The organism is Nocardia beijingensis NBRC 16342, from assembly GCF_001612785.1.
Lineage (GTDB): Bacteria > Actinomycetota > Actinomycetes > Mycobacteriales > Mycobacteriaceae > Nocardia > Nocardia beijingensis.
The window spans coordinates 57,672-115,342 of the sequence record NZ_BDBC01000032.1 but is presented as its reverse complement, the minus strand read 5'-3'; the positions used below and the strand labels follow the sequence as shown (position 1 = coordinate 115,342).

The following is a 57,671-nucleotide window of genomic DNA, read 5'->3' as shown; positions in this document are numbered from 1 at the left end:
AAGGCGCTGGCCAACTGGGCGATCGGCACCGGGATCGCCGCCGCGCGCGCCGATCTGTCCGGCAAAGGCCGCGGCCCCCTGCTCAGCGCGCAGCACAAGATCGCCGAGGCGCTGGTGCTGTCGAAGCTGCGCCACGCCCTCGGCCTGGATCAACTGCGCGTCGCCTCCTCCGGCGCCGCTCCCATCCCGCCGGAGACCCTGGAATACTTCCTCGGTCTCGGCTTCACCGTCAGCGAGGTGTGGGGCATGTCGGAGACCACCGGCGTGGGCACCTACACCGAACTGGACAAGCCGCGGCCCGGTTCGGTCGGGCGCGCGGTCGACGGGGTGGAGCTGCGACTGGACGCCGACGGCGAGGTGCTGATCCGCGGCGCGATCGTCACCCGCGGCTACCGCAACATGCCCGACAAGACCGCCGAGGCCATCGACTCCGACGGCTGGCTGCACACCGGCGACATCGGCACCCTCGACGCCGACGGCTACCTGCGGATCGTGGACCGCAAGAAGGAACTGATCATCAACGAGGCGGGCAAGAACATCGCCCCCAGCAACATCGAGAACTCGGTGAAGGCGGCTTCCTCGCTGATCGGCCAAGTCGTCGCCCTCGGTGACGCCAAGCCCTACATCGCCGCCCTGATCGTGCTCGACCCCGACGTCGCCGCGCTGCGCGCCAAGGAACTCGACGCCACCGGCGAGGACATCGCCACCCTGGCCACCCGCGCGCAGATCGTGGAGGAGGTACTCGCCGCGGTCCAGGCAGGTAACGCCAAGCTCTCCCGCGTGGAGCAGATCAAACGCTTCACCATTCTCGGCGCGGTCTGGGAGCCCGGCGGCGACGAACTGACGCCGAAGATGTCGCTCAAACGCGCCCCCATCGCGGCCAAGTACCAGGCCGAGATCGAGGCGCTGTATGCCGAGGAACCCTCCGACCGGGTGATCAGCGTCAAGTAGAACCTCGCGAAAAGCGCTGTGACCCAGGAGTTTCGCCTGGGTTCACGGCGCTTTCGCGCTCTCACGGCGTGGTCTGGGTGTCTTCGTCCAGGAGGGCGCGTAGCGCCGAGGCGCCGATCCGCCGCAGCTCCTCGCGGCCGCGCCCGGCCGCGGCCTGGACGGCGATGCCGTCGGAGATCGTGTGCACGAGTGCGGCCAGGGTGGCCGGGTCGTGGCGGGAGGGCAGGTCGGTGGCCTGCTCGAGCCGTCTGCGCAGCGCCGTTTCACCGGCTCTGCGTACCGCGACGGCGTCTCGGCGCGCGGCGTGCGCATCAGGACCGCTGGCTTGAACGGTTTTGACGCACAGGCAACCAGCAGGCGTGTTCTCGCCCGCGGTCAGGTCGATGGCCCCGTGGATCAGCCGCTCGACGACTTCGCGGCCGGTGGGCGCGTCCAGCGCGTCGGCGGCGTAGGCGCCGGGACCGTCGAGGTAGCGGGCGAGGACCTTGCCGAACAGTTCCTCCTTGTTGCCGAAGGCGGCGTAGAGACTGGGCTTGTTGATGCCCATCGCGGCGGTCAGGTCCGCCATCGAGGTGCCCTCGTAGCCGTGGCGCCAGAACACCTCCAGCGCGCGGTCGAGTGCCGCGTCCGGGTCGAACGAGCGGGGGCGTCCGCCGGGCATGTCGTCCCTCCGTCCTCTCTCCCTGTTCTTTACCTATCGGTACATTACCTCTTGTGCGAGTCGGCCGCGCCGCCTAGTTTGATACCGAAAGGTACAGAACCAAGGAGCGATACACATGATCCGAGTCGGGGTTGTCGGCGCCAGCGGTTGGGCGAACAGCTCACATCTGCCGGCGCTCACCGCGCTCGCGGAGTTCGACGTGACCGCGGTCGCGACGACCAACCAGGCCAGCGCGGACCGCGCGGCCGCCGCCCACGGCGCGCGGCACGCCTTCGCCGACGCGGACGAACTCGTCGCGCACCCTGATGTCGACCTGGTCGTCGTCTCGGTGAAGGCGTCCGGGCATGCCGCCGTGATCCGGGCCGCGCTGGCCGCGGGCAAGCACGTCGTGTCCGAGTGGCCGCTGGGCGTCGACGCCGCCGAAGCGAGCGAGCTGACCGCGGCCGCCACCGCGGCGGGCGTCGTCCACGCGGTCGTCCTCCAAGGCCACCACTCCCCCAGCGCCCGCTTCGTCGCCGACCTCGTGGCCGACGGGCGGATCGGCGCGCTCGAATCGGTCGCTTTGGTGGCCGAGGGCGCTCCATGGGGCGGGAGTCGAATATGGCCGGACCTGGTGTTCGGCCTCGATCCCTCGGAAGGGACCAACATCCTGACCATCATGGCCGGCCACTTCCTGGCCACCCTCGAACGGGTCGCCGGCCCACTGACCGAAGTCTCCGCACGGCTGCCACGCACGCACGATCGCGTGCTCGTCACCGGAACGGAGCAGACCGTGCCCAACGCCACGCCCAGCCACGTGCTGCTGCACGGACAGCTGGCAGGCGGCGCCACCGCGTCGGTCGCCGTGCACGGCGGCAACGGTCCGGCCCGATACGGGTTCCGGCTCGAACTCGTCGGCAGCGACGCGACATTGACCGCCACCCCGACCCAGCCCGGAACATTCATCCACTGGGGCCACTGGGACATCCGGATCGGCGAAGAGGCGCTGACCGTGCCCGACACCTATCGCACCGTCCCCGCCGACGTCGGATCCGGCCCACCGGCCAACATCGCCGCCCTCTACCAGGAAGTCGCCCACGCCATCGCCGAAGCCCGGCAACCGCATCCCAGCTTCGCAACCGCCCTGCGCCACCACAGGCTCCTGGCCGCCATCGAACAGTCCGCGGCCGAGGGGAGGGTCCGGACCCTCTCGTAGGCGAAACCAGCGCTCCCCGGCGCGATCGAGCGCGGCCCGCTGCCGCGCCGGGCCGCTGACGTGCGGACATGCCGGAGTATCGGCCGAGTGAGGGTCTTCGGCGGGTTTAGACTGCAGAGGCCCCGGTTCTGTACGGGCGCAGCTGCGATGCGAATCCTGTTCTATGCACCTTTCACGGCTGAACCGCTGGTGAGGACGAGAGAGTCCTCCGGGAGATGATCACGATGGCGGGATCGACCCCCTTCTATTCGAATGTCCAGTCACATTACGACTTGTCCGACGAGTTCTTCGCACTGTTCCTCGATCCCACCCGCACCTACAGCTGCGCGTATTTCGAGCGCGACGACATGACGCTCGAGGAAGCGCAGCTGGCGAAGATCGATCTGGCCCTCGGCAAGTGTGACCTGCGCCCGGGGATGATGTTGCTGGATGTGGGCTGTGGGTGGGGTTCGACGATGGTGCGTGCCATGCACCGCTTCGCGGTGGACGTGACCGGGTTGACGCTGAGCCGCAATCAGTACGAGTACGTCAACAATTTGCTCCGCGACGACCACGGGTCCCGGCATGGCCGGGTGCTGCTGCGGGGCTGGGAAGAGTTCGACGAGCCGGTCGATCGGATCGTCAGTATCGGCGCGTTCGAACATTTCCGTCGCGAGCGTTACGCCGCGTTCTTCCAGCGCTGTCATGCGATGCTGCCGATCGACGGACGCATGCTGCTGCACACGATCGTGCAGTACGACCGCCACCAGATCCGGGCCAAGGGGCTGCCGATCAACCGCGAAGTACTGCGGTTCTACAAGTTCATCGCGCACGAGATCTTTCCCGGCGGCCAGCTGCCCCTGGTGGAGGAAGTGCTCGAGCACGCAAAGACCGCCGGGTTCGCGGTCGAGCGGGTTCATCCGCTGGGCCCGCATTACGTGATCACGCTGCGACACTGGGCGCATGCGTTGCAGGCCCGTCGTGACGAGGCGATCGCGATCACCTCACCGGACACCTATGACAAATACCTGCGGTATCTCAGCGGTTGCGCCGACTTCTTCCGGCAGGGCTATATCGACGTCATGCAGTTCAGCCTGGCAAAAAGCTAGCGGTGCCGGACGAATCGTTATTCGTCCGGCAGCTTGCGTTCAGCGGTGATGGATCACATCATCGGCATGCCGGGAAACATCTGGTTCCACCAGGCACGCGCCATGCTCATAATCTGATCCACAATCATCATCTTCGTCCTCCTGCATCGGATGAATCCCGACCCACTACCGCGCTACCCCGCTGACGCCACCTCTATCAACGCAGTTCTTGTGGCGGGCCCGCGTCGAAGAGGAAGACCGCACCGCCCGGTCTCGAGCGCTCGTCGCGTGGGCCCGCGGTGTTGCTCACCATCGACAACCGGACACAGCCGATTGTCACGGCTCCAGATACAACCGCTCGCACGGCAGTCGCGGATACCCCTCGGTGTCCTCCATCGATACCTCGACCGCGTCGTGCCAGTGCCGGGCACGCCACTCCTGGACGAACAGGCACGCGGCACTCACGCAGGCGACGAAGTCCATACGGAGGCCGTGCCAGAACACCGACAAGTGCACATCCGGCTCGGACGGCCGGGGAGATCCCTCACGCATACGCGATGCCCCGCTTCCGGCGGGCGAGGCGCTCGGCTACGCATCCACGGATCGCGGCCACCACGACGCTTCCGGATGGGCGAAAAGGGCTGTCCGGCAGAGTGACCCAGGCGCGGAAGGCGGTGCCCCGATCGGCCGGACCCGGTAACGCCACGGTTCCACCCGCGCACACCAAAGAGACGTCGAGCCGGAACATCTCCGCGAACAACGTGATGTCGCCGGGCAGGTCGGGCTGCGTCAGATACGTCCACCGCTTCGACCGGGGATGCGACATGATCGGCCCGATCCCGTGATGATGCCGCTGCATCCACACCTTCACGTCCTGCCCCAACGTGGCGGGCATGATCACCGCCCACGCCACACCCATACGCAGGACGATGCGCCCCACCTGAGGTGGATCCACCTGCGCAGGTAGATCGCACACCTCCCGGTAGTAGGCGCACCACCCCAGCGGTGTGTTCCCGAAAGGTCTCCGGACCAGCATCAAACCCCCTGCTCGGATCGATCGACGGTAGCGATGCGCCCGATCCGCGGACTGCGGAATCGCGTGGAGACGGGGGTGAGCATCGCGCCGTGAATCGCGCTGAGCTCCCCCGGACCGGGCGCGTATTCAGCACACACTTCGCAGGCGCGGCGAGTAAGGTCGCTGCGGGTGTTGAAAGGTGGTGGATCGAGCTCTTCCGGTGACGAAACGGCGGGTGTGATGAACAGTGCGAACATGCACCTTTCCGAGTGGCTGGCCCGTTCAGGTTGGAGCCGCAGCGAATTGGCGCGGCGCGTGCGCGCGCTGGCGGTCGACTGGGGCGAACCGCAGATCAGGCCCGACGCGTCCAGCGTGCGCCGCTGGGTGGACGAAGGAGAGCGCCCGCGCCCGCCGGTTCCGGCGATCCTCGCCGATCTGTTCTCGGCGCGCTTCGGGTATCGGGTGACGACCTATGACCTCGGTTTGGGTGAGACACCTACCGTTGACCGGGCCCTGGTCTACCACTCATCGTGGACACGGACACTGGAAGCAGTCGCCGACCTCGGGAGGGCAGACGTGGATCGCAGGAAGTTCCTTGCCGCAGCTCCGTTCACCGCGATCGCGGCGACGGGGCCGTCTCGCGACTGGCTGCTGAACACTCTCGATCAGCTTCCGGATCAACGCGCGCGCGTGCGGCTCGAGGACGTCACCGCGGTGAAGAACATGTTCGGCACGTTCCAGGAGATGGACATCTTCCAGGGCGGCGGCTCGGGGCGGCTGGTGCTGGCGGCCTACATGAACGAACACGTCTATCCGCTGCTGCGGCGCACGCACACCGAGGACGTTCGCGTGGCGCTGTGCGGAGCGGCGGCCGAGCAGACCTACCTGCTCGGCTGGATGGCATTCGACAACGGCGAGCACGGCACGGCGCAGCGGTATCTCATCCAGGCGTTGCGCTTGGCCGAGGAGTCAGGTGATCCGGCGCTCGGTGCGCACGTCCTCGCCGGGCTGGCCGATCAGGCGACCTTGCTCGGGCATCCGCACGAGGGCAGGCGACTCGCCCAAGCGGGCCGTCAGGGTTTGGCGAAAGTGGACGCGCCCGCGTGTCTCGCGGACCTGTGGACCTTGGAGGCTCGCGCACTCGCTGTCATCGGCGACAAGACCGGGACCGCGCGTGCGATCAACGCCGCGGAGAACGCGTTCGCCCGTATCGAGCCCGACCGCGAACCCGAGTGGGCGCTGTTCATCGACCAGGCATATCTCTGCGGTGAGTGGGCCAACGCGTTTCGCGACCTCGGACAGCCCGAACAAGCCGCATTGCACGCTCGTCGATCGATCGCCCATGCTCGCGCACAGAACCGGGCGCGCCGGGGTGCGCTCTCCCACGCCGCGCTGGCGGTCACCCACCTTCAGAAACGCGACCTCGAAGCCGCCCACGCCGCGGGCGTACGGACACTCGAGCTCGCTCGCAAGGTCAAATCGTCGCGCTCCGTGGAAGCCGTGCGCGATGTACACCGGCGGATGGTCGCCTTCGGCCCGCATCCTCTGGTCGCGGACTTCGGTGAACGGACCCGGACGTTGCTCGCGGCATGACCGCACCGCTGGCCGTGGTGACGCCCACTGGCACGGCGGACCGCCTACCCCAACTGCTCCACGGCGAAGCCGGCCAACAGTACGGCGAATCCGCCGATTTCGCCGATGATCAAGGCGGCGAGGACGAAACGCATCGACGGTGGCGGGTTGCGCATCTGGTTGTCGGTCTCGCGTTGCAGTCCGAGGCGGATGTAGTTGGCGATCGTCACCACGAACAGCAGGATGATTGCTCCTGCCGCGATGGCGTTCACCGCGGTCGGCCAGCCGGACAGTTCGACGAACCACGCGATCAATCCGGTCGCGAACGAGTACAGCAATGCGGCTCGGTGGGCGATGTCGACATAGGGGTGGGCCAGACCGTTCGGCGAGGTGGTCATCGCCTGCCACTTCCATATGCCGAGCACCAGCGCCCACAGGAAGATGAGCCCGGCGAAGAACAGCACCCAGGCCGTTTCCGTGCGAATGATCAAGTTCTTACCCTCATCGGTCCCGCGCCCTACTTGGGCGGTTGTTCAGCGCGAGCGTAGCGCCCGTGACAGGCGGGGCGCGCCGAGAACGCGTCACCCCTGGGAATACCGACTGGTCGGATCAAGTCGTGGGTCCGAGTTCACCATATGGAACCAGATGGGCGCGATCCACCGTGCTCTGCCAGCCCCGCTCGGTCGCCGCCAGCGCGTGGCCGCTCGTGGCGGGATCCCTCGGCCACGGCTCGCGCAGGTGAATCTGGATATCGTCCTGCAAGACCTGCACCAGCTCCATCGCGAACTCTTCCGCGGTCTCGCTGCCCGGCTCACTCGGATCGAGGGCAATGGTCGTGCCGACCTCCGGCACCGAAATGCTTACCCACGCCTTCGGGGCCGGACGACCCGACAGCTCGTGGAAGCGGCGCCACCCTTCGGGGTATTCGGTGTCGACATCCGCCGAGAAGCCGAGGGACCTTTCGATGTCGGCGGCGAGCAGGCGCGCGCCTCGCACCGCTTCGGAGAAATCCATGAGGTGATTGTGGACGCCGCGCGCCGATCAGCGCCCGTGAATTGTCCCTCCAGGAGCGGTGCGGCGTGCTGCGGAAAGCACTGTGGCCCCGAGCATTTCGCCCGGGGCCACGTGCGGCGATTCCTACTTCTGCTCGTAGGTGGCGACCAGGGTCGCGCGAGCCAGCGTGTGGGAGAACAGGTTGAAGCCCAGGTAGGCGGGGCTGGCGTTCTCGTCGATGCCCAGGCTTTCGACGTCCACGGCGTGCACGACGATGAAGTAGCGGTGCGGGCCGTGACCGGGCGGCGGCGCCGCGCCGACGAAGCCGTGGAAGCCGCCGTCGTTGCGCAGGGTGATCGAACCGGTCGGCATCGCGCCGCCCTCCTCGCCGCTTCCCGCGCCCGCGGGCAGGGAGGTCGCGCTGACGGGGATGTCGGCGACGACCCAGTGCCAGAAGCCGGAGGCGGTGGGCGCGTCGGGGTCGTACACCGTCACCGCGAAGCTCTTGGTCTCCGCAGGGAAGCCCGACCACGACAGCTGCGGGGAGATGTCCTGGCCTCCCGCCCCGAAGATGCCGCTGACCTGCTCGTTCTTGAACGGCTGCCCGTCGGTGACGTCATCGGAGGTGAGTGTGAACGACGGCACCTGCGGAAGCGCGTCGTAGGGGTTGTAGGTCATGAAACCTCTCTTCCGGATCGGATCAGCTGTGCAACAGGAAGTGTTCCAGCACGCGGGTGCCGAATTCGAGGGCCTCCACCGGCACCCGCTCATCGACGCCGTGGAACAGTGCGGTGAAGTCCAGCTCCGGCGGCAGCTGCAACGGCGCGAAACCGAAGCAGCGAATACCCAGACGCGCGAACGCCTTCGCGTCGGTGCCACCGGAGAGCATGTAGGGCACGGTGCGGCCACGCGGATCATGGGCCAGCACGGCGTTGTTCATCGCGTCGACCAGATCGCCGTCGAAGGTCGTCTCGTAGGAGTCGAGCTTGGTGATCCACTCGCGTTCGACGTCGGGACCGATCAGCTCGTCCACCTCCCGCTCGAACGCCGCCTGCCGTCCGGGCACCACGCGGCAGTCCACCACCGCTTCGGCGGTCTGCGGGATCACGTTGGCCTTGTACCCGGCCTGCAGCATGGTGGGATTGGCCGTGTCACGCAGCGTCGCGCCGATGATGCGGGAGATGGTGCCCAGCTTGGCCAGCTGGCCCTCGATGTCGGGGCTGGTCGGATCGAATTCCAGACCCGTCTCCTCGGCGACGGCGGCCAGGAACGCGGCCACCGAATCCGACAGCACCAGCGGAAAGGTGTGTTTGCCCAGCCGCGCCACCGCGTCGGCGAGGATGGTGACCGCGTTGTCCTCGTGCAGGAACGAGCCGTGGCCGGCACGAGCCTTGGCGCGCAACCGCATCCAACCCAGGCCCTTCTCGGCGGTCTCCACCAGATAGAGCCTGCGTTCGGTGCCGTCGGGCCGCGGCACGGTCAGCGAGAACCCGCCGACCTCCCCCACCGCCTCGGTGACGCCGTCGAACAGGTCGGGGCGGTTGTCCACCAGCCACTGTGAGCCCCACTTGCCGCCGTTCTCCTCGTCGGCGAGGAAGGCGAACACCAGATCGCGCGGCGGCACCGTGCCCTCGAGCTTGAACTGGCGGGCCACCGCCAGCGCCATCCCCACCATGTCCTTCATGTCGATCGCGCCGCGACCCCACACGTAGCCGTCGCGCACCGCTCCGGAGAACGGGTGCACGCTCCAGTCGGAGGCCTCGGCGGGCACCACGTCCAGATGGCCGTGGATCATCAGCGCGCCGCGGCTGGGGTCGGCGCCCTCAAGCCGCGCGAAGACATTGCCGCGCCCGTCCGCGCCGGACTCGACGTACTCGGTGACATACCCCGCTTGATGCAGTTGGTCGGCCACCCACTGCGCACACTCGCGCTCGCCTTTGGTGGTGGCCAGGTCGCCGGTATTGGAGGTGTCGAAGCGGATCAGCGTGCTGACCAGCTCCACCACTTCCGACACCGCGCGGGAGTTTCTGTTCGGGTCGAATCCTTCGCCAGTTGCGGACACGCTCCCTTTCCTACCACCCGCGCGGCGGGGGCAAACGTCCCGACAGGGTGTCGCGGCGAGGCGATGCGACCCGCACGGTGCGCGATCACCCGCGACAGGGTTGTCATCAAGGTGAGCGGAACTCTCACCCCGGGCCGGGCGGCTGGACCTGGTCGGGGAACACCACCCGCACGAAAGCCCAGAACCGGAACACCATGCCCAGCGCGGTGCCGATCAGCTGGGCGGCCACGAAGTCGGCTACGTTCTGGGTGAAGCGGGACACCTCGGGCACCTCGAGATGCAGCACATACCGCGACACCCACAGCGGCGCGGTGTTGATCGCGACGGCCAGGAAACTCACCAGGTAGAACAGCGCGGCTTCGTGATGGCCGCGCCGCCCACCGCGCCCGTCGAAGGACCACTGCTTGTTGAGCACATACGACAGCGTGATCGCCGCCAGTACCGCGACCACCTTCGCGGTGACCGGATGCGGCTCGAGCACGGTGCTCTTCAAGGTCAGGAACACGGCGGTGTCCAGCGTGAACGCCGCGAGACCGACGGAAGCGAAACGGAATAGTTCTCGACGCCGTGCCTCGCCCCCCAGCGCGGACGTCACCCGAGCGAAAACGGGGCGTTCGGAAAACAGCACAGGTAAAGTCTCCGGCACATGTCCCGACCCCACAACAAGATCGGCAGATTCACCGCACCGCCTGTTGCGCGAGTGCACGGTCGGTGGATCGCGGGCAGGTGAGTAGCGTGAAGAAGACCAAGCGGCACGCCCGCGCGCAGCCGGACCGCGACGGCGCGGAACCGATCGCCGTGATCGGCATGAGCTGTCGCTTCGCCGGCGGCGCCGACTCCCCGGAAGCGTTGTGGCGGTTGCTGATCGAGGAGACCGACGCCGTCGCCGACGAGCCGCCGCCCGGCCGCTGGTCCGGCGACCACCGCGCCCGCGATCGCGCCGCGGCGGGCAAGACGGTGTCGGTCGCGGGCGGATACGTGGCCGACGTCGCCGGTTTCGACGCCGAATTCTTCGGAATCACTCCGCGCGAGGCCGCCGACATGGATCCGCAGCAACGCTTGGCGCTGGAATTGGCCTGGGAGGCATTCGAAGACGCGGCGATCCGGCCCGAGCGGGTTCGGAACACCGGCGTGTATTTCGCCAACAAATTCAACGACTACCGCGCCGTCAAACTCGCCAGGGGCGCCGCCGCCATCACCCCGTTCACCAGCACCGGGGATGTCGAGGGCGTGATCGCCAACCGGGTGTCGTACTTCCTGGGTTTCGACGGGCCGAGCATGACCGTCAACGCCTCCTGCGCCGGATCGCTGGTCGCGGTGCACCTGGCCTGCCAGGCGTTGCGGACCGGTGATGCCGCGCTGGCCGTCGCCGGTGGCGTGCACCTGAACCTGATCCCGGAGACCACGATCGGATTGTCCGCGCTGGGCGTGCTGTCCGCCCGCGGCCGCTCACACACCTTCGACGCCTCCGCCGACGGCTACGTGCGCGGCGAAGGCGGGGCGGTCGTGGTGCTCAAGCCGCTGCGGCAAGCGCTGCGCGACGGCGACCGCGTCTACTGCACCCTGCTCGGCAGCGCCACCAACAACAACGGCAGGCAGCGCTCCATGCCCGCCAGCAGCGCCGACGGGCAGCGGCAGCTGCTGCGGCGGGCCTGCGCGCGAGCGGGAGTGGACCCGTCGACGATCGACTACGTCGAGGCGCACGGCACCGGCACCGCCGTCGGTGACCGCGCCGAATTGTCCGCGCTGGCAGACGTTTACGGCACCGGAAGAGATTCCGGCGCGCCGCTGATCGTCGGCTCGATCAAAACCAACATCGGGCACACCGAAGCGGCCGCGGGCATGGCCGGATTGGTGAAAGTCGCGCTGGCTCTGTCGCATCGCCGGATCCCGCGCAGCCTGCACTTCCATCATGCGCCCCCGGAGTTCGATCCCGCCGCGACGGGTGTGCGCGTGGCCGACACCGAGATGGCGTGGCCGCAGCACGACGGTCCCGCGCGTGCCGCGGTGAGCGCGTTCGGTTTCGGCGGCTCCAACGCCCACGTCATCGCCGAAGCGGCGCCGGAATCCGCTCCGGTCGGCGACAGCGACGATTCGGTGCGACTGGTGGTGCTGTCGGCCCGCACCGAAACGGCGTTGCGGGAGCACGCGCGTCGGCTGCATGCGCATCTCGTGGGCCATCCGGACATCAGCTTGGGCGACCTCGCGCACACTCTTGGCACGAGAACCGCCTTCCGGCATCGCCTTTCGACGGTGGTCGACGAGGTGTGCCAGGTCGTCGAATTCCTCGACGCCTATCTCCACGGGGCCACGAAGGACGCCGACGCGGACGAGAACGAGGTGCTGGGTCTGGTGCTGGCCGCGGCCCTGCGTCCCGGCACCGTGGCCCACCGCGACCTGCTGCACGCGGCGGGCGCGCTGTTCGAGCGCGGCGTGGAGCCCGACTGGGCGGCGGTGAACCCGCCGGGCCGACCGGTGTCACTGCCTACCTATCCCTTCCAGCGCGAACGGCACTGGGCGGGACCACAGGCCCAGGACGAGGAACTCACCGCACCCGGGTCGTCTGCATGGGATGTCGTCGAAATCGCCTCCTACGATTCGACTGAAATGCCGCAGGCCGCGCCGGTCGCTTCGTCGGTCACGACCGAAGCGGTCGAATCGACCGTATCCGCGCCGAACTCGGCGGCGATCGCGTCGATCCAGGAGCAACGTGGCTTCGCGTCCGGCGTCGCGGAGCTCGCCGCGCTGGTCACCGCCGAACTCGCCGAAGTCGTCGGTATCGCGCCGGATCGGATAGCCGTGCGGCAGAACTTCGAACAGCTCGGGATCGGCTCGGTGCACGCCGTGGAACTGTCGGCCCGCCTCGGCGCACGACTCGGCATCGACGTGCCCGCCGCCGTCATCTGGGGCTGCCCCACCGTCGAGCTGCTGGCGGCCGAACTCGACGTCCGCCTCACTCCCGCGAGCCCGGCGAACCGGTCCCCGGCGCCGGTGGATGCTCCGCGACCGCCGGTGGAGGAGGAAGTTCTGTCGACCGCTGAATTGCTGGCGTTGAGCCGGGAATTGCTCGGCTGAGCCGCAACCGCGCGGGCGCTGGAAGCGGGTTGACCGGCTCTGCCACCCAGGCTCGTCGCGCCGGTAGCGCCGACCGGGTCGGAGTGCCGAGAAGTTCGACGCAGGACGAACCGGTCGTACCGGTTATGCTGCCTGCGGTCCGGGTGGCCGGGGTGTGGAAGGGGGCCAGAGGTGTTGAGGCAGCACGAGTCGTTCGCCGGCTACGTGATCGAAGGTGTGCTCGGGCAAGGCGGCATGGGCACGGTGTATCTGGCCCGGCACCCGCGTCTGCCGCGGCTGGTGGCGCTCAAACTGCTCAATCGCGCGGTGTCCGAGGACGAGGAGCTGCGCAGACGATTCGAGCAGGAGGCCAATGTCGTTGCCCGCTTGGAACATCCGGGCATCGTCGGTGTCTATGACCGCGGCACCCAGGACGGGCACCTGTGGATTTCCATGCAGTACGTCCGCGGCACCGACGCCGCCCGGCTCGATCCACGGGCAACCCGCCCGGAACAGGTCGTGCAGATCGTCGGCGACACGGCGAAGGCGCTGGACTACGCCCACAGCCGAGGTGTGCTGCATCGCGACATCAAACCGGCCAACATCCTGATCGCCGAGCCGGAAGCCGGTCGCGAGACACGCGCCGTGCTCACCGATTTCGGTATCGCGCGACTGTTGGACGCCGATACCAAACTGACGGCGACCGGAACGTTCACCGCCACACTCGCCTACGCCTCACCCGAGCAACTGTCCGGTGAGCCGATCGATCATCGCGCCGATCAATACTCCCTCGGCTGCACCCTCTACACGATGCTGGCGGGGCAAACACCGTTCCCCTCGACCAACCCCGGCCAAATCGTCGCCGGGCACATCGCCAAGCCGGTGCCGCGCCTGAGCGACATCCGGCCGGAGCTGCCACGGCGCCTGGACGAGGTGATCGCCCGCGCGATGGCCAAACATCGCGACGAACGATTCGCCGGCTGCGGCGACTTCGCGGCGGCCGCGGCGGCGGCCCTGCGCGGTGAGGTTTCCGCCGCGGCGCCCGCGCCGACTTTCGTCAACCAGCGCTCGGCCCACCCGGCCACGGCGATCGACCCGTGGCCGCGTTCGGCCCCGACCGTGCTGAACCCCCCTTCGGAGCCCCGGTGGCGCGCCGAGCAGCTCCCGCCGCTGCAACCGCTCACGCCCATCCACGATGCCGTCCGGCCGTCCGGTGTGGTGCCCAGGATCGGCGCCGTCGTCGCGTTCGTCATGGGGCTGGTCTTCTGTGTGATCCTCGCCAACGGAGTGCACGAGCTCACGACCCCGCACATCGAATACGGTCACCGCCAGACGCTGCGTGAGACCGCGCTCGAACTGCTCGCGCCCATGGCGATTTCCACGACGATGGCCCTGTTGCTGCTCGGCGGCTCGATCGCACTCTTGCGGCGTAAGCGAGCGGGCCGCGTCGCCGTGGCGCTGGGTACCGGGATTCTCACGCTGGTCGGGTTGGTGGGAGCCGGAGCCAGCCTGACCGGCGACAATCGCGCGAGCGACTTGATCTTCGTCGCCACTGTCCTGCTGTTCTCCGGCACGGGATTGCTGTGCACCATGTCTCCCGCGACCAGGCGCTGGCTCGCCGCCCGACCTGCCGGTAACCGGCCATGAGCCCGGCGAGTACTCAAGGCACCACGACGACCTTTCCGGTGGCTCGGTTGTCTTCCATATACCGGTGGGCAGCGACGATGTCGTCCAAAGCGAAAACGCGGTCGAGGTTGGGTCGATAGACACCGGCCTCGACCGCGTGGACCACCCGCTGCAGTACGGTGGCGCCCGCGCTGCCTTTGATGGTGTCGCTGTGGAAAGCCGTGAGCTTCGTCCCGGACGGGATCATCGCTATCGGTTCGAAATCCGAGATCAGCCACCCACTCAGCGAACCGGCCACGCACACCGTCCCGCCCAGGCGGACCAGGCGCACCGAGTCCATCGCCGTGCGAGCCCCGACCAGATCCAGCACGAAATCCGGCCCCTCGGGCCAGACCGCGTGCACGCTCGCCGCCAGCGAGCCACCGCCGTCGAGCAGCACGTGGTCGACGCCGGCCGCGGCCATCGCGTCGATCTTGCCGTGCCGCCGAGTCGTGGCCGCGATCTCCATGCCACACCCTGAGGCGATCGACGCGGCGGCCATCCCCACCGACGAGGTCCCGCCACGAATCAGCAACCGCCCTCTGGCATCCGGTGCGACCCCCAGCGCGTCCAGCGCGCCCTGCGCGGTCAGGTATGTCTCGGGTAGCGCGGCCAGCACCTCCCACGGCAACGTGGTGGTGACCGGCATAAGCAGCGCATTCGGCAACAACGCGTACTCGGCATAGCCGCCGTCGAACTCCCGGCCCATCTCACCCATCACCGCCGCGACGGTCGTGCCGACCGGCAACGTGGGGTCGGTCGAGCCTTCCACGATTCCTACGCACTCGATTCCGAGCACACGCGGGAACCTCACATTCGGGGAATGCCCTTGCCGGGTTCTCAGCTCCGAGCGGTTCAAGCCCGCGCCCTGCACCCGCACCAGGCTCCAGCCCTCCCGCACCCCCGGTACCGGCAGCTCACGGAGCTCCAGCACCTCCGGGCCGCCCGCCCGGACGCATACCGCCGCCCGCATCGTCGTAGTCGTCGCGTACCGCCTGGCGTCGACGGTGCCGTCTGATCGAAGAACATCACGCATGCGTCCACTGTCGCCGGGAGACCGTGCGGCCGACCACCGATAGAATGCCAACTCATGCCCGTTGGCCGCCAACTTCCCCGGACCGGTCCGACATCCCGGCTGATGCCGTCGGGAGGGGTGCACCTGTGGCCGTCGGGGGGCACGAGTCCGGCGCATTCGCATGCCCGTGGACATCTGGTCTACGCGGCCCGTGGCGTCCTGTCGGTGCACACCGAACGGGGCACATCGATCGTTCCCGCCAATCGAATCGCCTGGACTCCCGCCGATTTCACGCACTATCACCGCGCGCACGGCGACACCGATATGCGGATCGTGTTCCTCCCCCCGCCCCTGGCCCGGCTCGTACCGGGCCATCCCGCCGTGTTCCTGGCCTCCGGCCTCGCCCGGGAAATCCTGCTCACCCTCACCGGCCCCCGCGAGCACGACCGCGCCGCACGCGCTCGCCTGCACCGCGTCCTCGTCGACGAACTCCAGGAAGCACACGAGCAGCCACTCGTGCTGCCGCAACCCCACGACGACCGACTGCGAGCCGTCGCGCGCATGCTCTACGACAATCCCGCCGACAACACGTCCCTGGCCGACCTCGGGCGCACCATCGGAGCCAGCGCCCGCACCCTCAGCCGCCTGTTCCACAACGAACTCGGCATGACCTTCTACGAGTGGCGCACCCAGCTGCGCATTTACCACGCACTGGTACTACTCGCCGACGGACACGACACGACCCACGTCGCGCACGCCTGCGGCTGGGCGAACCCCAGCAGCTTCATCGCGGCGTTCACCCAGCTGATCGGCACCACCCCTGGCCGCTACCGCACCCGCCCCTGACCGTTCAGCTCACGTGTCACGCCCAGCAGGCGCGGTGACCGAATGCCGTCAGGTCGTCACGGGTTCGGTGACGCGGCGGACCGGGCGGATTCGGATGCCGAACTCCGGGCGCAGGTTCACCGACGCCAGCGGCACCACCGGATGGGTGTCGTCGAGCTCGAGGCGGAAACGCTGCACCGTCATCGCCAGGATCAGCACCATCTCCGTCATCGACATGTCCTTGCCCAGGCAGACGCGCGGGCCGCCGGAGAACGGGAAGAACGCGAACTTGTGCCGTTCGGCCACCGCGGCGTCGGCGAAACGCTCCGGACGGAACTCCTCCGGGTCCTCCCACAGCCGCTCGTCGCGGTGAATGTAATACATGCACAACGTGACTCGCGCGCCCGCTGGCACGTGGTAGCCGCCGATCTCGTCATCGGCGATCGGTGTGCGTTCGACGATCCAGGCGGGCGGATACAGCCGCATCGTCTCCTCGATCACCATGCGGCAGTAGCCGAGCTGCCCCAGATCCGCGAAGCTGGGCGTGCGGTCGCCGAGCACGGCGCGCACCTCCTCGGCCAATCGCTCCTGGACCTCGGGATGGGTGGCCAGCAGGTAGCACGCCCACGACAGGGCGTTGGCAGGGGACTCGTGCCCGGCCACGAGCAGCGTCTTGATCTCGTTGAGCAGGTCCTCCTCCCGCATGCCCTGCCCGCCCTCGTCGCGGGCGCGCACCAGGGCGGTGAGCACGTCGCTGGTGTCGCCGCCGCGGCGGCGTTCGTCGATCAGATGGCGGACCACGTCGTCGAGTTCGCCGACCTTGCGCGCGACCCGGCGGGCCTCCGGTGTCGGGAACGACTGCGGCAGCTTCACCGGCGCGTTCACCCGCTTCATGATGAGCGCGAACGCCGCGCGCATCGCGTCGGTCACCTGGGAGGTGTCGGTGGACAGGTCGATGCTGAACAGGATGCGGCCGGTCACCGCGAGCAGCAGCTTCACGTAGTCGTCGTAGATGTCGCGGAACTGCCCGGCCGCGCTGTCCCATTGGTCGAGCATCGCGGCCGCGCTGTCGGTGATGTCGTCGGCGAAACCCTTGACGTGCGAGTGGGAGAACGCCGGGGAGATGAGTTTGCGCTGTTTACGCCAGTATTCGAGGTTGTTGGTCGTCAGCTGGCCCTCGCCGAGCAGGATGCTGAACTCGTCGTAGATCGGGCTCTTGCGATAGTTGGTGTAGTTGTCCTTGAGCACGTACTCGGTCATCGCCGGATCCGCGACGAGGTAGACCAGCATCGGGCCCGCTTTGACCCGCACGACGTCACCATAGCCGTCCAGCAGCGCGCCCACCGTCGTCAGCGGGTTCTTCGCCAGTTTCGGCAGCATGCGTCCGGTTTCCACCAGACCGGGCCCGGGTGCTTTCATGGTCCGACCTTTCACTTCAACAGCTTGGCGTGCTTGCGCAGCTGGTTCACGTAGTCCTGTTTCTCCACCACCAGCGGGTACTGGTCGGCGTGGTAGAGCCGCAGCCCGGCATACAGATCGGGCTGGCGGCCCTGCGTGGCACGCTCGAAACGCTCCACCCGCCGAGAATCGGCCGCCTTGGCGCGCAGGTATTCGGCGATCAGCTCGGCCTGTTTCTCGTAGACGTCCCAGTGCGAGCCGATCGGCCGCACCATCCCGACCACGAACAGATCGCGGGTGTGCGGCGGAAAGATGTTGAGATACAAGCCCGGTCGCAGATCTCCCTCCGACCAGTTCAGAAGAGTCCGGTCGACGACGGGGTAGTTCGGCACGAACCCGGTGGCCAGCACGACCAGATCGACCTTCTCCTCGGTGCCGTCGGCGAAAGTCACCCGGTCGTCATCGATCGATGCGACGTCCGGCTTGGGCGTGATGTCGCCGTGGGTGTAGTAGTGGTGCAGCTGATCACCGAGCATCGGGATGACGATGCCCTCGGCGAAATCCGGCACCGGCAGCCCGAACGAGCGGGAGCGGCCACGCAGATACGAGAACAACCGCTCGAAGGCCCGCTTGCGCAGCGGCCGCCACATCCGGCCCTGCAGCATGCTGTCGGTCGGGCGGCCCAACATGTACTTGGGCATGCAATAGAACCCGCGCCTGCTGCTGTGCAGGGTCAGCGCGGCGTTGACCGCGCAATCGGACAGGATGTCGGCCGCCGACTGCCCGGCCCCGATCACCAGCACGCGCTTGCCGAGCACCTGTTCGGGGTCGCGGTACTCACTCGAATGCAGCACGGGCACCGTGCCCGAGCCGGGAATGTCGATGCGCCGGGGGGTGCGGTCGTGGCCGGTGGCGACGACCACCCCCGCGTAGCGTCGCTCCGACCCGTCGCCCAGCGTCACCGACCAGCCGTCATCGCCGGGTTCGACCCGATCCACGGCGGTGTCCAACCGGATGCGCGGCCACAGGTCGAAGGCGTCGGCGTAGGAATTCAGGTACCGCAGCACGAGTTCGTGGCCGGGATAGTCGGGGTAGTCCTCGGGCATCGGGAAACCCGAGAACGCCTGCACCCCTTTGGAAGCGATCACGTGGGTGTTGCGGCTGACCGGTGAGTCCGGGCGCCGGGCATCCCAGAGCCCGCCGATACCGTCGGCCGCTTCGAGCACCTCGAAATCGATACCGTGCGCCGCGAACTCACGCGCGGTCGCCAGACCGGCCGCGCCCGCGCCGATCACGCAATAGGTGCTCATGCACCGTCCCCTCTCCGCTGCCGCCTGCGGGCCTGATCGCTCATGCTGTGTCCGATTCCGGCATGAGCGGGGCCCTGCGTGGTCACGCTGCGCTGCCGCCTCCGGGCCTGACCGCTCATGCTGTGTCCGTTGTCGGCATGAGCGGGACCCTGCGTGGTCACGCTGCGCTGCCGCCTCCGGGCCTGACCGCTCATGCCGCGCCGACCCGTTCGGTTTGCGGGGAGTCCTCCTGCGGCGGCGCGGACTCCGCCTCGGTGCCCGCGCTCGCCCGCCAGGCCACGAGGAAGCAGGCGACATAGATGACCGTCTGCGCCACCAGCGTGAAGTAGACGTTCTCGTTGTAGACCGCGATGATCAACCAGGCCACGGTCAGCAGGGCGACGGTGCGTTTGCCGCCGCGCATCAGCCCGGCGTACACCGCCAGCATCCACACCGCGCCGACGGCGATGTACACCCACGGCCCGAACGGGGCGCGGAACGACGCCAGCGTCAGCACCGCCAGCCAGATGGCCAGCTGCTCGGCGCGCACCCGCGGCCCTTCGGCCCCCGCGGACAGCCGCCGGTGGATACGTACCGCGGTGACCGCCACCAGGATCAGCAACAGCAGGGTGTAGATGTTGGTGATCACGCGGGCGGGCCCGACCGGATCGCCGATGTCCCAGCCCATGATGTTCGCCTTGTACGGCAGCCCGAACGGCGAATAGTTGACCAGTTGGTTGGCCCGTTCGACGAGTACGAACTGGTGGAACTCCCCGCTGGCCAGCCGCTGCCAGGTGCCGTCGGACAGGAACTGCCGCCACGGCTCCCAGCCGAAGATCGCCAGCGTCGCCAGCGAATACAGGCCACCGAACACGGCGGTCCACGCCGCCGGCCGCCACCGTCGCTGGACCAGCAGATAGACCAGCAGGATCGCCGGGGACACCTTGGCGATGATCGCGAACGCCAGCGCCGCGCCGCCGAGGATGTTGCGCCGCAGATGGAACAGCGCCATGGCGCCGGCGCCGCCGACATACAGCACCAGCACGTGGATGTTGCCGATCTGCATCGTCGCCAGCGTGGGCAGGCTGATCCACACCACCGGGGTCAGCGCCGCCAGCACTCCGCCCTGCCTGCCGCCGATCCAGCGGGCGATGGCGAACATGGCCACCAGCACGATCGCCACGTACAGCGAGTAGTACAACGCGCGCAGCGTGGCGAAGTCGTGGCTGAACAGCAGCAGCAAACGCGGCAGCAGCAGGAACGGCGGCGGGTAGAGGTAGGCGTCGCGATCCTGCGGAGTCACCGCGGGCAGGATCGAATCCGCGTGCGGCGACTCGTAGCGGTGGCGGTCGTAGAGGCTCGCCGGGTCGTGTTCGGCCATGAGCGCGCCGCTGATGTAGCCGGACAGGTGGGTCTTCTTGACCAGGAAGTCGTCGTCGGCCGACAGCGAGGCGTCGACATTGTCGGCGTCGAGGATGAACTGCGTCAACCGGGCCAGGACCGCGACGACGAGCACGATGACCACGCTCCACAGCACCCGCACCACGATCGGTTTGCCGCGCACCACCTCCCGCCACTCGTCGGGCACCGTCGGCACGAACAGCACGAACAACACCGCCGCGCACACGAGGCCGAGCACAGCCGTCACCGGCCCCGGCAGGCCGGTGAGCGCGAGCACGATCATGACGACGGGGACGAGAATGCCGACGACGAACACCGCGTACATCGCGGCGTAGTAGTCGAGCGAACCACGGAACCTGGTCCATGTCCTGGATATCATCTGCAACCTACGGCTTTCGGTTCCCGCGTCGCCCGGTTCGGGCCGCGCGGACGGTCTATCTGGTCGCTGCTCCGGCGTGCTCGGCCAGCAGCGGAACAACCTGGGACACCACGTCGTCCGGTGCGGGCGCGGCGCGCAGGTCGGCGCCGATCTGTTCGGCGGCGGCGCGGAAACGCGGTTCGCGCAGCAGCGTGCGGATCGAGGTGGCGAGCGCGTCGACGTCGCCTTGCTCGGCAGGGGATTGCGCGGCCAGCCCGGCTCCGCTGCGCACCAGTCCCCTGGCGTAGTCGAACTGGTCGAACATCTGCGGCAGCACCAGTTGCGGCAGCCCGAACCAGCCCGCGGTGAGCCCGGTGGTCGAGCCGCCGTGATGCACCAGCAGATCGCAGCCGGGCAGGAACAGGTTCAACGGAACCTCCTCCACCACCCGGACATGCTCGGGCAGCTCGCCGACCGTGGCCCGGTCGTGCGCCGACAGCGCGACGACGACCTCGGCGTCGTCGATGGCGGCGGAGGCCGCGAGCACCGACGCCAACGGTCGCGGGCCGGTCAGGCCGAGCGTGCTGCCGCCCATGCAGACCACGATCCGCTTGCGGCCGTCGTCGTTGCGATGCCACGGCGGCAGCGTGCCGGTGCCGTTGAACGGGACGTAGCCCAGCCGGGTGCCGGGCGGTGCGTCGGGCGCCTGCAACCGCGGCGGGCAGATGTCGAGCACGGCGACCGGATCGGCCAGCCGGGTGCCCGCCTCGTCGGCGAGTGCCTCGGTGCGTTCGGTGAAGGGGCCGCCGGTGGGGTCGATCCCCCAGCGGTGCACTAGCACCGGCAGATCCAGTTGCGCACCGAGCGCACGGCCGATGGTGGCCAGCGGATCGGTGAGGATCACCTCGGCACCCCAGTCCGTCGCCACCTGCGCGAACGTCTCGACGTACTGGCGGGCGTGGTTGTGCCAGTTCTGCGCGGCGATGTGCCACAGCCCCTGCCCGCTGGTTCGATCGCGTTCGGCGAACAGTGGCAGCGGGAACATGTCCGGGTTCACTTGGGTGCGCAGCTGGTCCATCGGCACGTTCAGCGCGGTCACCTCGACGGCGTTGAGTCCCGCGCGCAGCGCCGTCGCCGTCACGTCGCTGCGCGAGGCGACCAGCACTTCGTGGCCGGCCAGCCGCAGCGCCCAGCAGAACGGCACCATCGCGAGCAGGTGGCCCGACGAGGGCACCGGCACGACGAGAAACTTCATCCGATCACTCCTTCGGCTTCATCCACTCCATCGGATTGGTGTGCCGAGGCACCCATGATGGAGCCGATTGCTCGGCGTTGCGGCGTTTTTCGATCACCACGATGTTGTGGTAGAAGTGCAGCGCGCCGATCCAGTCGTCGAAATCGCCTGCCGCGCGGCCGGATTCCTTCTCGAATTCCTGGTGGTGCAGGGCGTCCACCAGGGTTTTCAGGTAACCGATGGTGGTGGCCGGATCGTCGGTCGCTGTGCTGCTTCCGCCCCAGCCCGACCAGTAGGAGGTCTGGGTGTCCTCCACCACGTACAGTCCGCCGGGCCGCAGGTGGGCGAACAGCGCGCGGAACGAGGCGATCACGTCGCCGCTGATGTGGCTGCCGTCGTCGATGATGATGTCGAACGGTCCCAGTGAGCCGCCGAGCTCGTCGAGGAACGCCGGGTCGCCCTGATCGCCGCGCAACGGTTGCAGGCGCGGCTGCGCGATGCCGGATTTGTCGAAGTAGTCCAGCCCGAACACCAGTCCGCGGCGGAAGTATTGCTTCCACATCCGCAGCGACGCGCCGCCGACGTCCGGGGCGGTGTATCCGCCGATGCCCAGTTCGAGGACGCGGACGCGGCTGTCGCGCAGCGGCGCGAAGTGCCGCTCGTAGTGCTGGGTGTACCAGTGTCCGCCCCACTTGTCCGAGCCGAAATGCAGCGACAGCGCGTTGAGGTCGTAGTGGTGCGGGCGGCAGGCGGTGACGATGCGGTCGGCGGCCACCGCGGCCGCGTCGCGGGCCAGTCGCCACGGGTCGTCCGGTGCGAAACTGCCCGGCCCCGGTTCGTCCTTGATCGTGATGGCGCGGGTGCCGAGGGCGGCGTCGGGCGGGCCGTAGACCGCGCGCAGCAGTTCCACCAGATCCTGGCGCACCACCAGCCACGGGTCCTCGAGGGTGCCCGGCGCGATCACGGGGTCGTCGGCGCCGAAGGTGACCAGGTAGTCGAGCTGTTTGCCGTCATGGGTCAGCTCGAACACCGCGGTCACCGGTTGTGCGGGCCTCGCGCCGTAGCCCGCGCGCCAGGCGATCTCCTTCAGCACCGCGTCGGCGACGGTCTCGGTGCCGATCTCGCCGATCCTGGCGGCGGTCTCCTCGGCAACGCCGTCGGCGACGGAGATCAAGTGGGCGGCGAGGACATTCTCGTCGTTCAGGGTCACGTCATCCATCCGTTCCGCCGGTGCGCACCGGCTTCGATTGCTCCACCAGGCGCACGCCCTCGGCGACGAGCATGGCCCGCACCATGCCGTGGAAATCCACCGAAGGGCGCCACCCGGTCCGCTCCCGCAACTTCCTCGCGTCACCGGTCGGCGGCCGCCCGCCGCGGGTGAGCACCGAGGACCGTTCGCGGACATGGTCTTGCCAGTCCAGTCCGGCCATGCCGAACGCCGCCGCGCACAACTGCGCGACCGTGTGGTGTTCGCCGGTGGCGACGACGAACTCGTCCGGCTCGTCCAGAGCCAGGATGCGCGTCATCGCCTCGACGTAGTCCGGCGCGTATCCCCAGTCGGCGCCCGCGTCCAGCCTGCCCACCTCCACCGTGCCGGTCTCACCGCGCTGGATGCGGGCGACCGCCCGCACGATCTTGCGGGTGACGAACTTCTCGGCGCGCAGCGGGGATTCGTGGTTGAACAGGATTCCCGCCGCCGCGAAGACGCCGCGAGCCCGGTAGGCGCGGCAGGCCAGCAGGCCCGCCGCTTTGGTCACCGCGTAGATCGAGGCCGGGCGCAACCCGCTGTGCTCGTCGCACAGCGCGGCGCCGGAGCCGAAGACATGCGACGAGGCCGCGTAGAACAGGCGGGTGCCGGTGCGGTGGCGGTCGATCGCCTCCGCGAAATGCTGCACCGGCAGCGTGTTCACCCGGTGCGAGGCGCGGGCCAGCTCGCGCGGGTCGCCGTGATCGTCCTGCGAGGAATGCTGCACGGCCGCCAGCAGGTAGACCTGCTCGGGGCGTTCGGCGGCGACGAGTTCCTCGACCGCGGCGGCGTCGGTGATATCGACCGGGCCGTCACGGCCGACGCGCAGCACACGCTCACCGCGCGCCGCGAGCAGGTCCGACAGCAGCGTGCCGTCCTGCCCGGCCGCGCCCGTGACGACGACGGTCATCTCACACCACGTCCAGTTCCGGCAGCGGGAACACCAGCCGCCCGCCCGCCGCGCGGAAGGCGCTCTCCCGTTCCAGCATCATGGCGCGGAAATGCCAGGGCAGCACGAAGAACTGGTCGGGCGCCAGCGCGCGCGCCTGCTCCTCGGACACGATCGGGATCGCGCTGCCGGGAGTGAACTTGCCGAACTTGTCGTCGTTGACCTCCGCGATGCAGGGCAGATCCTCCGGCCCGATCCCGCAGTGCTGCAACACCACGTTGCCCTTGGTGGAGGCCCCGTACCCGAGCGTGCGCAAACCGGCCTTGCGGGAGCGGTCGAAGAACTCCCTGACCTGCTCGCGGTGCTGATCGACGCGTTTGGCGAAATCCGCGTACGGCTGCGGAGTGTGCAACCCGAGCGCGGACTCCTCCTGCCGCATCCGATCAAGGGCGGCGGCATCGGCGGGCGAGGCCTCCCCTCGCTTGCCCAGCGTGAGCGCGAAGCTGCCGCCGTTGACGGCATTGCGTTCCACCTCGAGCACCACGAACCCGCACCGCCGCGCCATCCACTCGATCTGGTCGAGGGTGTAGTACTCGAGGTGCTCGTGGCAGATCGTGTCGTAGGAGGTGGTGGCCAGCATCGCGGGCAGATAGCTCTGTTCGAGCACCCAGACGCCGTCGTCGGTGAGGCTGTCGTACACCGCGCGCATGAATTCCAGCGGCCGCGGGACGTCGTAGAACATGGCGATCGAGGTGATCACCTTCGCTCGCCGTCCCTCCAGTACCGTTTCGGCCAGTTCGGGGCCGAAGTAGCCGGTCACCAGCCGCACGTGCGGCGGATAGAACCGGCGGAACTTCTCGCCCAGCGGGTCGATGCCCAGGATCGTCGCCGACCCTTCGGGATAGGCACGCAGCAACGTCGCGTCGTTGCTGCCGATGTCGATCACCACGTCCTCCGGCGACAGGGTCACCCGTCGGCGGATCCTGGCCACCCGGTGGGCGAGGTGGTCGATCATCGATCGATTCAGCCCGGAGCGGTATCCATAACCGGGCGAATACATTTCGCCGAAGTCGGCGGTGTGGCGCAACTGCACCAGCCCGCACTCCTCGCTGCTTTCCGGTACGCAGCGCACCAACTCCAAGGGGTAGCGCGGCACCTCGGTCGGGTCGGTGGCCGGGAACACTCCCGTCAGCGCCATCGTGCCGAGGTCGACGACCGTTTCCAGCCGGGTGTTCCCGCACACCCGGCAGCCTTGCACCGCAAGTGCTTGTGTCACGCGTTCTCCATATCGTGGGCGACCATCAACTCGACGAGTTCTCGGAAACTCGTGCGCGGCTGCCACCCGAGCTTCTCGCGCGCCTTGCTCGGGTCGCCGGTGAGATGATGCACCTCGGCGGGGCGGAAATAGGCCGGATCGACCTCGACCAGCACCCGCGAGGTCCGACGGTCGATTCCCTTCTCGTCCAAGCCCGTTCCTTCCCAGGCCAACTCGACGCCCGTGGCCGCGAAAGCCTGCTCGCACAACTCGCGCACGCTGTGGGTCTCGCCGGTGGCGATCACGTAGTCGTCGGGTTCGGGCTGTTGCAGCATGAGCCACATCGCCTCGACGTACTCCTTGGCGTATCCCCAGTCGCGGCGGGCGTCCAGATTGCCGATGAACAGCTTGTCCTGTTTGCCCTGCGCGATGCGCACCGCGGCGCGGGTCACCTTCCTGGTGACGAAAACCTCCCCTCGCCTGGGTGATTCGTGGTTGAACAGGGTGCCGTTGACGGTGTACATCCCGTAGGCCTCGCGGTGGTTCACCGTGATCCAGTACGCGTACAGCTTCGCCACCGCGTACGGCGAGCGCGGATGGAACGGTGTGCGCTCGCTGAGCGCCACATCGTGCAGGCCGCCGTAGAGCTCCGAGGACGACGCCTGGTAGAACCGGGTCGCGATGCCGGTCTTGCGGATGGCGTCCAGGATGCGCAGCGTGCCGATGGCGTTGGTCTCCGCGGTGAACTCCGGGATCTGGAACGAGATGTGCACGTGCGACTGCGCGCCCAGGTTGTAGATCTCCGCCGGGCGCACGTCCTCCAGGATCCGGTTGAGACTGCTGGAATCCATCAGATCCCCGTAGTGCAGAAACAGCCGGCGTTGGGAATGGGTATCCGAATACAGGTGGTCTATGCGGTCGGTATTGAAATTCGACGCACGCCTGACAATCCCGTGCACCTCATATCCTTGCTGCAACAGGAATTCTGTCAGATAAGACCCGTCCTGGCCGGTGATGCCGGTTATCAGCGCCTTTCTCATCAAACCTCCAGCCCCGAGACTAACGGGTCTTCAAATGGCGGGCAATACCTATCTTTCGGTCGCCGCCGGTATTAGAATTCGATTGCATGAGCGCGGCCTCCGAAAAAACTCTGGTAATGATTCCGACGTACAACGAGCGTCGCAACGTGGGCCCGTTGCTCGCTCAGATCCTGGAACAGGGCTCCGATTTCGACGTCCTGTTCGTCGACGACAATTCCCCGGACGGAACCGGAGATCTGCTCGATGAGCTGGCACGACAGCACTCGCCCCGCATCCATGTGCTGCACAGGGCCGGGCGGCAGGGCGTCGGCTCCGCGCACCAGGCCGGTATCCGCTGGGCGTACGCGCAGGGATATGCCCACATCATCACGATGGATTCCGATTTCGCGCATCCGCCGTCGTATCTTCCGGCGTTGCGCGCCGCGTCCGACGGTTTCGACATCGTGGTCGGATCGCGTTATCTGAAAGAGGACAGCCTCGCCGACTGGACTCCCTTCCGCAAGGTGCTCACCCGGGTCGGGCATTTTCTCACCGTGACATTGCTGCGGATGCCCTACGATGCCACCGGCGCGTTCCGATACTACCGGTTGGACACGGTTCCGGTGGCGGCTTTCGATCGCGTCCGTTCGACGGGTTACTCCTTCTTCTTCGAAAGTCTCTACATCCTCGCGGCCAATGGTTTCCGGATCGAGCAGGTGCCGATCCACGTCCTCAACCGCACCGCGGGCGCGTCCAAGATGCGCACCCGCGACGTGGCGACCAGCGTGCGTTTCCTGCTGGTGCTGTGCGCGGAGAAGTACCTGCGCCCGCGCAGGCATCGGATCAGCTCGCCCGCGCACCGCTGACCCTCCGCTCGGCCAGCCAGTCGATCACCGCCGCCGCCTCCGGCCAGTCCGGCGCGGTGGCGGTGATCGGGAACTGGTCGTCGGCAAAGTCTTTGGCGAACTGCGAGGCCGAGCCCACCGCGTCACGCACCTCGGCCAGGGTCACCGTGGTGCGCGCGCCGACCTCGCGCAGGCCGGTCCCGTCGAGGTGGGCGGCGATCCAGTCCGCGCACCAGTCCACCGGAGCGAAGCTCTGCCGGGACCGGCCGCTGGCGTACACCGGGCGGTCGGCGGCCATGTCCGCCAGCACACCCTTGCGGTAGTCCCCGCCGTACATCGGGCCCAGCCGGACGACGAAAGTGTCCGCGCCCGAACACATCCGCTCGGCCTCCGCGCGATGCCGACCGTAGACGGTGTCCAGCTGGGTGCGCGCGGAGATGCTGCTGATCTGCACGAACCGGTCCCAGCGCCAGTGCTCGCGCAGCAGTCGCGTCTTGTCCACCGTCTCGCGCCGGTCGTCGCCGGGATGCTGATCGGCCCAGAACCGCTTCGACGGGCAGGCGGCGTTGATCAGCACGTCGTAACGACCCGCCGTGCGGTGGGTTTCGTGATCGGCGCGCCCGACCGGCACCACATCCCACCGTCCGCCGCGCGCGAGCGCTTCGGTCAGCGCGGCGCCGACGTATCCGGTGGCGCCGACGACGGCCACCCGTGATCGGCTCATCGCGCGCCCTTCCCGAGGTGCGCGGCGGCGCACGTCCGCTCCCGAGCCGGGCGCCAGGCATGGTGCGCGGCCAGGCACACGGGTCCGGCGTGGGGGTATCCGGGCCTGCCGGTCGCGTCGCTCACGCGCCGTTGCCTTCCAACGTGTGCGGCAGCGGCGCCACCTGCACGATCGGGGGATCGCACTCGTCCCACGGCTTGGTCAGCATGGCGACGAACGTCAGCGGGGTGATCGAGTACACGGTGTGCATCACCCCGATCGGCGTGCGCGTGCAGATGCCCTTGCCCACGTGGATGAACTCCTCCGGGCAGTCCGGATCCTCGTGGTCGTCCTTGGTCACCAGCACGCCGTTGCCCTCGACGAACAGCAGGTACTCGACGAAATGCGGGTGGTAGTGCAGGCCGCGCACCTTCCCGGGGTGCATGTAGATGAGGTTGAACTCGAGCAGGGGTTCCGGCGGGACCCAGGTGAAAATGCCGCCGCGCCCGTCGCGGACGGTGTCGAGGTTGCACGACGGGGTGAGGACTTCGACCTTCATTACTGCATCCCTTCATCAGGCGGGTACCGCGTCGGGGCGGACAGCGGCGAGCTTGTCCGCGAGTGAGCCGAGCAGCGCGGCGCGCTGCTCGACGAGGAAGAAGTGGCCGCCGGGCAGCAACTCGGTGGAGCGCAGTCCCGGCAGCAGGTCGCGCCAGGCCTCCAGCTGGGTGGCCGCGACCTGGCGGTCGTCCAGACCGCCGAACAGGTAGGCCGGGCACGACGGCGCGGCGGCGGGGGTGAACCGGTAGTCGTCGAAGATCTCGAAGTCGCTGCGCAACGCGGGCAGGAACAGCGCCATCACCTCCGGGGTCTCGCGCACCTCCGGCGGGATGCCGCCGTAATGGCCGACCGCCGCGACGAACTCGTGATCCGGCAACTCCGACAAGCGTCCCGGCCTGGGCAGATGCGGCGCCACCGCGCCGCAGAGGAACAACGCGCGCGGCGCGCTCGCCTCGGGCAGGCGGCGGGCGACCTCGTAGGCGGCCAGCGCGCCGAGGCTGTGGCCGAAGAACGCGAACGGGAGATCGGTCAGCGGCAGCACCTGTGCCAGGGCGGTCTCGACCAGATCGGAGAACCGGCGGATCGGTGTCTGCGCCAGATGCCGCTGCCGGGCGGGCAGTTCCAGCACACACAACTCGACCCAGTCGGGCAGCTGGGCTCGCCACGGCGTGTAGGCCGCCGCTTTGCCGCCGGCGAAGGGGTAACAGAACAACCGCAGTCTCGGTGTGCCCGCGCTCTTGCGGTGAATGGTCAGAACCCCCGGCTCGTGGCCCGGGTGTGCCGGTGCGGCTGTGGAGGATGTCACCGCGACCGGAACAGTCGTCGCGGGTGCCGGTGCGACGGGCCAAGCCGCGTGCGGGGCAACCGGCGGTGACGACGCCGGAAAACCCCCAGCCACAGCAACAATGGGTGTGTCTGCCTGGGACGTCGCCGAAACCGTAGTGGTCACAGCGAGACTCTGTGCGTCTGCCGATGACGTCGCCGAAACCGAGCCGATCACAGTTGTACTCGATGCGACCGCGGGTGACGTCGCCGGAACCGTGCCGGTCACAGCAAGACTCGGTGCGTCTGCCGGTGATGTCGCCGCAACTGCTGCGCTCGTGGCAGCATCCGATTCAGCTGCCGGAGCGGCGAGCGCGCGCAGATCGGCCACCGTCGCGATCCGGGTCACCGGGGCATCCAGCGTCGCGAAGAACTTCGACAGCGGAGCCGACGGACCGACCTCGTAGCGGGGGGTGCCCGAGCGGAGCAACGCACGCATGTTCGCCGTCCAGCGCACCGGAGCGGAGATCTGGCGGACCAGATGCTCGGCGAGCGTTTCGGGCCGATGGAACCCCCCGGTGTAATTCGAGGTCACCGCGACCGCGCGCTCGGGGCGCATGCGCGGGCCGCACTCGGCCAGGTGCCCGGCGAACTCGGCCTCGATGCCGCGCATCCACCGGGAGTGGAACGGCGCGCTCACCCGCAACGGGATGAAACGCAGCTCCGGGAAACGCTCACCGAGCACCACCCGTGCGGCCGCGACGGCGTCGCTGTGGCCGCTGATGACCAGCTGGTCGGTCGAATTGTCGTTGGCTACCTCGGCGCCCGCTTCGGTCACCAGGTCGGTTACCCCCGCCTCCGCGATGCCCGGCAGGATCAGCGCGGCCATCGCACCCTCACCTTCGGGGACCGCGCGCTGCATCAGCGCGCCCCGCGTACGCACCAGCCGCACCCCGTCTGCGAGTTCGACGACGCCCGCCGCCACCAGCGCGGCGTACTCACCGAGACTGTGCCCGCCGAAAGCTACCGGCTGCCAGCCGAATTCGCGCACCAGCACCCGGTAGACGGCGATCTCCATCGTCAGCACGCAGGGCTGGGTGTACTCCGTGCGATGCAGCCGCGGATCCCGCTCGACGCAGATCCGCAGCAGGTCCTCACCCACCGCGTCGCTCGCCTCGGCGAAAGTGTCGCGCGCCAGGGGGAATTCGGCGCAGAAGTCCGCCCCCATCCCGGTGCGCTGCGAACCCTGTCCCGGGAAGACGATCGTGCACGTCACCGCAGCACCTCCGCGGCCGGTTCCGCTCCGCGCGGTGCGGGGATGTAACCCACCTCGGCGCAGTGCGCCAGATACACCCGCACCAGCTCCTCCGTCGGCGGGCAGTCGATGCCCGCCGCGCCGAGCACCCGCCGGGTGTAGGCGCAATCGGCGTAGGAACTCTCCTCGTAGTGGATCGTGCCGAACAGCTCGATGCCGTACTTGAACATCTCCAGGGTCTGGCTGTCGTAGACCTCGTCGGTGCCGAGCCGGTAGATCTGGCGGTCGGTGGCCCTGCGATGGAATTCCTCCAGCGGCACCAGCGCCACCTCGTACCCGGCGCGCTGCACGTAGCGGACCACGTCGTAGTAACGCCGGATGTCCGGATTGGTCAGGTGGTAGGTCTCCCGGTAGGTGGCCCGGCGCAGGGCGATGTGCACGATCGCGGCGCTGACGTAGTCCACCGGGCTGATGTCCCAGTGCACCGGCGTCAGCATCGTCTCGCCGGTCTCGATCATCGTCTTGAGGATGTCGTAGTACGCGCCTTTGACGCTGACCTCGGAGAACGGGTATCGGCCGGTGCGGCTGTCGCCCATGATGTTGCCGGGGCGCACGATGTCCCACAGCAATCCGCGCTCGCTCGCCGCCCGGATCAACTTCTCGGACTCGTACTTCGTCTGCTGGTAGGGCAGATGGTCGTAGCCCTGGCCCAGCTCGAGATCACGCTCGGTGAACGGCGGATTGTTGAAGTTCAGCCGGTCGCCCAGCACGCTGAAACTCGACACGTACACCAGGTACTTGCCGCGCGAGCGCAGCGCGAATTCCACCGCGCGCCTGGTGCCTTCGACGTTGATCGGAGCCAGCGCGTCGTAGAAGGTGACCAGGGTGGTGCGGCCCGCGGCATGGATGGTGAGGTCCACATCGTCGGCGAGCCGCTGCCAGGTGACCTCGTCCAGGCCGAGTCGTTCGACCGAGACGTCACCGAGCACCGTGGTGACGCGCTCGGCGAACGCCTCGTCGAGGGTCGCCTCCGGGTCGTAGGTGCTCAGGAAGTGCTTGATCCTGCGTTCGGCCGCGGCCACGGTCTTGCCGCGTACCAGGCAGGTCACCCGCACGTCGCTCTTCGTGAGCAGGTCGTGCAGCAGCTTGCCGCCCAGCACCCCGGTCACGCCGGTGATGAAGACCGACCGCACCGGGATCGGGGCGTCCATCGTCACCACGGGGATGTCCTGCTGAGGCGTCGTGGCCGCGGCGACCGTGGTGGGGCGCGGGGCGTCGTGTGCCGCTCCGCTGATGATGCCTTCGGCCACCAGGTAGCGCGACAGGGACGCGATCGTCGGATGCAGTTCGGTCGATTCCGCCGGGATCTTGACGTCGTAGTGCTTCATCAGCCGGTTGAGCATCCGCACGGTGGCCACCGAGTCGAACCCGAAATCGGCGAACTCCGCGTCGAGGTCCAGCTCGGCCGGGTCGGACTTGGTCAGATCGGCGAAGATGTCGCGGATGTGCTCGGCGAGCCGGTCGCACAACTCGCTGTCGAATTCGCCGTCGGCGGGTGCGGTGGCGGGCGGTGCGGGGACGTCGGCAGGCGGTGTGGTGGCGTCGGTGGCCGAGCTTGTGGTGGCCGGTCCGGTGACATCGGCGGTGCGCGCTTCGGCCGGTTCCGATGAAGTCGGAACGTTCTGACGCGCCGCGCCGTTCGGCGAGTGTCCGTTGCGCTGCTCCGCTCGCGGTGCCTCGGATTCCTGGGCGACCACGGTCTTCGCGACCAGGTGCGGTTGCGTGCGCCTGCGGTAATCCTCCGGCACGATCCAATATCTGCGGCGGGCGAACGGATAACCGGGCAGGCCGACGATCCGCCCGAACGGCCGCTCGTAGCCCTGTTCCCAGTCCACGGTCCAGCCGCCCGCCCACAGCTCGGCGACGCGCGGCAGATTGCCCGACCGCAGCAACGCGCGCACTTCGGCGCGGTCGGCATCCGACTCGCCGGGTAACTCGTCGAGATCGCGGTGGGTGCGGGCCACGCCGCGGAAGACCAGCAGCCCTTCGGCCGGCGCGGGTGCGCCGGCATCGGACGCGCTGTCCAGCAATTCGACCAGTTCGGCCGTCGAAGTCGCCACTACCGCCAGGCGATGCTCGAACGCGGCGCGGCCAACGGCCAGCGTCCACGCGACATCGGGCAGCGACAGCGGGTGAGCGCGCAGCCGGTCGGCGGTGCGGGCGGCCAGCTCCGCCAGCCGGTCGGCGTCGCGTGCGGACAACACCACGATCCGCGGCCGCCCGTCTTCGGGCGTCGCCTCGACGGGCTCTGCGTCGGTGAGGATGACGTGGGCGTTCGAGCCTCCCGCGCCGAACGAACTGACCGCGGTGATGCGCGGTTCGCCCTCGGCGGGTCGCGGCCAGGGGGTGGGCCGGTCGATGACGCGGAACGGTGTGGTCGCGAAATCGATGCCGGGGTTCGGCGGATCGCTGTGCAGGTTCGGCGCGATGGTGTCGTGACGCAGTTGCAGCAGCGCCTTCACCACGCCCGCAGCGCCCGCCGCCGCCTCCAGATGGCCCACACTGGATTTCGCCGAGCCGATGCCGCAGTAACCGCGCTCGGACGTGGAGCGCCGGTAGGCCTTGGTCAGCGCCGCGATCTCGATCGGATCGCCCAGCGCGGTGCCGGTGCCGTGGGCTTCCACGTAGCCGATGTCGGCCGCGTCGACGCGGGCCGCGGTGAGGGCCTGGCCGATGAGGTCGGCTTGGGCGACCGGGTTGGGGACGGTGAATCCGTTGGTGCGTCCGCCGTGGTTGACCGTGCTGCCCCGGATCACGCCGTAGACGCGGTCGCCGTCGGCGCGCGCGTGCCGCAGTGGTTTGAGCACCAGGGTGACCACGCCCTCGCCCGGCACGTAGCCGTCGCCGCCCGCGCCGAACGACCGGCAGCGGCCGTCGGTGGAGGCCCAGCGACCGTAGCCGAGCAGCAGGTACTTGCCGGGATGGATCGACACGTTCACCCCGCCGGCCAGCGCGTAGGCCGCTTCGCCGCGGCGCAGGCTCTCACAGGCCAGATGCAGCGCGGTCAGCGACGCCGAGCACGCCGTGTCGACCGCGAGCGAGGGGCCGGTGAAGCCGAAGTGGTAGGAGACCCGGTTCGGCACCGCGAAATATCCCGAGATCGGCACGCCGACGAACGCCTGGTACTCGGCGTAGCCGACTCCGGCGAAGACTCCGGCGTCGGGCAGGCCGCGGGCCGCGGCGCTGCGGCGCACCCGATCGGGTGAGTATCCCGCGTCTTCCAAAGCCGCCCAGGATGTTTCCAGGAACAGCCGTTGCTGCGGATCCATCTCCTCGGCGTCTTTGGGGGTGATGCCGAAGAAGCGGGCGTCGAACTTGTCGACGTCATCGATGAATCCGCCCCAGCGCGCGTAGGTGGTGCCGGGTTCGTCGGGGTCGGCGGACAGGTATTCGCGGTGGTCCCAGCGTTGCGGCGGAACTTCCACGATGCAGTCGCGACCGGCGACCAGGTTGGCCCAGAACTGCTCGATGTCCCCCGCCATCGGGAATTTGCCTGCCATGCCGATGACGGCGATGTCGTCGGCATCGTGCGCGTCGTCGGGGGAAGGTGCGGCGGAAGCGGGTGCGGGCGCTGCATCGGCCGGGCGCGGTGTCGCGGACACGCCGCTCGGTGAGGTGGTCGGATCGGCTGGCGTGGTCGTCGGACCGCCGTGTGCGGTTGCGGCGTCGCCGGGTGCGGTTGTGGGACCGCCTTGTGCAATCGCCGCGTGGCCGGGTGCTTTTGCCGAGTCCGCGGTGACGGCGGCCAGGCGCGCCCCGTGCTCGTCAGCGAGATAGCCCGCGAGGTCGCGGACGGTCTGGTACTCGAATAACAGCGTGCTCGGCAGCGGGCCGAAATCGGTTTCCAGCCGGTCGTTCATCTTGCTGATCAGCACCGAGTCGATGCCATAGTCCTGCAAGGGGATTCGGGTGCGGATCCGCTGCGGGTCGAGTCGGCAATATTCGGCGAGCAGGCCTTTGAGGTAGGTTTCGGCGGACTGTCGTCGCTGCGCGGAGTCCGGCCACGCAAGCGGGGTGTCAGGAGCAGCGCGTCCATCGTCCGCGGCGTTCCGGAGTGCGCTGTCGGTCCGGGACACGGTCGCCGCGGAGACCAGCGATGTTTCGGAAGGTCGCGGGTAAGCCGGAGAGTGGTCGGGTCTCGGCTCGGCCTGCGGTGTGACAGACACCAACTGTGCGGCCGTGTCAGGTGCACGCATCTCTCGGGGCGCCCCGTCGGTCGATGATGTCGCGGCGCGCGGTGTCGCGAGGTCCTGAGCTTCGCCGACGACGGCGGGATCGATGTCGCGTCGCGGCGCCGTGTGCTCGGACCCAGGCGCGCCCATGTCCGGCGCCCAGCACCGTTCCCGGTCGAACTCGTACCCGGGCAGATGGATACGGCGAGCGGCCGGATCGGCCCAGCCCGCGTACGAGACGTGTCCGCCTTCGACCCACTGCCGTGCCACCGCCACCGGATCGTCCAACACGATGGCCGCGTCGTCGTCCCCGGCGGGGACATCGATCGTGCCGGTGTGGACCCCGGCGGGCCGGTCACCGTCGGCGAAAGCGGCGAGCCGGGCCGCGACCGCGTCCACCGAATCCCCGACCACCGCGAGCCGATGTTCGAATCCGCTGCGCCCTACCACGAGCGTGCGGGCGACGTCGGCGAGCGCGAGATCCGGGTGCGCGGTCAGATGCCTGCGCAGCGTGCGCGCCATCCTGGCCAGGCTCGTAGCGCTGCGCGCCGAGAGCACGACCACCTGCGGCTGCCCGGACGTCGCGCGCCGGGCTGCCACGACCGGTGCGCTGTCGACCACCAGGTGCGCGTTGGTGCCGCTGAAACCGAAGGAACTGATCGCGGCTCGCCGTGGCGTGCCCTCCCACGCGCGCGGTTCGGTGTTGACGAAGAACGGCGACTGCTCCAGTCCCAGCAAGGGGTTCACCGAAGCGACGTGCAGCGACGGTGGCAGTTGTCCGGCGCGCATGGCCAGCAGCACCTTGAACAGGCTCGCCATCCCCGCGGCGTGCGAGGCGTGCCCGATGTTCGATTTCACCGATCCCACCGGGATGGCGCCGACCGCGTCGGTGTAGTGGCGGAAGGCGGCGGTGAGCGCTTCGATCTCGATCGGATCACCCAATCGTGTTCCCGTGCCGTGGGTTTCGACGTAGCCGATGGTGGACGGGTCGATCCCGGCGTCGCGATACACCGCCAGTTCCAGTTCGGTCTGCGAGCGGACGCTCGGCGCGGTGATGCCGTTGGTGCGGCCGTCGTGGTTGATGCCGATCCCGCGGATCACGCCGTGGATCGGGTCGCCGTCGCGTTCGGCGGCGGCCAACGGCTTGAGCACCACCACTCCGACGCCCTCGGCGATCACGAAACCGTCGGCGTCGGCGTCGAAACTGGCGCACCGGCCGCGCGGCGACAGCATGCCCATCGACGAGGCGAGCAGGTGATATTCGGGTGTCACGAACACCGCGACCCCTCCGGCGAGCGCCAGCTCCGACTCGCCGGTGGCGAGGCTGCGGCAGGCCTGGTGCACAGCGACCAGCGCCGAGGAACACGCGGTGTCCAGCCCGAGGCACGGACCGGTGAGATCCAGGTGATAGGCCACGCGAGCGGGCAGGATGGCCGGGCTGTTGCCGGTGAACACGTGATGGGAACCGACAGTTCCGCGGTTGCGCAGCAGGGTGGCGTAGTCCGAGCCCGGTGATCCGGCGAACACGCCGCACTTGGTGCGTCGCAACGACTTCGGGTCGATGGCGGCGTCGTCCAGCGCCAACCGGCTGTGTTCCAGGAACAGCCGCTGCTGCGGGTCCATGTAGTCGGCTTCGGCGGGCACCATGTCGAAGAACGCCGGATCGAACTGCTCGACGCCGTCGAGGAAGCCGCCCCACTTGGAGTAGGTCTTGCCCGGCGTCACCGGTCCCGGCTGGAAGTGCTCGGCGATCGGCCAGCGCGCGGCCGGAACCTCGGTCACCGCGTCTCGTCCCGCGGCGAGATCGCGCCAGAACTCGTCGAGGTTCGCCGCGCCCGGGAACTGCCCGGACATGCCGATGATGGCGATGTCCATCGATGCTGACCTTTCGCTGGGCCGCGCGGGCGCTGTGGCGGTTCGAGGAGTGGGAGCGGGCGTGCCGGAGACGGTGGTCGCGCCGCCGTTCGCGGTGGCGCCTTGTTCGGCCATGTGCCTGCTGAGCAGCCGCACCGACGGATGGTCGAACACCACCGTTGGTCGCAGCGTCAAGCGGTAGCGGGCGTTGACCCGGTCGATGATCTTGACCGCGAGAATGGAGTCCACGCCGTAGTCCGACAGCGGCAGCTCCGCTCGCACCTCGCCGCGCCCGACCCCCAGGCCATCGGCGACGAGGGCGACGAGTTCGGCTTCCAAGGCGGCCGCGCCGACCACGGTGGCCGCTTCCGCGTTCGGCCGCACACCGGCAGCCGGTGTTCCGGTACTGGCGAGGCCGAGTTGCCCGGCGGCTGTGGGCTGACGCCGCTCATCGGCCGGTGGTCGAGCGAGGTCGGACGGTGCGGTGACACTGACCGCGGCCAGCAGCCGGAAGCTGGGCTCCGGATCGGTGGACAGCCCTGGCCCCCACGCACGGACACCGGAGAAACCCGCGGTGGTCATCGCGTCCAGCCACTGCGATTCCGACAGCAGCGGCGAGTGCGGGATACGCGCCTCGGGATCGCGGTAGGCGTGCCAGCCCTCCAACAGCCCGAACGTCAGCGCCAGGACCTCGAGGTCGGTCGTCGCCTCGGTGCAGGCGAGCACACCGCCGGGCGCCAGCAGCCGCCGGATGTTGCGCAGCGTCACGTCGATCGACCGCGTCGCGTGCAGCACGTTGGCGCAGATCACCAGATCGGCGCCGTGCGCGGGGAACCCTTGCGCGACCGGATCGGCCTCGATGTCAAGCACGCCGAACCGCACGTGCGCACGCGTTCCGAAGGTGCGTCGCCCGTGCGCGACGAAGCTGTGCGACACGTCGGTGTAGTGGTAGTCGAACGCGATGCCGCGCTCGGTGAGCGCGTCGAGCACCGCGTGCGTGGAACCGCCGGTGCCCGCGCCGATTTCCACGATCCGCACCGGCCGACCCGCACCCTCCCCGTGCGCGACCGCCGACACCAATCCGGCGAGCAAGCCGTTGGTGAAGTCGTAGGCGGCGTTGCCGCGATAGATCGCGCCGACCAGGTCCAGATCGCCGCCGGGGAACAGCACCTCGGTCGCGGACAGCTCCCCGCGCAGCACGCGCGGATACGCGGCCAAACAGGCATCGAGCAAGGCCACGTACGGTTCGGTTTCGGGGAAGCGCGCGAGCAGATCGGCGCGCATCCCGCTGGTGCCCGGCGGAGGGCCGGGGACTTCGATGCGGTCGTCGTGCCACCGAATCAGTCCGTGTCGCCGCAGGATGTCCAGGCAGCTGGTGCGCAGCCGGTCGAATTCCGGCCGCACACCCAGGCGCGCGTCCAGCGATCGCACTGTCCACTGCCCGGGCGTGAGCCCCATGCCGGCGAAGGTCGTCAGCAGCAGCATCGCCGCGTAGCGGCCCAGTTCGGCCTTACCCGGCTCCACCGTGCCCGCGGGCCGGACGGACGCTTCGAACCGCTCCACGGCGGTGTCGAACCCCGAACGGGGCGGTGCGATGATCCAGTAGTCGGTGCGCTCGAACGGGTAGCCGGGCAGCGGGATTCGCCTGCGCGGCCCGCCGCGTCCGCGCCAGTCGACGTCGGCGCCGGCGACCCACTGCCGGGCCAGCTCTCGGTCGTCCGCCGCGGCGGCGACCAGCGGTGGCCGGGTGTGCGCGTCGACGACGCCGGTGACTGCGGGGCCGGGCTGGTCGGCGCCGAACCGATCCAGTGCGTCGGCCACCTCGACCGGTGAGGACGCGACCACAGCGAGACGGTGGGCCAGTGCGGGCCTGCCCACCTGCAAGGTGCGCACCGCGTCGAGGAAATCCGCGGGGTCGAGGGCACGGAAGTGCCGCGCCATGGCCTCCGCGTAGCGACGCAGCCGCTCCGGCGTGCGCGCCGACAGCACGAAGATCTCGGGCTCACCGGTCGCGGCAGGCGGCACCCGGTCGTCGATGAATTCGGCGAGCACCACGTGGGCGTTCGCGCCGCCCGCCCCGAAGGCGCTGATGCCCGCGTGCCGCGCCACCGCGACGCCGTCGACGGTGCGACGCGGCCAATCCTCCAGTTCACGCGGCAGCCGGAACGGCACCGAGTCGAACGCGATGGCCGGATTGGTCTCGGCGGCATGCAACGTGGGTGCGATCCGGCCGTGGCGCAGCTGCAACAGCACCCGGGTCAAGCCGGCGACGCCCGCGGCCGCTTCCAGGTGGCCGATGTTCGACTTCGTCGACCCGAGGGCGCGGGAGCGGCCGGAGCTGCCGAAAGCGGCGGCTACTCCGGTGATTTCGATCGGATCGCCGAGCGGTGTCCCGGTGCCGTGCGCCTCGAGATAGTCGATCGCGGCGGGATCGACCCCGGCTGCGCGCAGCGCCTCGCCGATCACCTCGGCTTGCGCCCCGGGGTGCGGCACGCTGTATCCGGAGGTCTGCCCACCGTGATTCACCGCGCTGCCGAGGATCAAGCCGTGGATGGTGTCGCCGTCGGCGCGGGCGGCCGACAACGGCTTCAGGTACAGCGCGCCGACGCCTTCGCCGGGCACGTAGCCGTCGGCGCCCGCGGCGAAGGGACGGCACCGGCCGGTCTCGGACATCATGCCCAGGCTGTGCAGCAGCAGGAATTTGTCCTCGTGCAGCAGCAGGTTCACCCCGCCGACGATGGCCGTGTCGCATTCGCCGTCGAGCAGGCTGCGCCGCGCCAGATGCAGCGCGGTCAGCGACGCCGAACACGCGGTGTCCACGGTGAGGCTCGGTCCGCGCAGGCCGAGGGTGTAGGAGGTGCGGTTGGCGATGGACGACGGGATCGAGGCCACCGCGACCGGATCGCCGTCACGGCTGGCCGCGACCCCGAGCAGCCGGTAGTCGCTCCAGGTGGCGCCGACGAACACGCCCACGCGGCGATCCCGCACGGCCGGGTCGGTGTGGTGGTAGCCGGCGTGTTCCAGCGCCGCGTACGCCTGCTGGAGGAACAACCGCTCCTGCGGGTCGAGCAGTGGCGCTTGCACCGGCGGGATGCGGAAGAACTGCGGGTCGAAACCGCCGACGTCGCGCAGGAATCCGCCGATCATCGGGGGTGCGCCGGGAGTGTCTGCGGCGGCGGTGAGCCACCAGCGTTCGGCGGGGACCGGGCCGACCGCGTCGTGCCCGTCGCGCAGGTTGCGCCAGAACTCCTCGATGTTCTCCGCGTCGGGGTAACGACCACTGATTCCGACAATCGCGATGGGCTCCTCGACGGACGCGCGCGACTCATGGACCGGTACGGGTGCGGCGGGCGGTGAGGTCTCCGGTTGTAGTCGTGCTCGCAGCGTGTCGGGTCGACCCCACACTGCTGCCAGGTGGGCGCGGTCGAGGCTCGCGCAGGACACCAGCAGGTCCAGTCCGATCGCGGTGGGCAGCAGTCCCACACCGGCGCGCCGCAGCGCTTCGATCTGTTCGACGGGCGGGCGCATGCCGCCCTCGGCCCACAGCGGCCAGCCGATGCTGATGGTCCGGCTTCCGGCCCGGTCGCGCTGTTCGGCCACGATGTCCAGATAGCGGTTGGCGGCCGCGTAGTCGGCCTGCCCGGGATTGCCCAGCACCGCGGAAACCGACGAGAACAACACGGTCAGCCGGGTCTCCGGGAGCGCCCGCGTCAAGTGCTCGACACCGTGGATCTTCGGTGCCAGAACGGTTCTCGCGTCGTCGCGGCTGCTGCCGGACAGCAGTCCGTCGCGCAACTGTCCGGCACCGTGGTAGAGCACGTCGACCGGCCCGAAGGTGGCGTGGGCGATCGCGGCGACGCGTTCGGCGTCCGCGGCCACCGAGACGTCGGCGCGCACGTGCACGGCTTCCGCGCCCAGTTCGCCGAGTTCGGCCAGCAGTCCCGCGGCCGGCGCGTCGAGTGCACGGCGCGATACCAGCACCAGCCGGGCGCCGTGATCGGCGGCGAGGCGGCGGGCCAGATGACGGCCGATCCCGCCGAACGCCCCGGTGACCACGACCACCGCCCCTCGGCGCAGCACCGCGTCACCGGAATGCGGCGCGGCGGTGTCGAGCGGGCGCGTCCGGCGGACCTGGCGTGCGGCGCCGCGGTAGCGGATCTCGGTGGCGGAGTCGCGTTCGTCGATGCCCAGCTCCGTGGCCACGATGTCATCGATCGGCCGGACGGCGTCGCGCTGGACGGCTCGCAGCACCGGGTGCGGCTGCTCGAGCCGCAGTGTGCGGGCCGCACCGCCCAGCAGGGCGCAACTGGCTTCACCCGCCGGTGTGGCGGGCGTGAGAGCCAGCACCAGGCGCACCGGCGGTTCGGCGGTCGCCCCGAGCGCACGGACCAGATCACGCAACGGCAGGTACACCCGCTCGAGCAACGCCTGCGGATCACCGTCGGTCGCGGCTTCGGGCCACAGGTACACCGCGGCGTCGAAGCGTGACCGCCGGGCGGTCAATTCGTCGACCACCAAATCCATATGCCGCGCGTCCGCCGGGTCGACGACGAAAGCATCGGTGCCCGAGTGGAACTCGCTACCTGGCCGGACGCGGACGACCGTGCCGGGCGCACCGTGCGGGTACGGGTGATCGACGGTGTCGAAAACGAGCAGGCTGACGGGCTCCCGACGCGGATGAGCGCTGGTGTCGGGCTCCCAGTCGAACCCGAAAACGACCAGATCGTCTGCCGCTGCGGGTTCTGGTGTCACGGCCGGGTCGGCTGCTTGCGGGGCCGTGGTCGGCGGTTGCGCGATCACGGTGGACTCGGTCGGCTCCGTCTGCGGAGCGGCCGCAGGAAGGTCGGCGGCGCGGTAGCTCGCGCCGACGGTGTCGGCGAGGTGTCCGGCGAGCGCGTCGATGGTCTGGTACTCGAACAGCAGCGTCGGATACAGCGGTTCGCCGACCCGCGCTTCCAGTTCGGCGGTCAGCCGCAGCAGGCGACCGGAATCCAGACCGAGTTCGTAGAAGCCGACGTCGGTCGCGATGCCCGCGGCGTCGGCGCCGAGTTCACCGGCGACCAGAGCGGCCAGATCGGCGGTGATCACGGTGCGCGGGTCACCGGAAGCAACGGTCGTGTGGGCGGGCGGGCGTGGCGTGGCCTGCCGAGGGGATGGCGCCTCCGGCTGCGTCAGCAATCGCTGGATGTCCGCGCTGCCACGCACCCGCTTGGACGTCAGCCGATACCGCGCCACCGGCCCCCCGTCCCGGTCGTAGAGCGCGACGTCGGCTTCGAGCAGGTCCCCGCCGTGCCCGCCGCCGCGGACCGCGGCCCGCACGAGCACCTGCTCGGGAGTGGCCCGCCAGGCGCGCACGTCACCGAAGTAGATCGGGATGAACGCGCTGTCGTCGTCCACGCCGAGCCGCTGCGGGTCGATGAACGGCACGATCGTGGAGGCATCCAGGAACGTGGGATGCAGCAGGAAACCGGGCAGATGCGCTGCCGCTTCGGCGCCGAGCCCCAGCGTCGCGGTGACCACGTCGCCGCGGCGGCCGAAATGACCGGTGGCGCGCATGAAGTCGCGATGATCGATACCGCGGCTGCCGGTCTGGGCATACAGCTCCGTCATACCCCGCGCCGCGTCCCGGAATTCCGTCACATCGATCCCCGGCGGCTCGTCTGACGAATCAGCGCGTACCACAAAGCATTCCGCGACCGGTTCGATCGCTCCCACCGGCGTGCCCGTCGCGTCCACGTTCTGCACGTCGATGGCGACCCGGCCGGTAGGGCGATCGACGCGGAACGCGATGCGCACCGCTCCTCCGTCGGCGAGGGCGACCGGACGCTGGAACAACGCCTCCCGGATGGTCAGCTCGCCGGGCCGGTACCCCGCCGACATCGCCGCGCGCAGGATCATGTCGAGATACACCACGCCCGGCAGGATCCGCACACCGTGCACGCGATGGTCGCGCACCACCGGGTCCTCGGCGCGCAGGGTGGTGGCGAAGCTGTCCAGTTCGATCCCGTTCATCGCAGCGGCTCCACCCGGAGGAACGACGGCGCGGGCGCGCTGATCGGGACCACGATCCGCGGCGCGGGCTCCGTCGATGGGCTGGGAACCGTTTTCGGCAGCATGAAGCTCCTCTTGCGGAAGGCGGGTGGATCCAGGGGGTGGCGCGTCGGCCGGTGCCCGTCGGGCGCCTGTTCGACGACGAGATGGGCATTGGTGCCGCCGAAGCCGAACGAGCTGACGCCCGCCGCGCGCGGCCTGCCGTCGGCAGGCCGCCACGGGCGCAGTTCCCGGTTGACCTGCAGCGGCGAACCGGCGAACTTGAAACGCGGGTTGAGGTTGGCGCAGTGCAGCGACGGCGGCAGCGCCGCGTGGTGCACGGCCAGGATCGTCTTGACCGCCCCGGCGATGCCCGCCGCCGAGAGCAGATGCCCGATATTGGTTTTCACGCTGCCGACCGCGCACGGCTCCTGGCCGCGCGACCGGTCGCCCAAGACGGTGGCCAGCCCCTTCAGTTCGATGGGGTCGCCGATCATGGTGCCGGTGCCGTGCGCCTCCAGGTACGACAGCGCGTCCGGGGACATGCCAGCCACCTCCAGCGCGGCGGTGACCACCTCGATCTGCGCGCGCATGTTCGGTGTGGTGATGCCCATGGTGTGCCCGTCGTTGCCGATTGCGGAACCGCGCAGCATCGCGTAGACCCGGTCGCCGTCGGCGAGCGCGTCGTCGAGCCGCTTGAGCAGCAACAGCGCCGCGCCCTCGCCCGGCACGAAACCGTCGGCGTCCTCGGAGAACGTCGCGCACCGTCCGTGCGGCGAGAGCACACCCGCCGCCGACAACGTGACGAACGGCATCTCGTCCAGCAGCACTTCCACGCCACCGGCCAGCGCGGCGTCGACCTCGCCCGCCCGCAACGCCTGACAGGCCAGATGCACCGACAGCAGCGACGACGAGCACGCGCTGTCGAGCACCACATTGCCCGCGTGCCAGTCGAAGTAGTCGGAGATGCGCGCGGCGATGAAGTTCTGCCCGATGCCGATGATGGTGTGCCGATCGGCGACCGGGATCCGATTGAAGTAGTTCGCCGCACGGCTGCCCGCGTAGACGCCGACTCGCTTGCCCGCCAGCTCCTCGCGCCGGTATCCGGCGTCGGAGGTCGCCAGCACCGAGGTCTCAAGCAGCAGCCGCTGCAACGGGTCCATCTGCGAGGCGAGTTCGTCGGTGACCCCGAAATACTCCGGATCGAACAGATCGACGCCGTCGACGAAACCGCCCCATTTGCTGTTGGTCAGACCGGGTCCGCCGCCAGGGCGGTAGAACCGGGCCGGATCCCAGCGAGCCGGGTCGACTTCCCTGATGCCGGACGCGCCCGTGGCGAGCAGACGCCAGAACGCGTCCGGCGTGTCGCCACCGGGCAGGCGGCAACCGATGCCGACCACGGCGATGGGCTCGGCGGCCCGGCCGCGGCGGGCGTCGGCCGCCCAGGTCGCCGCGTTCGGCCGGGCCGGGCCGGTCTCCGGTGTGCGCGATCGATCAGCCGGCGCCCCGTGCGGATCGGCCGGTGGCTCCGGCGGCGCTTCGGAGGCGAAGCGTTCCGGGAACTGCTCGGTCAACAGACCGGCCAAGGCGTCGAGGGTCGGGAACTCCAGCACCAGCGCTGGATCGAAGGGCGCTTCGACGACCTGTTCGATCCGGCGCACCGCCGAGGCGATCAGCACCGAGTCCGCGCCGTATTCCTCGAACCGCTTGTCGCCCTCGAACCGCGCCGGGGCGAGTTTGAGTTCGTCGGAGAAGATCCGCAGCAACTCCTGATACGCCACCGCGGAACCCTTCGCCGTCGTGGGCTGCGCGGTCGGCGCGGTGGCCGCCTCCGCCGGTCGGCTCCTGCGCGTCGAAAGCCGCAGTGCCGCACCGTGATAGGGCAACACCACCGGCGCGGGCGTCCCCAGCGCCGCGTCGAGCAGTTCGAATCCCTCCGCGGCGCTCAAGGTCGGCAGTCCGGTGGCCCGATAGGCCGCGCTGGTCACCTCACCGAAACCGGTGTCGCGGAACGACGGCCAATTGATCGACCGGAACCACGGCCGACCCAGCGCGTGCTGGGCTTCGGCGAAGCGGTCCAGGTGCGCGTTGGCCATCGCATAGTCCGACAAGCCCACCGACAAGCCGGGCAGCACGGCCGACACCGATGAGAACAACACGAAGAAGTCCGGACGGTCGGCGGCCAGCACGTCGGCGAGCACCGCGGTGCCCGTCAGCTTGGGCGCCAGCACGGTGGCGATGGCCGCGCCGGTCTTGCGCACGAACGCCGGGCTCTCCCCGGACACACTGCCCGCGCAGTGCAGCACACCGCCGATCGGACCCAGTTCGCCACGCACCCGGTCGAAGAAATCGGACAAGCCCGCCTCGTCGGTGAGGCTGCCGAAGTAGGTCCGCACCGCGACGCCGCGATCACGCAACCGCACCAGCCGCCGAACCTTCTCCGCCTCGGATCCGGACCCGGCGGCCACCCGGTCCCACTCCGACTGCGGCGGCAGCGGTTCGCGCCCGAGGACGGCCAAGCGCCGCGCTCCCCGCTCGACCAGCGCCGCCGCGAACGCCGCGCCGAGCCCGCGCGTGCCACCGGTCACCACATAGGTGCGGTCCGGATCCACCACCAGACCGTCACGTGCCGTCGCGTCGGTGAGTTCGACGGCTTCGCGGATGCCGCCGCGATACCGCACCCGCGGCGCGCTGTCCTCGGTGGCCGCGCACTCCGCGCCCAGAATCGCCAGCACCCGCCCGGGATCGGCGCACACCGCCCCGCGCTCGTCGGCCACGTGGACGCTGCGGGTGCGCACACCGCGGATCTCCTCGGCGAGCGCGGCGACCAGACCGCCCAGCGGCGCGGACTCGGGGCCGTCCGCGCCGGGGTGTCCTGCGGCGAGGTGCAGCAGCGTGAGCGAACCGGCGCGCGCTTCGATCACACCCTGGTAGAACCCCATCCGGCCGAGATCGCCGGTGGGTCGGCCCGCCGGAGCGGGCACGAGGTCGCACACATCGATGACGCAGTCGGTATCGGGGTAACGGGCCGCGAGCGACCGGCCCAGCGCCGCGCCCGCCTCGAAATCGTCGCGGTGCAGGTCGCCCGGCGCTGCGGACAGCCGCACCAGACGACCGGGATCACCGGCGGCGGCTTCGAGCGCCTCCACCAGATGCTGCGGGGTCCGCACGTCGTAGACCAGCAGGGCGCGGCGGGAACGCAGGTCACCGCCGGGCAGCGAAGCTTCTCGCCAGACGGGGACCGCCAACCGTTGTGGTGCTGCGAGTCGGAGGGCCGACGCGGACTCCGGCGACCCGGCCTCTGTCTCGAACCCGCCGATCGGAAGCTGCGAATCGGGCACCTGCCACTGCGCAGGAGCCGAGTGCGGCACGAATTCGTCTGTGCGGGTTCCATTCAGCGCATGTTGCGGGGACGGGCCCGGTGCCGTCGGAGACTGCGGGCGCGAGGTGACCTCAGACCTCGATGCGCCCGGTCGACCCGGCGCGCCGGGTGCGACATCCGGAATCCAGTACCGCTCACGCGCGAACGGGTAGGTCGGTGCGGGAATGCGGCGTCGGGGCCCGGGATCGCGAACGGTGGCCCAATCGATGTCCGCACCGCCGAGCCAGCGCGCGATCCGGGAGTCCTCCGCCGCGTCCCGGCACGACCGCGCGCCGGGTACGTCATCGACCCAGGCACGGACGGCGGCACGCAACCGGCCGATGTCACGCGCGACGAACGCGGCCCGCGCGCTGCCCGCCTGCCGACCCACCTGCATGGTGAAAGCCAGATCGGCGAGGTTCGGCTGCTGCCCGGCCAGGAAACGATCCAGCGCCTCGACATACTCCGCCAGCCGCTCACCGTCACGAGCGGAAACCGGGACGACCTGCCCGCCGCTGAACCGCGTTTCCGGCCTGCGGTCGACATACTCCTCGATCACCACGTTGGCGTTGGCCCCACCCGCACCGAACGAACTGACCGTCGCCCGGCGCGGGCGCGCGGGATCTCCGCCGAGCCACGGCAGCGGCCGGGTCGGGATGCGGAACGGTGTGGCCGCGAAGTCGATGTTCGGATTGGGTGGCGTGGCGTGCAGCGACGGCACGATGGTCCCGTTGCGCAGTTGCAACAGCACTTTCGTCAGCGCCGCGACACCGGCCGCCGCCTCGAGGTGGCCGACGTTCGACTTCACCGAACCGATCGGCAGCTCGGTGACGCCGGAGCCGCCGAAAACCTTCGCCAGACCGGCGATCTCGATCGGATCACCCAGCGCGGTTCCGGTGCCGTGCGCTTCGACGTAGGACACCGACGCCGGGTCCACGTCACCGACGCGCAGCGCGGAGCGGATCACCGCCGCCTGCACGTCGGGATTGGGCACCGTGAAACCGTTGACCCGGCCGCCGTGATTGATCGCGGTGCCTTTGATGACGCCGTAGATGGTGTCGCCGTCGGCCTCGGCGTCGGCCAGCGGCCGCAGCACCAGCGCTCCGACACCCTCACTGGCCACATACCCGTCGCCTCCCGCGCCGAAGGAACGGCAGCGGCCGTCGGTGGAGGCGAATTGCCCCTGGCTCAGCGCGACGAATTTGTACGGGTGCAGCGACAGATTGACGCCGCCGACCACCGCCAGTCTGCATTCGCCGGTCCGGATGCTCTGGCAGGCCAGGTGCAGCGCGGTGAGCGAGGACGAACACGCGGTGTCCACGGCCATGCTCGGGCCTTGGAAGTCCAAGGCGTGCGAAACACGATTCGGGATGCTCCAGAACGTCGAGCCGGGCAGCGTGCCGCGTCCGAGCCGGGCTTCCTCGGCCCCGAACATCTGGTAGGTGCCCCACATGACGCCGACGAACACACCGGCCTGTTCGGGGCGCAGACCGCCGCGCGCCAGGTCGGCCCGGGAATGGCCGGAGTCTTCCAGTGCGGCCCAGGCGGTTTGCAGGAACAGCCGCTCCTGCGGGTCCAGGATCTCCGCCTCGCGCGGGGAAATGGCGAAGAACAGCGGATCGAAGCAGTCGACGTCGTCGAGGAACCCACCCCACTTGGTGTAGGCGGTGAAAGGGTTGTGGCGGTCGGGGACGAAATAGCGGCTGTGATCCCACCGGTCCCGGGGGATCTCGGTGACGCAATCGAGTCCCTCGACCAGGACACGCCAGTACTCGTCGAGCCCGTCCGCGCCCGGATAGCGTCCGCTCACCCCCACGATCGCGATGTCACCCGCCGTGTCGGTGTGGCGATCGGCATTCGAGGAGGCGGACGGCGTCTCGGGGTAGGCCCACGCCCCCCGAGCTACCTCGTGACGGGCGTTGGACACGGTCGTCGTCGCGGCCGGGTCCGCCGGTTCGTACGGAGTCACCGGCTGCCGGTCATGTGCGGTCGGGCGGTCGGCTGAAGTCGCCGCGCCGTTGGCGCCGGTGCTGTGGGTGTGCGCGGTGGGCGTGCGCTGCTGACGAGCGCTGGGCACGGTCGACGTCGCGAACGGTTCCGCCGATTCGTACGCAGTGACCGGCTGCTGGTCGTGTGCGGTCGGGCGTTCGGCTGAAGTCGCCGCGCCGTTGGTGCCGGTGCTGTGGGTGTGCGCGGGAGGGATTCTCTGTTGATGGGCGCTGGGCATGGTTGAGGCCGGGGACGGGTTCGCCGATTCGTATGAAGTCACCGGCTGCCGGTCGTGCGCGGCCGCGCGGTCAGGTGCGGCCGAGGCGCCGTCGGCTCCGCTCGACTGGGTGCGGGCGGTGGGCGCACTGTCCGTTCCCTGCGGCCCCCTGGTGATCGCACCGTTCGACGTGGGCACGGTGATCCCCGCGGCATTTTCGGTGTTCAGTCCGGGAGCGGGCGTCCGCGCCGCCGTTCGATCGGAGGAATCGCCATCGTTATCGATCGACGGCGGCACGGACGGCGTTGCCACGGAGCTCAGCCGCACCAGCAGGCCGACCACCGCGCGCGGGGTGGGATACTCGAACGCCAGAGTGGCCGGCAGGCGGTGACCGCTGGAGCGCGACAGCTCGTCGCGAATCTCCAAGGCCGCGACCGAGTCCAGCCCGAGTTCGTGCAGCGGACGATCGAGATCAGCGTCGGGCGCCAACCCGAGACAGGGGCGCACCAGCGCCTCCATCCGCGCGGCCAGATCACTGGAAGCATCTGCCGCGGACGGCGTTTCGACTGCGTGCGCGATCGAATCCAGCAGCACATCCGGCACATCGGTGTCCGGCGCCCCCGTCAACGGCATCGTGGTGACCGCCGAAATCGCGGAACCGATCAGGCGGTCGAGCGCGTCGAAAGCCTGCTCGGGGCGCAGCAAGCCGTAGCCGCGGCGGTTCAGCCGTCGCACCGCGTCCCTACTGAGCCGCTCGACCATTCCGGTGTCCGCCCACGGGCCCCACGCGATCGACAGCGCGGGCGAGCCCGACGCGCCGCGCGACTCGGCCAGGCCGTCGAGGAAGGCGTTGGCGGCGGCGTAACCGGCCTGACCGGGCAGGCCCACCACCGCCGCGGCCGAGGAGAACAGCAGGAAGAAACGCAAGGACCGACCCGCCGTCAACTCGTGCAGATGCCATGCCCCGAACGTCTTCGGCGCCAACACCCGCCCGACCCGGGCGGCCGTCTGCTCGGCGATCACGCCGTCGTCGAGCACCCCGGCCAGGTGCGCCACTCCCGCCAGCGGCGGAAGCTGCCGGTCGATCCAATCCAGCGTCGCCGCCACGGCGGTCCGGTCGGCGATGTCCAGCGACCGGACCTCGATCCGTGCGCCGCGCCCCCGCAATCCGGCGATGACGGACTCCGCTCGCGCGTCGGGCGCGGATCTCCCGGCCAGCACCACGTCCCGCCAACCGCGGTCGACGAACCAGCGCGCCAGCCGCAAGCCCACCCCACCGAGGCCACCGGTGATCAGCACCGTCCCAGCAGCGCCGGACGCGGCCGTAGGGTCGTTCGGCAGGCCGGTCAGCGGCACCAGGCGCGGCACCTGACGACGCCCACGACGCAGCGCGAGCTGCCGCGCCGCCGCGGGCGTCACGAGCGCATCGACCACGGCACCGGCATCGGTGTCATTGTCGAGATCGACTATGCGGCACCCCATTTCGCGATGCTCCAACTGCGCGCCGCGGGCGAAACCCCACAGCGCCGACTGCTGCGGCGCCACCCGATCGGCAGGATCGACCCGCTGACCGTGACGGGTGAGCAGCCACACCGCCGGTTCCCCGGCCAGCGCGGCGGCCTGCACGAGATGCAGCGCACCCACCACCAGTCGTTCCGCCGCTACAGGCGCGGGCACGTCCGAATCCGACAGCGCGACCGCCGAGACGATCCCGCGCAGCGGTGCGCGACCGTCGTCCACCGCGCCGAGCAACGCGCGCACCGCCGCGGGCACGCCGAGGTCGACCTCGAACTCGTCTTCGGCGCGGAAGCTGAAACCGGCTCCGGGCCTGGCGAGTACGCATTCCCCGCCGCGCGCCCGCAACACCCCCGCGAGGTCGTCGGCGAGGCTTCCGTGCGCACCGATGATCAGCCAGCGTCCGGACGCCGAGGTCGGTGCCGCCGCACCGGTCTCCCGCCACTCGACGCGGTAGGTATCCGCGACCGACTCCGGGGCGGACGACTGCGGCGTCGGCGCGGGTATCACGCGCAATCCGTTCGCGACCAGCACCGGGGAACCCTCCTCATCGAGCAGACGAACATCCGCGACACACAGCTGCGGCGTCTGCTCGAGCACGCGCACATGGCCGAATCGAACGGTGCCCGCGGCCGCGACCAACACCTGGTCCACCGCGAACGGCACCCACGTCTGCTCGTCGCTCCGCGGCGACATCGCCGCATAGGTGGCTTGGAACGCCGCGTCCAGCAGCACCGGATGCACCCCGACGGCATCGGTGCCGGGATCCGACAACGTGGCCAACGCCTCGTGCTGCCCCACACGCAGGTCGACGACACGGCGGAACGCCGGTCCGTACGGCAGACCCGCGCGGGCCAGCCGTTGGTAGAACTCGGATGCGGCGAGGTGTTGCGGGCAGCGGTCGAGAATCTCCGCCAGGCCGGAGCCGTCCGGAACCTGGGGCCTACCGCTACGGACATGGGCTCGCGCGTGGACGCCCATGGTTTCCGTCACGACCTGAACCGCCAGCCCGTCCGTGGCCGGCTCGAAAACGATTCGCACCGACTGCGGGCCGCTGAGCGGCAGACCGTTGGTGATCACGAGGTCATCGATCGTGACGACGTCACCGGCGACCAGTCCGCGAGCGGTATCGGCAATCGTGGCGACGAACCAGGCGCCCGGCACGACGACAGCCCCGTGCACCACATGATCACCCAGATAGCGCGGCGAGTCGGGCCCGAGCGTCAAGTCGAAACAGCTCTTGCCGCCGCGTGATTCCGCATTCAGCAGCCGTTCCGGCGCCTGGCCGTCACCCGCAGCGGGCAACGCGGCCGATCTCTTCCCCGCCGCTCGCGATGCCGCGGCCGACGGGTATTCGGAATCGCGCGTTGCGGGACGGTCTGCCGTTCCATTTCCGCCTTGCGCCGGGGAACTTGGGTATGTTGCGGCTTCCGCGTCGACCGGCGCGGGCACCGCACCGAGATTCGGTAGTGGGTCACCCGGAAGCATCGACACTGTCGAGCGCGCGGCGTCGGCCTGAAGGTGCGGAATGCCTTGGCTGGCGGCCGCTGGCGTGAAGGCGGCGCCGGGCATCGATGCGGCGCGGGACTCGAAGGCGCCGTTGGAGCGTCTCGGAAAATCGGGGTGCCGGGCGGCAGTGCCGCTCGGCGCCGCAAGAGCCGATTCCGATCGCGAGGCGACCCAATACCGTTGCCGCTGGAAAGGATACGTCGGAGCCAGGACATGCCGACGTTCGTGCGGCCGATGCACCTGCTCCCAGTCCACCGGCACGCCCGCGACATACAGGTGACCGAGCGCCGTCATCATCCTCTCGCGATCACCGCCGCCGCGACGCAGCGACGCGACGAACCGCGCCGAGTCGCCCAGCGCTCGCCCGCCGAGCGCGGACAACGTCGGATGCGGCCCGATCTCGAGGAATCGGTCGATGCCCAGCTCGGCCATCGCCCGCAGGCCCTGCGCGAACCGCACCGGCTGACGTGCGTGACGGGCCACGTACTGCGGGCCGAACTCGCCCGGACGCAGCGGAGCACCGGTGAGATTCGAGAACAACGCAATCGCGGGATCGGTCATCGTCGCCCGGGACGCCGCCGCGGCGAGGTCGTCGAGAATCGGATCCATCGCCGCCGAATGGAAGGCATGCGAGACAGTGAGATCGGCCGACCGTATGCCGTCTGCCGACAACTGCTCGCGCAGCAGATCGAGTACCGCTCGCGGTCCGGCGACCACCACCTGCGCCGGTCCGTTGTATCCGGCGATCGACACCCCGGGCTCGAACCGTGCGACCAACGGGGAGACCTGCTCGGCCGCGGCGTCGACCGCCATCATCCCGCCACCGTCCGGGAGGCGCTGCATCAGACGACCTCGCACGGCCACGAGCCGCAGGGCGTCCTCCATGCTCATCGCGCCCGCGGCACAAGCCGCGACGAATTCCCCGACGCTGTGGCCGAGCACCGCCGCCGGGACGATTCCCCACGCCCGCCACAGCTCCCACAGCGCCCACTCGACGGCGAACAACACCGGCTGGGTGAACACCGTACGGCGCAGCAACTCCGGCCCGTGATCGCCGTAGACGGCCTCGACCAGCCCGATACCGTCCGCGATCGGACCGAGCACCGCGTCGCAGCGCCGCAGCGCGTCACGGAAGACCGGCTCGGAGTCGAACAATTCCCGTGCCATGCCCGGGTACTGCGACCCCTGCCCGGTGAACAGCAGCGCCACCTTCGGGCGCGCCGTGCGCTCCACCCGGCCCCGGATCGCGCTCGACGCACGCAGCTCCCGCGCCGCGGCGGCGCCGCTGTCGGCGACCACCGCGAGTCGTTCTTCGAAATGGGTCCGCGCGGTCGCGGCCGTGAAGGCCAGATCACCCAAAGACCGCTGCGCGGAATTCATTTCGTCCGCCCAGCGCCCCGCGAGGTCGGCGAGGGCGATCTCGTCACGTGCGGACAGGACGAGCACCTGAGCGGTCGGTGCCTCCGGTCGCGGCGCGGGCGCCGGATCACCCGGCGTCAGGATGACGTGCGCGTTCGTGCCGCTCATGCCGAAGGAGCTGACCCCGATCGCCGGTTCGTGCCCGGTGCGCGGCCAGTCCCTCGCCTCGCCCACCACTTCCACCGGCATCGCAGCCCAGTCGATCAGCGGATTCGGCGTGTGGAAATGCAGGCTCGGCGGGATTCGCCGGTGCTGCAACATGAGCACGGCTTTGATGACCCCGGCGACACCCGCGGCGGCCTCGGTGTGCCCGATATTGGTCTTGACCGACCCGATGAGCAGCGGCTGCGTGCGGCCCGCCCCGTACACCTCGGCCAGCGCGGTGGCCTCGATCGGGTCGCCGAGCGGAGTGCCGGTGCCGTGTGCCTCGACGTAGTCCACGGCGTCCGGCCGCAAACCCGCCCGCTCCAGCGCGTCGGTGATGACGCGCTGCTGGGCGGGGCCGTTGGGCGCGGTCAGGCCGTTGGATCGTCCGTCGTGATTCACCGCGACGCCGCGCACGATCGCCAGCACCTGATCGCCGTTGCGCCGGGCCCGCGACAACCGCGTCAGCACCAGCACACCGCAGCCGTCGGCACGGACGTAGCCGTTGGCGTCGGCGTCGAACGCTCGCGAACGTCCGTCGGGCGACAGCGAGGCCAGACGGCAGAAACCGATCGTCGTCTCCGGAGCCAGTTGCAGGTTCACCCCGCCCACCAGCGCCAGATCGCAACGGCCCGCGCGCAGCCCGTCCGCGGCCGCCTGCAACGCCACCAGTGACGAGGAGCAGGCCGTGTCCAACGTCATCGCCGGGCCTTGCAGCCCGAGAACGTAGGCCAAGCGCCCGGCCGCGACGCTCGGCGCCGAACCGATCACCGAGTAGGCGCCGATCGCGGTCGGATCGGCGGCTCGGGTCGGCGTCGCCGGATACTCGCTGAAGCACAGTCCGATGAACACTCCGGTGCGGCTGCCCGCCAGCGTGCCGGGTGCGCGGCCGGAGCGCTCCAGCGCCTCCCAGCTGGTCTCGAGCAACAGGCGTTGCTGCGGATCCATCGCGCGCGCCTCCGCCGCGCCGATCCCGAAGAACGCGGGGTCGAACTCGTCGGCGCCGTCGACGAAGCCGCCCCACCGGGTGTACATCGCGCCGAGCGCCGCCGGGTCGGGGTCGTAGTAGGCGTCGATGTCCCAGCGCTGCGGCGGCACCTCGGTGATCGCGTCACGCCCCTGCCACAGCAGTTCCCAGAAGTCCTCCGGTGTGCGCACCCCGCCGGGGAAACGGCAGCTCATGCCGACGATGACGATCGGATCGTCGTCGGGCTGGTCGCTCTCGGCGTCGATGCCGGCCGGAACCGTCCGGTCCAGCGGAGCCTCGACCGGCAACTGCGGTGACCGCGGTGCGGACGCGACCGAGGCCACGCCGGTGGCGACCGCGGACATACCTGCCGCGAAGAAAGGCACGCCAGCGGCACCCGCAGACGCGTCTGCCCTGACGAAAGGCACGTCAGCAGCAGCCGCGGACACTTCTGCTCCGACGAAAGGCACGTCAGCAGCAGCCGCGGGCATACCTGCCGCGAGGAAGGGCGCGTCAGTGACAACCGGCGACATGTCGGTCGCGCCCGAAGGCGCGTCCGCCGCGAACGAGACCACCTCCGCTGCCGCCAGATTGCTGTCAGCCGGGCGGGAGGGCACGTCGTCGGCGATGCCGCTCACGCCGCCGGTAGCAGCAGGTGCGCCTTTGCGGTGCAGGAACCGCGCCATCTCGCGCACGGTCGGATAGTCGAAGACGAGCCCGGCAGGCAACGGCATTCCGGCCTCGGCGGCGAGCGCGGCCCGCAGCTCCATCCCCGTCAGGGAGTCGACGCCCGTATCGTGCAGCGGCAGTTCCGGATCGAGTTCTCCCGCGCGATCGAGCACCCGCATCGCCACGCGCTGGACGAGCGCCTCCCAGGCGGCGAGATCGTCGGACGCCTGCCGCGTCCGCGATGCCGCGGTGGTCTCCGGTCGACTCGGCGCCGGTGCGACCTGCGGCGTGCGCTGCACGTACCACCGCTCCGGCACGAATTCGAAGACGCCAGGCGCGGCGCAGTCGTGCTGAACGAGGTGCTCCAGCACCGCCGCCGCGTCACGCGCGCGCAGCGGAGGCAGCCCGCGCCGCACGAGGCGCGCGGTGACGTCGGGCCGGTCGGCGGCCATGCCCACATCGGCGAACGGCCCCCACCCGATGCTCAGCGCGGGCAGTCCTTCGGCACGCCGCCGCCAGGCCAGCGCGTCCAATGCCGCGTTGGCCGCGGCGTAGTTCGCCTGTCCGGGAGTGCCGAGCACGCCCGCAACGGACGAGTAGGTGACGAACAGCTCCAGCGGCTGGTCGCGGGTGAGTTCGTCCAAGTGCCGGGCCGCGAGATATTTGGGGCCGAGCACGGTCTCGAAGCGCGACCAGTTCTGCTCGCTGACCACGCCGTCGTCGAGCACGCCCGCGCAGTGGATCACGCCGCGCAGCGGCGGAAGTCCGGGTTCCGCGATCCCCTGAAGCAGTGCCGCGACGGCCGCACGGTCACCGACATCCGCCTGCCGCGCCGTCACCTGAGCGCCGGTGGCGCGCAGCGACGCCAGCAACCGCTCCCCCGCCGAATCCGGCGCGCGCCTGCCCACCAGCACCAGATGGCGGGCTCCGCGATCGGCGAGCCAGCGTGCGGCCTCGGCGCCGAGCCCGCCGAAACCTCCCGTCACCAGGTAGGTGCCGTCGGGCAACCGGTCGCCGGACGCGGTGACCGCGGTGTCTTTGCCGAGCAGGACGACGCGGCCGGGATGATCGCGTTGCGACATGGCGCGGAACGCCTCGGCGGCACGATCGATTCCGTATGCCGCGTGTGGCAGCGCGGTCAAGGCACGCTGCTCGAACAGCGCCATCACCCTGTGCAGGATCGCGCCCAACCGGCTCGGGGCGAGGGCGGACGGATCGAAGATCCGATGGTCCACTTCCTCGATCCGATGCCCGGTTCCGTTCTGCACCGGATCGATGACCTCGACCAGACGGCCCCCCGCGTGCAGGATTCCGCGAGCGCGAGCGGCGAAGCCGTCCCCGGCGGTCTGCACGACGACATCCAGTCCGTGCCCTGCGGTCACCGCCCGGATTCGGTCGCCCAGATCATGGCCACGCCAGGTCTGGATCTGGGTGAGCGGCAGTCCGGCGTCGCGCGCCCAGCGACACAGCGCGGCGGTCGCGTACACCTGCGCTCCGGCGTGTACGGCCAATTGGACCGCGGCCACACCGATGCCGTCGGCCGGGCCGTGCACGAGCACCCGGTGCCCTGGGCGCAGACCGCCGACATCGAACAGCGCGGACCAGGCGGCGGTGAAGGCGTGCGGCACGGTCGCGCCGTCGGCGTAGGACAAAGTCTCCGGTAGCAGGGCCACCATGCCCTGCTCCACCGTCACGTGATGGGCGAAACTGTCACCCGCCAAGGCGACGACGCGGTCACCGACCGTGAACTGCTCGACGCCCGCACCGACCGCGGTGATCCGGCCCGCGCACTCCGAACCCAGCGACCCGGCGCCATCCGGATGGATCCCCGAAGCCTTCCAGAGGTCGTCGGCGTTGATACCCGTGGCGGCGACGGCGATCTCGACCTCCCCGGCCGCCGGTGGGCGCCGGACGGTGGGCTCCAACCGCATCCGCGCGAAATCGCCGGAACGGTGCGCCACCAACCGGTATTCGTCGGCGGATGCGAGACCGTCGGCGAGACGCGCGGTCAGCCAACGGCCGTCGCGGAGGGCGAATTCCCGTGCGGCGCGGTCACTGAGCAACCCTTCGGCGATCTGCGCGCCCTCCACGCCGGCTGCGGCGGGCAGATCCAGCAATCGGGTCCTGAGCTCGGGATGCTCGGTGGCCAGCGTGCGACCGAAACCCCACAGCAGAGCTTGATCGGGGTCCGGCCGGTCGGCCGGGGTTGCGCGCTGGGCGTTCGCCGTCAGCAACCACAGTGCTTCCGGTCTGTGCGTTGCCGAGTCCAGAGCGCGCGTCAACCGCAAGGCGGCTTCGATGCGAGCCCGGGCGGAGGCCGCAGTCCACGCGAACACGATGCCGCGGAACGTCTGCGCCGCATCGGCAGACGAGAACAGCTCGGCAGCGGGCCCGTCCTCGGGATGAACAACCACGAGTTCCGCGCCCCGCGCGGCCAGTCCGGCCGCGACGGCGTCACCGACCGGCCCATCGCCCACGATCAGCCAGCGACCCGCCGGCTCGAGCACGCCACCCTCGGCGGGAACCCATTCCACGTGATGCAGCAGACGGGCGATTCCGCTCGCGTCCGGCTCGGCGATCGCGGGTTCGGGCGCAACGTCGAAGTTCGCGGCCAGGAGGCTCACGCCCTGCATGCCGACGAGCGGTCGCCCCGACTCCGAGTACAGCGTGGCGTCGCCGACGATCACCCGCGTTCCCCGCTCGGTCACGCGTACCCGGCACCGCACGGTCGCTTCCCCGGCTGTGGGGTTGCCGAAGAACCGAACACGCTCTATCTCGGAGGGCAGGAACAACTTCCCTCCCCCCGTAGCCGTCACCACGATGCTGTGCAGACAGGCGTCGAGCAGCACCGGATCGAGCGCTGTGGCGTCCCCGGGCAGCCGGAACACCGCCTCCGCCTCGGTGTCGCTGATCGGCCGGAACTCGAGGCCGCAGCGATAGTCGTGGCCCAAGTCCAAGCCGAGCCGGGCGAGAGCGTCGTAGTAGGCGGGCCACATGCGGGCCTCGGACTCAGCGGTCACGGCCTCCTGGGACGGCACCGAAACCGCTTGCGCAGGAATAAGTGTCGCCTGCGCGCACACCGTCGCGGCGTCGTCGGCTCGGACGAAGCGCACATCGTGGCCCTCCGGGCCGGGCTCGACAACGGCCCGCACCGCCGCTTCGGCGGTGACCTCCAGCGGCGTGACCAGCCGCAGCCTCGTGACCTCCCATGTCCCGGGCAGTCGAGTGGCGATCTCGTTCAGCTGAGTGCACAGCCACGCCGCGGGCGCCGTCGGCACGCCACGCAGGCGATGCCCGGCGAACATCTCGGCGGTGACCCGTAAGGTCCGCGAGGAGCGTGCGACGTCCGGGCGCGGCGTCAGGTCCAGCCAGTGCCGTTTGCGCTGGAACGGGTACGTCGGCAAATCGACATGACGCCATCGGTGATCGGCATAGACCGCAGCCCAATCGATCTCGGCGCCGTCGACATACCGTC

31 protein-coding genes (2 of these 31 cut by a window edge) are annotated in these 57,671 nt (G+C 69.7%); 8 read left to right on the top strand and 23 right to left on the bottom strand.

What is annotated here, in order from left to right; translation table 11 throughout:
- Nucleotides 1-951, top strand: partial view of an AMP-dependent synthetase/ligase gene (locus NB3_RS19795; protein WP_067805393.1) — the 3' portion only. 882 nt of this gene lie to the left of the window's left edge; only the last 951 of its 1,833 coding nucleotides appear in the window; the start codon falls outside the window, past its left edge; the stop codon is at nt 949-951.
- 61 nt (nt 952-1,012) lie between these two features.
- On the opposite strand, the gene NB3_RS19790 is transcribed toward NB3_RS19795, so the two are convergent.
- Nucleotides 1,013-1,612: a TetR/AcrR family transcriptional regulator gene (locus NB3_RS19790; RefSeq protein WP_067805390.1), complete on the bottom strand. Its 600-nt coding sequence runs from the start codon at nt 1,610-1,612 to the stop codon at nt 1,013-1,015.
- A gap of 115 nt (nt 1,613-1,727) precedes the next feature.
- Here NB3_RS19790 and NB3_RS19785 point away from each other — a divergent pair, with 115 nt between their 5' ends.
- Nucleotides 1,728-2,807 carry a Gfo/Idh/MocA family protein gene (locus NB3_RS19785; protein WP_084823494.1) on the top strand — a complete coding sequence of 360 codons (1,080 nt, stop codon included), beginning with the start codon at nt 1,728-1,730 and terminating at the stop codon, nt 2,805-2,807.
- A 224-nt stretch (nt 2,808-3,031) separates the two neighbouring features.
- Nucleotides 3,032-3,895: a cyclopropane mycolic acid synthase family methyltransferase gene (locus tag NB3_RS19780; protein WP_067805623.1), complete on the top strand. Its 864-nt coding sequence runs from the start codon at nt 3,032-3,034 to the stop codon at nt 3,893-3,895.
- 315 nt (nt 3,896-4,210) lie between these two features.
- Here the strand turns inward: NB3_RS19780 and NB3_RS19775 are convergent, their stop codons facing one another.
- From NB3_RS19775 to NB3_RS35185, 3 genes are all read right to left on the bottom strand, one after another.
- The gene (locus tag NB3_RS19775; RefSeq protein ID WP_157111888.1) at nt 4,211-4,426 is read right to left on the bottom strand and encodes a hypothetical protein; all 216 of its coding nucleotides are present in this window, start codon (nt 4,424-4,426) and stop codon (nt 4,211-4,213) included.
- Nucleotides 4,419-4,793, bottom strand: a complete 375-nt coding sequence (locus tag NB3_RS19770) for a DNA-directed RNA polymerase subunit beta (protein ID WP_244891983.1) — start codon at nt 4,791-4,793, stop codon at nt 4,419-4,421. The genes NB3_RS19775 and NB3_RS19770 overlap by 8 nt, the downstream gene beginning before the upstream one ends.
- Nucleotides 4,794-4,909: 116 nt before the next feature.
- Complete coding sequence (locus NB3_RS35185) at nt 4,910-5,146, bottom strand: hypothetical protein (protein ID WP_157111887.1); 237 nt, start codon at nt 5,144-5,146, stop codon at nt 4,910-4,912.
- Between NB3_RS35185 and NB3_RS19765 the strand changes: the two genes are divergently transcribed.
- Nucleotides 5,145-6,482, top strand: a complete 1,338-nt coding sequence (locus NB3_RS19765; RefSeq protein ID WP_218020606.1) for an NsdA family TPR-like regulatory protein — start codon at nt 5,145-5,147, stop codon at nt 6,480-6,482. The genes NB3_RS35185 and NB3_RS19765 overlap by 2 nt on opposite strands.
- 44 nt (nt 6,483-6,526) lie before the next feature.
- Here NB3_RS19765 and NB3_RS19760 read toward each other — a convergent pair whose 3' ends face one another.
- The 5 genes from NB3_RS19760 to NB3_RS19740 form a co-directional block, all read right to left on the bottom strand.
- The gene (locus NB3_RS19760; protein WP_067805621.1) at nt 6,527-6,946 is read right to left on the bottom strand and encodes a hypothetical protein; all 420 of its coding nucleotides are present in this window, start codon (nt 6,944-6,946) and stop codon (nt 6,527-6,529) included.
- A 124-nt stretch (nt 6,947-7,070) separates the two neighbouring features.
- The gene (locus NB3_RS19755; protein WP_067805378.1) at nt 7,071-7,475 is read right to left on the bottom strand and encodes a hypothetical protein; all 405 of its coding nucleotides are present in this window, start codon (nt 7,473-7,475) and stop codon (nt 7,071-7,073) included.
- A 123-nt stretch (nt 7,476-7,598) separates the two neighbouring features.
- Nucleotides 7,599-8,132: a YbhB/YbcL family Raf kinase inhibitor-like protein gene (locus tag NB3_RS19750; protein WP_067805376.1), complete on the bottom strand. Its 534-nt coding sequence runs from the start codon at nt 8,130-8,132 to the stop codon at nt 7,599-7,601.
- A 22-nt stretch (nt 8,133-8,154) separates the two neighbouring features.
- The gene (locus NB3_RS19745) at nt 8,155-9,516 is read right to left on the bottom strand and encodes a M20/M25/M40 family metallo-hydrolase (protein ID WP_174553227.1); all 1,362 of its coding nucleotides are present in this window, start codon (nt 9,514-9,516) and stop codon (nt 8,155-8,157) included.
- A 124-nt stretch (nt 9,517-9,640) separates the two neighbouring features.
- Nucleotides 9,641-10,144 (bottom strand): GtrA family protein, encoded by a 504-nt coding sequence (locus tag NB3_RS19740; protein WP_218020605.1) that lies wholly within the window; start codon nt 10,142-10,144, stop codon nt 9,641-9,643.
- 107 nt (nt 10,145-10,251) lie between these two features.
- Here NB3_RS19740 and NB3_RS19735 point away from each other — a divergent pair, with 107 nt between their 5' ends.
- Nucleotides 10,252-12,591 (top strand): beta-ketoacyl synthase N-terminal-like domain-containing protein, encoded by a 2,340-nt coding sequence (locus tag NB3_RS19735; RefSeq protein ID WP_067805371.1) that lies wholly within the window; start codon nt 10,252-10,254, stop codon nt 12,589-12,591.
- Between the two features lie 171 nt (nt 12,592-12,762).
- Entirely contained in the window at nt 12,763-14,217 is a 1,455-nt protein-coding gene (locus NB3_RS19730) for a serine/threonine-protein kinase (protein ID WP_067805368.1), read from the top strand.
- Between the two features lie 13 nt (nt 14,218-14,230).
- Here the strand turns inward: NB3_RS19730 and NB3_RS19725 are convergent, their stop codons facing one another.
- Nucleotides 14,231-15,271, bottom strand: coding sequence for a zinc-binding dehydrogenase (locus NB3_RS19725; protein WP_157111886.1), 1,041 nt, complete (start codon nt 15,269-15,271; stop codon nt 14,231-14,233).
- A gap of 54 nt (nt 15,272-15,325) precedes the next feature.
- Between NB3_RS19725 and NB3_RS19720 the strand changes: the two genes are divergently transcribed.
- Nucleotides 15,326-16,096, top strand: coding sequence for a helix-turn-helix transcriptional regulator (locus NB3_RS19720; RefSeq protein WP_174553226.1), 771 nt, complete (start codon nt 15,326-15,328; stop codon nt 16,094-16,096).
- 48 nt (nt 16,097-16,144) lie between these two features.
- Here NB3_RS19720 and NB3_RS19715 read toward each other — a convergent pair whose 3' ends face one another.
- The 8 genes from NB3_RS19715 to gmd all read right to left on the bottom strand — a co-directional run bounded on the left by NB3_RS19715 (nt 16,145) and on the right by gmd (nt 26,185).
- Nucleotides 16,145-17,494: a cytochrome P450 gene (locus tag NB3_RS19715; RefSeq protein WP_084823493.1), complete on the bottom strand. Its 1,350-nt coding sequence runs from the start codon at nt 17,492-17,494 to the stop codon at nt 16,145-16,147.
- Nucleotides 17,495-17,505: 11 nt separating this feature from the next.
- Nucleotides 17,506-18,783, bottom strand: coding sequence for a flavin-containing monooxygenase (locus tag NB3_RS19710; protein ID WP_067805357.1), 1,278 nt, complete (start codon nt 18,781-18,783; stop codon nt 17,506-17,508).
- 190 nt (nt 18,784-18,973) lie between these two features.
- Nucleotides 18,974-20,542: a glycosyltransferase family 87 protein gene (locus tag NB3_RS19705; protein ID WP_067805354.1), complete on the bottom strand. Its 1,569-nt coding sequence runs from the start codon at nt 20,540-20,542 to the stop codon at nt 18,974-18,976.
- 55 nt (nt 20,543-20,597) lie between these two features.
- Nucleotides 20,598-21,776: a nucleotide disphospho-sugar-binding domain-containing protein gene (locus tag NB3_RS19700; RefSeq protein WP_067805351.1), complete on the bottom strand. Its 1,179-nt coding sequence runs from the start codon at nt 21,774-21,776 to the stop codon at nt 20,598-20,600.
- 4 nt (nt 21,777-21,780) lie between these two features.
- Nucleotides 21,781-22,965 (bottom strand): class I SAM-dependent methyltransferase, encoded by a 1,185-nt coding sequence (locus tag NB3_RS19695; RefSeq protein WP_157111885.1) that lies wholly within the window; start codon nt 22,963-22,965, stop codon nt 21,781-21,783.
- A gap of 1 nt (nt 22,966) precedes the next feature.
- Complete coding sequence (locus NB3_RS19690) at nt 22,967-23,911, bottom strand: GDP-mannose 4,6-dehydratase (RefSeq protein WP_067805345.1); 945 nt, start codon at nt 23,909-23,911, stop codon at nt 22,967-22,969.
- 1 nt (nt 23,912) lies between these two features.
- Nucleotides 23,913-25,166 (bottom strand): class I SAM-dependent methyltransferase, encoded by a 1,254-nt coding sequence (locus tag NB3_RS19685; protein ID WP_067805342.1) that lies wholly within the window; start codon nt 25,164-25,166, stop codon nt 23,913-23,915.
- On the bottom strand, nt 25,163-26,185 hold the full coding sequence (gene gmd / locus NB3_RS19680) for a GDP-mannose 4,6-dehydratase (RefSeq protein WP_067805337.1): 1,023 nt from the start codon (nt 26,183-26,185) through the stop codon (nt 25,163-25,165). The genes NB3_RS19685 and gmd overlap by 4 nt, the downstream gene beginning before the upstream one ends.
- Before the next feature lie 116 nt (nt 26,186-26,301).
- Between gmd and NB3_RS19675 the strand changes: the two genes are divergently transcribed.
- A complete protein-coding gene (locus tag NB3_RS19675; RefSeq protein ID WP_169810716.1) occupies nt 26,302-27,030 on the top strand; it encodes a polyprenol monophosphomannose synthase in 729 nt (242 codons plus the stop codon).
- Here NB3_RS19675 and NB3_RS19670 read toward each other — a convergent pair.
- The 5 genes from NB3_RS19670 to NB3_RS35180 form a co-directional block, all read right to left on the bottom strand.
- Complete coding sequence (locus tag NB3_RS19670; protein WP_067805333.1) at nt 27,008-27,733, bottom strand: NAD-dependent epimerase/dehydratase family protein; 726 nt, start codon at nt 27,731-27,733, stop codon at nt 27,008-27,010. The two genes, NB3_RS19675 and NB3_RS19670, sit on opposite strands and share 23 nt — an antisense overlap.
- A 121-nt stretch (nt 27,734-27,854) precedes the next feature.
- A complete protein-coding gene (locus NB3_RS19665; protein ID WP_039798180.1) occupies nt 27,855-28,271 on the bottom strand; it encodes a cupin domain-containing protein in 417 nt (138 codons plus the stop codon).
- 15 nt (nt 28,272-28,286) lie between these two features.
- Nucleotides 28,287-30,311 carry a thioesterase domain-containing protein gene (locus NB3_RS34360; RefSeq protein WP_157111884.1) on the bottom strand — a complete coding sequence of 675 codons (2,025 nt, stop codon included), beginning with the start codon at nt 30,309-30,311 and terminating at the stop codon, nt 28,287-28,289.
- Complete coding sequence (locus NB3_RS19655) at nt 30,308-42,388, bottom strand: thioester reductase domain-containing protein (protein ID WP_067805330.1); 12,081 nt, start codon at nt 42,386-42,388, stop codon at nt 30,308-30,310. Before NB3_RS19655 ends, NB3_RS34360 begins: the two co-directional genes overlap by 4 nt.
- A protein-coding gene (locus tag NB3_RS35180) for a type I polyketide synthase (RefSeq protein WP_169810715.1) crosses the window boundary here: on the bottom strand, nt 42,385-57,671 show its 3' portion. Its footprint extends 6,715 nt past the window's final position; 15,287 of the gene's 22,002 nt are visible here — the last part of the coding sequence; its start codon lies off the right edge, out of view; it ends in the stop codon at nt 42,385-42,387. Before NB3_RS35180 ends, NB3_RS19655 begins: the two co-directional genes overlap by 4 nt.

Excerpts from the sequence above, each read along its gene's own strand:
- NB3_RS19790 (WP_067805390.1), bottom strand. The coding sequence starts at position 1,612 with ATGCCCGGCGGACGCCCCCGCTCGTTCGACCCGGACGCGGCACTCGAC.
- NB3_RS19785 (WP_084823494.1), top strand. The coding sequence starts at position 1,728 with ATGATCCGAGTCGGGGTTGTCGGCGCCAGCGGTTGGGCGAACAGCTCA.
- NB3_RS19780 (WP_067805623.1), top strand. The coding sequence starts at position 3,032 with ATGGCGGGATCGACCCCCTTCTATTCGAATGTCCAGTCACATTACGAC.
- NB3_RS19775 (WP_157111888.1), bottom strand. The coding sequence starts at position 4,426 with ATGCGTGAGGGATCTCCCCGGCCGTCCGAGCCGGATGTGCACTTGTCG.
- NB3_RS19770 (WP_244891983.1), bottom strand. The coding sequence starts at position 4,793 with ATGGGTGTGGCGTGGGCGGTGATCATGCCCGCCACGTTGGGGCAGGAC.
- NB3_RS19765 (WP_218020606.1), top strand. The coding sequence starts at position 5,145 with ATGCACCTTTCCGAGTGGCTGGCCCGTTCAGGTTGGAGCCGCAGCGAA.
- NB3_RS35185 (WP_157111887.1), bottom strand. The coding sequence starts at position 5,146 with ATGTTCGCACTGTTCATCACACCCGCCGTTTCGTCACCGGAAGAGCTC.
- NB3_RS19755 (WP_067805378.1), bottom strand. The coding sequence starts at position 7,475 with ATGGATTTCTCCGAAGCGGTGCGAGGCGCGCGCCTGCTCGCCGCCGAC.
- NB3_RS19750 (WP_067805376.1), bottom strand. The coding sequence starts at position 8,132 with ATGACCTACAACCCCTACGACGCGCTTCCGCAGGTGCCGTCGTTCACA.
- NB3_RS19725 (WP_157111886.1), bottom strand. The coding sequence starts at position 15,271 with ATGCGTGATGTTCTTCGATCAGACGGCACCGTCGACGCCAGGCGGTAC.
- NB3_RS19720 (WP_174553226.1), top strand. The coding sequence starts at position 15,326 with ATGCCCGTTGGCCGCCAACTTCCCCGGACCGGTCCGACATCCCGGCTG.
- NB3_RS19715 (WP_084823493.1), bottom strand. The coding sequence starts at position 17,494 with ATGAAAGCACCCGGGCCCGGTCTGGTGGAAACCGGACGCATGCTGCCG.
- NB3_RS19710 (WP_067805357.1), bottom strand. The coding sequence starts at position 18,783 with ATGAGCACCTATTGCGTGATCGGCGCGGGCGCGGCCGGTCTGGCGACC.
- NB3_RS19705 (WP_067805354.1), bottom strand. The coding sequence starts at position 20,542 with ATGATATCCAGGACATGGACCAGGTTCCGTGGTTCGCTCGACTACTAC.
- NB3_RS19700 (WP_067805351.1), bottom strand. The coding sequence starts at position 21,776 with ATGAAGTTTCTCGTCGTGCCGGTGCCCTCGTCGGGCCACCTGCTCGCG.
- NB3_RS19690 (WP_067805345.1), bottom strand. The coding sequence starts at position 23,911 with ATGACCGTCGTCGTCACGGGCGCGGCCGGGCAGGACGGCACGCTGCTG.
- gmd (WP_067805337.1), bottom strand. The coding sequence starts at position 26,185 with ATGAGAAAGGCGCTGATAACCGGCATCACCGGCCAGGACGGGTCTTAT.
- NB3_RS19675 (WP_169810716.1), top strand. The coding sequence starts at position 26,302 with ATGATTCCGACGTACAACGAGCGTCGCAACGTGGGCCCGTTGCTCGCT.
- NB3_RS19670 (WP_067805333.1), bottom strand. The coding sequence starts at position 27,733 with ATGAGCCGATCACGGGTGGCCGTCGTCGGCGCCACCGGATACGTCGGC.
- NB3_RS19665 (WP_039798180.1), bottom strand. The coding sequence starts at position 28,271 with ATGAAGGTCGAAGTCCTCACCCCGTCGTGCAACCTCGACACCGTCCGC.
- NB3_RS19655 (WP_067805330.1), bottom strand. The coding sequence starts at position 42,388 with ATGAACGGGATCGAACTGGACAGCTTCGCCACCACCCTGCGCGCCGAG.